Raw genomic sequence first — 57,491 nt, 5'->3', positions numbered from 1 at the left:
GCGCTCGTGCACAGGCGGCACAAGATCCGGTCAATACGGTCAGCTCTGTCAAGCGCATGATGGGCCGTTCTTTGGCTGACGTGCAACAACGCTATCCAAACCTGCCGTATCAGTTCCAGGCCAGCGATAACGGCTTGCCAATGATCGTGACCGCCGCAGGCCTGGTTAACCCAGTTGGTGTTTCCGCCGATATCCTCAAGGCACTGGCTACCCGCGCTAAAGCAGCGTTGGAAGGTGAGCTTGATGGTGTGGTGATCACCGTTCCTGCCTACTTCGACGACGCTCAACGCCAAGGCACCAAAGACGCAGCGCGTCTGGCTGGCCTGCACGTGCTGCGCCTGTTGAACGAACCGACCGCTGCGGCTATCGCTTACGGGTTGGATTCGGGTCAGGAAGGGGTCATCGCCGTTTACGATCTGGGTGGCGGCACCTTTGATATTTCCATTTTGCGCCTCAGCCGTGGCGTGTTCGAAGTGCTGGCTACCGGCGGTGATTCCGCATTGGGTGGCGATGACTTCGATCATCTGCTGGCGGACTGGTTGCGTGAACAGGCAGGCATTAGCGATCGCAGCGATCATGGTGTGCAACGCCAATTGCTGGATGCTGCGATTGCGGTCAAAATCGCCCTGAGCGATGCGCAGAGCACCACGGTAGATATCGCTGGTTGGCAGGGTGAAGTGACCCGCGAACAGTTCGAAACGCTGATTGCCTCGCTGGTGAAACGTACCCTGATGGCTTGCCGCCGCGCGCTGAAAGATGCCGCCGTCAGTACCGATGAGGTGCTGGAAGTGGTGATGGTTGGCGGCTCAACCCGTGTGCCATTGGTACGCGAACAGGTGGGCGAGTTCTTTGGCCGTACGCCGCTGACGTCGATCGATCCGGACAAGGTGGTGGCGATCGGTGCTGCTATCCAGGCGGATATCCTGGTGGGTAACAAACCGGATAGCGAAATGCTGCTGCTGGACGTGATCCCGCTGTCGCTTGGCTTGGAAACCATGGGTGGCCTGGTTGAAAAGGTGATCCCGCGTAACACCACCATTCCGGTGGCGCGTGCGCAGGAGTTTACCACCTTCAAAGATGGCCAGAGCGCGATGATGATCCACGTGCTGCAAGGCGAGCGTGAACTGGTACAAGATTGCCGTTCGCTGGCGCGCTTTACGCTGCGTGGCTTGCCGCCGCTTCCTGCCGGCGGGGCGCATATCCGTGTGACCTTCCAGGTGGATGCCGACGGCCTGCTGAGCGTGACGGCGATGGAGAAATCCACCGGCGTCGAAGCCTCCATTCAGGTCAAGCCTTCGTATGGCCTGTCCGATGCCGAAATTGCCGGCATGTTGAAGGACTCGATGGCCAATGCGCAAAGCGATGTCGGTGCTCGCAAGCTGGCGGAGCAACGGGTAGAAGCTTCCCGCGTGCTGGAAAGCCTGCAAGGTGCGCTGGCAAGCGATGCCGCTCTGCTGAGTGACGAAGAAAGCCTGGCTATCAACAACGCGGTAGCCGAGCTCCAGCAAGTGATGCAAGGCTCCGATCCTGCTGCGATCGAGGCCGCAATAAAAATAGTCGATGCAACAACCCAAGATTTTGCCGCGCGCCGCATGGATGCCTCCATTCGCCGTGCGCTGGCTGGCCATTCTGTGGATGAGGTTTAACCATGCCGAAAATTGTTTTCCTGCCCCATCAAGATCTCTGCCCGGAGGGGGCTGTACTGGAAGCGGAAGTTGGGGAAACTATCCTCGATGTCGCATTGCGTAACGGTATTGAAATTGAACATGCCTGTGAGAAATCCTGTGCCTGTACCACCTGCCACTGCATCGTGCGTGAAGGGTTTGATTCCCTGGCCGAAAGCAGCGAGCTGGAAGATGACATGCTGGACAAAGCCTGGGGGCTGGAGCCGGAAAGCCGCTTGAGCTGCCAGGCCCGCGTCACCGAAGACGATTTGGTGGTCGAAATGCCGCGTTATACTGTCAACCATGCGCGCGAGCACTAGGAGATAAGAATGGGACTGAAGTGGACAGACAGCCGCGAAATCGGCGAAGCCCTGTACGACGCCTATCCAGATACCGATCCGAAAACCGTGCGTTTCACCGATATGCACCAGTGGATTTGCGATCTGGAAGAATTTGACGATGAACCGCAGGCTTCCAATGAAAAAATACTGGAAGCGATCCTGCTGGTCTGGTTAGATGAAGCAGAGTAAATAGCATGACGGGCTGCCATAGGCAGCCCGTTTATTTTGTATCCGACAAGATTAGTACAAGAATAATCCGGAGTAAGGCTATGACAACCGAAATCATGCAGATTACGCTATCCCAGCAACCCGCCGATGCGCGCTGGGGTGAAAAGGCGCTGCTGAGCACCAATGACCAAGGCATCACTATCCATCTGAGCAATTCCGGCAAGCTGGGCCTGATCCAGCGCGCGGCACGCAGGATCGATGGCCAGGGCATCAAGAAAGTGAAACTGGCCGGGGAAGGCTGGGACCTGGAAAACAGCTGGGCGTTTTGGCAGGGCTATCGCGGGCCAAAAGGGCAGCGTAGCGTCGAGTGGGCTGAGCTGCCGGAAGCGGAAAGCCAAGAGCTGCAACAGCGCCTGAAGATTGTCGATTGGGTGCGTGACACTATCAATATGCCAGCGGAAGAGCTGGGGCCTGAGCAACTGGCAACCCGCGCGGTTGATCTGATGTGTGCTGTTGGTTGTGATGCCGTCAGTTACCGCATCACCAAAGGTGAAGACCTGCGTGAGCAGAACTACGCCGGTATTCATACGGTTGGGCGGGGTTCCGATCGTTCTCCGGTGCTGTTGGCGCTGGACTTTAACCCGACGGGCAACCCGGATGCACCGGTATTCGCCTGCCTGGTAGGTAAAGGGATCACCTTCGACAGCGGCGGTTACAGCCTCAAGCAAAGCGCGTTTATGGACTCGATGAAGTCCGACATGGGCGGCGCGGCCACCATCACTGGCGCATTGGCATTGGCGGTGGCTCGCGGCTTGCAGCAGCGCGTCAAACTGTACCTGTGCTGTGCGGACAATATGGTCAGCGGTAACGCCTTTAAACTGGGCGACATTATCCGCTATCGCAATGGCAAAACGGTTGAAGTGATGAACACCGATGCGGAAGGGCGTCTGGTATTGGCCGATGGCCTGATCGATGCCAGCGCGCAAAACCCGCAGTTGATCATCGACTGCGCGACCTTGACTGGCGCAGCGAAAACGGCGGTAGGTAATGATTACCACGCGCTGTTCAGCTTTGACGATGCGCTGGCGCAAGAGCTGTTGGCCAGTGCGGATGAAGAGCACGAGCCGTTCTGGCGTCTGCCGCTAGCGGAATTTCACCGCAGCCAGTTGCCGTCAAACTTTGCTGAATTGAACAACGTTGCGGGCCCGGCTTACACCGCTGGCGCCAGCACCGCCGCGGCCTTCCTGTCGCACTTTGTGCAGAATTATCAAAAGGGTTGGCTGCATATCGACTGTTCTGCCACCTATCGTAAAGGTGCCGTGGAGCAGTGGTCAGCAGGCGCAACCGGTCTGGGCGTACGTACGCTGGCCAACCTGTTGCTGAGCAAAGCGAAGTAAGTTTAACATTACGTTTTTCCGTAGGGGCTCAGCATGCTGGGCCCTTAATACATTGGAGGAGTCGGCAATGAGTTCCCACCATCATGATGATGACGCCGTTTCAGGCGAAAACGAGCTTGAGCGCCTGCTGAGGCTGGCGGCCTCAGAACCGGCATACCGCCCGGCGTTTTTCCGCGAACTGCTGGATTCAACGGTCTACATTCTGGGTGACAGCGAGCAGGTGCCGCACGACGGTGAAATTACGCTGAATGCCGAGACACCGGTGAACATTCAGCACTGGGAAAAGCAGGATGGCAGCAGCGTGGTGCCTTTCTTCACCTCGCTGGAGGCGCTGCAAAACGCAGTGGAGGATGAGCAACCCTTTATCGCCATGCCCGCTCGCGTGCTGTTTGAAATCACCCAAGGTGCCGAACTGTTCCTGAACCCGAAAGGCACCCACGGCAAGGAATTCTTGCCAGCCGAGATCGCCATGCTGTTGGCTACCGGCGGCGTAGTGAAACCGGCAGAGCGCTATATCGATACCGAAACTCAGCTACTGCTGGGGCAGCCTGAAGAGTATCCGGCGGCGATGGTGGATGCGCTGACGACCTTGTTCAGCCAGCGGAAACCGGTACGCCGCGCTTTCCTGGCGTTAATGCACGATCGTGCCGTAGACGAGAAGCCGAACCTGCTGGTGGGCCTGGAAGTGGATGGCGATCCGGCAGAGATTGAAGCCCTGATCAGCGAAGCCGGTATGGTGGCCAGCGAAACCGCGCCGAACGATGAGCCAGTCGACTTTTGCCTGGTAGAAGAGAATGCGCGGGGCGTGAGCCATTATCTGATCAACCATACCCAGGCTTTCTATCAGCGTCGCTGGGGCAGTTGGCTGCGAAATATGATCCCATCGACCGATAAAACCCAGTAAGGCCACCGGCGAGGATCCCATTTGTCGCTGACTATGGTGGATTAAGATAATTTTTTTTTAATGAAATGTTGATTTTCCCGTAGGCAAGCGTTAACAGCGCACATATAATCTGCGCCACTTGAAAGGCCGGCACCTCACCTTATCGCCCGGCCTGTTTTGGAAGACATAATAGAGGCCATCATGACCGTAGAACGTACCTTTTCCATCATTAAGCCAAACGCTGTAGCTAACAATGACATCGGCGCTATCTATGCTCGTTTCGAGCGCGCGGGTTTCAAAATCATCGCATCTAAAATGTTGCGTCTGACTCGCGAACAAGCCGAAGGCTTCTACGCCGAGCACAAAGGCCGTCCTTTCTTCGACGGTCTGGTTGAGTTCATGACCTCTGGCCCGATCGTGGTACAGGTTCTGGAAGCGGAAAATGCCGTACAGCGTAACCGTGACATCATGGGCGCAACCAACCCTGACAACGCATTGGCCGGCACCCTGCGTGCTGACTATGCAGACAGCTTCACTGCCAACGCCGTGCACGGCTCAGACGCAGTAGAATCTGCCCAGCGTGAAATCGCATACTTCTTTAACGAAAGCGAAATCTGCCCACGTTAATTGTGGTGGGGTCTGCTGAGACCGGCAATTTACCGGCAGATACAATAAAAATGCCGTGAAAGCCGTTCAGACGTAGAAACCCGCTACTAAAATTTGTACAATGCCGCGCCCTAGGGAAGCTATCTTGCCTGGGGCGTGTCTTTTGATGACACACTTACTTTTCACTCCTTCAAGCCATAACGTGTAATAACGAGGCTAAGAGATCATTATGTTAGAACCCATCGCGCCCGAGCATACCTTGTCTGAAAATACTTCCCTGACCGTGCAAACGGAACAACCGGCTACCGCCAAAATCAACCTGCTGGATTTGAACCGTCAGCAATTGCGCGAATTTTTCGCCAACATGGGTGAAAAACCTTTCCGCGCCGATCAGGTGATGAAGTGGATGTATCACTATTGCTGCGACGATTTTGAGCAGATGACCGACATCAACAAGGTGCTGCGCAATAAATTACAGCGCGTGGCGGAAATCCGTGCGCCGGAAGTTGCAGAAGAGCAGCGTTCGGCCGATGGCACCATCAAGTGGGCCATCAAGGTGGGCGATCAACAGGTCGAAACCGTCTATATCCCAGATGGCGATCGCGCCACCCTGTGCGTGTCTTCACAGGTAGGCTGCGCATTGGAGTGCAAATTCTGTTCCACGGCTCAGCAGGGCTTTAACCGCAACCTGCGCGTCTCGGAAATCATTGGCCAGGTATGGCGTGCTGCTAAAATCCTGGGCGCCATCAAAGTCACCGGCCAACGTCCTATCACCAACGTGGTGATGATGGGCATGGGGGAGCCGTTGCTTAACCTGACCAACGTGGTGCCAGCGATGGAAATCATGCTGGATGACTTTGGTTTTGGTCTGTCCAAGCGCCGCGTTACCTTGTCTACCTCCGGTGTCGTACCCGCTCTGGACAAATTGGGCGATATGATCGATGTGGCCCTGGCCATTTCGCTGCATGCGCCTAACGACAAGATCCGTGACGAGATTGTACCGATCAACCGCAAGTACAATATTGAAACCTTCCTGGCGGCGGTACGCCGTTATCTGGAAAAGTCCAATGCCAATCAAGGGCGCGTCACCGTTGAATACGTGATGCTGGATCACATCAACGACAGCACCGACGATGCGCACCAACTGGCGGAAGTGCTGAAAGATACGCCGTGCAAGATCAACCTGATCCCATGGAACCCGTTCCTTGGGGCACCTTATGGCCGCAGCTCCAACAGCCGCGTCGACCGTTTCTCCAAGGTGTTGATGGAATACGGCTTTACGACTATTGTTCGTAAAACCCGTGGCGATGACATCGATGCTGCCTGTGGGCAGTTGGCGGGAGAGGTGATCGATCGTACCAAGCGTACCCTGAAAAAGAAAATGGCCGGGGAACCTATCAACGTACGAGCGGTCTGAATCCTATAGCATGATTTTTTTGTTATCTAACAGCCTGTTATGTGAGCAGCAATCCTTCAGGCGATCGGGTAACATCGGATAAGGAAATGAGTGCAAGCATGAAGCTGAAACTGTGGGGTGTATTATTGGCGGCCAGTTTGCTGGCGGGCTGTTCCAGCTCGCAACCCGATAACGACGGGCCAGCGGTGGCAGCAGGCCAGACCCGGTTACAACTGGGCCTGGAGTATCTGAACCAGGGTGATCTACCGGCAGCCAGGCAGAATCTGCAAAAAGCGGTCGATGCGGCCCCACAGGATTATCGTACCCAATTGGGCATGGCACTCTACAATCAGCGGATCGGCGATAACGCCGCCGCTGAACAGCGTTATCAGCAAGCGCTTAAACTTGCACCGGGTAACGGTACCGTATTGAATAATTACGGTGCGTTTCTCTGTAGTTTAGGGCAGTATGTACCGGCCCAACAGCAGTTTAGCGCTGCGGCACTGGCGCCAGAATATGGCCAGGTTGCCGACAGTCTGGAAAACGCAGGTTACTGTTTCCTCAAGGCCGGTCAAAATGATGAAGCTCGTAAGTTATTAACGCGAGCGCTGAAGATCGATCCGGACAAGGGGGCTCCGCTGCTAGTGGAAGCAGAAAAGCAATTTGGAGAAGGGAAGCGCGCGCAGTCGCAACTTTTATTGGACAGTTATCAACATGTTCTGCCGGCGAGTGCCGACAGTCTATGGCTACAGATTCGTTTCGCCGCGTTAGCGGGCCGTCAGGATAGCGTTCAACGCTATGGCAAACAGCTAGCGCGAAGTTTTCCACAATCCAAACAGTACCAGCAGTTCTTAGCTAATGAATACTGAAGATTCCCAAGATAAAACCGTATCTATGACAACAGGTCAACGCCTGCGCCAGGCTCGTGAACAACTCGGGCTGAGTCAACAGGCCGTGGCTGAACGCCTGTGCCTAAAAATGTCTACCGTGCGCGACATTGAAGACGACAATATGTCTGCCGATCTGGCTTCAACGTTCGTGCGTGGTTATATCCGTTCCTATGCCAAGCTGGTGCATTTGCCAGAAGATGAACTGTTGCCGATGATGGAAAAACAGGCACCGGTGAGAGCGGCCAAAGTGGCTCAGATGCAGAGCTTCTCTTTGGGTAAGCGCCGTAAAAAGCGTGATGGCTGGCTGATGAGCTTTACCTGGCTGATTGTGTTTGTGGTCGTGGGTTTGACCGGTGCCTGGTGGTGGCAGAATCACAAGGCTCAGCAGGAAGAGATCGCCACCATGGCGGATCAATCTTCCGCACAGCTTTCTCAGCATGGTGAAGGCCAGCCAGTGCCATTGACCGACGGCAACGTGGATAATGGTGCATCGGCAGTTGTCCCAGACAACAGCCCTGCGCCGTCAACCAATAGCGCTGCTACGACTCAACAGGTCCCGGCCGTGCTTGATCCTCAGGCGGCTCAACAGCCTGCTGTAGTAGCACCAAGTCAGGCTACTATCCCGGATGCGACATCGACCGCGCCAGCCGCCCAGGCTCAGTTGCCTACCGGTGCTGCTGGCGTCAGTGCTTCGGAGGCTGATGCCAACGGGCTGGTGATGGATTTTTCCGGCGACTGCTGGGTGCAAGTGGTTGACGCGACGGGTAAATCCTTGGTCAGCGGCATCCAGAAAAGCGGTTCCCGGCTGAATCTGGCTGGCAAGGCGCCGTTTAAACTGACCCTTGGCGCACCGGCTTCGGTACAGGTCCAATTCCAGGGTAAACCGGTCGATTTAAGCCGGTTTGTCAAGTCAAACCGTGTTGCTCGTCTGACCGTTGCCGCGCAGTAATTGCGCGGCTATTGTCGTTAAGTCAGAGCAGCAGTGGAGAGTAACTGATGCATAACCAAGCTCCCATTAACCGTCGCAAATCCACCCGTATTTACGTCGGTAACGTGCCTATAGGCGATGGAGCGCCGATTGCCGTGCAATCGATGACCAACACCCGTACCACCGATGTCGAAGCGACGGTTAATCAGATCCGGGCTCTGGAGCGCGTGGGGGTTGATATCGTCCGCGTTTCCGTTCCCACCATGGACGCCGCCGAGGCGTTTCGGCTGATCAAGCAGCAGGTCAACGTACCGCTGGTGGCCGATATCCATTTCGATTACCGCATTGCATTGCAGGTTGCCGAATACGGCGTTGACTGCCTGCGTATCAACCCAGGCAACATTGGCAACGAATCTCGTATCCGTTCAGTGGTTGATTGTGCGCGTGACAAAAATATCCCGATCCGCATCGGTGTTAACGGCGGCTCGTTGGAAAAAGATATTCAGGAAAAGTACGGTGAACCTACGCCGGAAGCGCTGCTGGAATCCGCCATGCGTCACGTGGATATTCTGGATCGTCTCAACTTTGACCAGTTCAAGGTGAGCGTGAAAGCGTCCGACGTGTTCCTGGCCGTACAGTCTTACCGGCTGCTGGCTGCCCGTATTGACCAACCCTTGCATCTTGGCATCACCGAGGCGGGCGGAGCACGCAGTGGCTCGGTGAAATCAGCCATTGGCCTGGGCATGCTGCTGTCGGAAGGGATCGGCGATACGCTGCGCATTTCGCTGGCGGCGGATCCGGTTGAAGAAGTGAAGGTTGGCTTTGATATCCTGAAGTCCTTGCGCATCCGCGCTCGTGGCATCAACTTCATTGCCTGCCCAACCTGCTCACGTCAGGAGTTTGACGTCATTGGTACCGTCAATGCGTTGGAACAACGCCTGGAAGACCTCATCACCCCGATGGACGTGTCCATTATCGGTTGCGTGGTGAACGGGCCGGGCGAAGCCCTGGTGTCGACCATTGGAGTAACCGGTGGGCACAAGAAGAGCGGCTTCTACGAAGACGGCGTGCGCCAGAAAGAGCGTTTTGATAACGAACAGATGATTGACCAGTTGGAAGCGAAGATCCGGGCCAAAGCGGCCATGATGGACGGATCCAAGCGCATTTCGATCAATCTTCTTGAAGAATAAGTCGGCGGCTATTGGCCCGCTGATTGATAATCCGAGGACTGGATTGCGCATCTGCGTTGAATAGCGGGTGGCAAAGTCCCTATAATCGGATCCATTTTATATAAACGGACAGAGAACTCACGTGGCAAAAAACATTCAAGCCATTCGCGGCATGAACGATTACCTGCCGGAAGAAACGGCACTGTGGCAGCGTATTGAAGGCACACTCAAGCAGGTGCTGAGCGGCTATGGCTATAGCGAAATCCGGTTGCCGATTGTAGAGCAGACCCCGTTATTCAAGCGCGCCATCGGTGAAGTGACCGACGTCGTGGAAAAAGAAATGTATACCTTCGAGGACCGCAACGGCGAAAGCCTGACGCTGCGCCCGGAAGGAACGGCTGGCTGCGTACGCGCCGGTATCGAACATGGTCTGCTGTACAATCAGGAACAGCGTCTGTGGTATATCGGCCCGATGTTCCGTTACGAACGTCCACAAAAAGGCCGTTACCGCCAGTTCCATCAGTTAGGGGCAGAGGTATTTGGGCTGCAAGGTCCGGATATTGACGCCGAGCTGATCCTGCTGACCGCCCGCTGGTGGAAAGCGCTGGGTATTGCCGAACACGTCAATCTGGAACTGAACTCCATTGGTTCACTGGAAGCTCGCGCCAACTACCGTGATGCTCTGGTGGCTTTCCTGGAACAGCATCAGGAAAAACTCGACGAAGACTGCAAACGCCGCATGTACAGCAACCCATTGCGCGTGCTGGATTCTAAAAATCCAGAAGTGCAAACCCTGCTTAACGATGCGCCGCGTCTTTCCGACTATCTGGATGAAGAGTCCAAAGCCCACTTTGCCGGGCTGTGTGAACTTTTAGCTCAGGCCGGTATCCCATATACCGTTAACGAGCGCCTGGTGCGCGGCCTGGATTATTACAATCGCACGGTGTTTGAGTGGGTCACCACCAGCCTGGGCGCTCAGGGCACCGTGTGTGCCGGTGGCCGTTACGACGGCCTGGTTGAGCAACTGGGTGGGCGCGCTACCCCTGGCGTGGGTTTTGCCATGGGGCTGGAGCGTTTGGTACTGCTGGTTCAGGCGGTTAATCCGGACTTCAAGGCACCGGCCACCATCGACGTATACGTCATATCGAGCGGTACGGGTACCCAGAGTGCGGCCATGTTGCTGGCAGAGCAGGTTCGTGATGCTGCGCCGCAGATTAAATTGATGACCAACTATGGCGGCGGCAACTTTAAAAAGCAGATCACCCGTGCGGACAAGTGGGGCGCGCGTATCGCCCTGATCCTGGGTGAGAACGAAGTCGCAGCACAGCAGGTGGTGGTTAAAGACCTGCGCAGTGGTGAACAAGAAACGCTGGCGCAAAGCGAAGTCGCTGCGCGTCTGGCTTTGATGTTAGGTTAAGGAGAAGGACACCGTGGAAGTCTATACCACTGAAAACGAACAGCTTGACGCCGTGCGCAACTTTTTTGCCGAAAACGGTAAAGCTTTGGTTGTGGGTGTGGTGCTCGGTATTGGTGCCCTGGTTGGTTGGCGCTACTGGCAGAGCAATCAGACCTCCAGCATGATGGCTGCCTCACAGTCGTATCAACAGGTTGACGTTGCCTTGGCATCGGGTAAAGCCGAAGACGTGGCCGCGGCAGAGAAGTTTATCCAGGCGAACGACAACAGCTACGGCGTGTTCGCGGCTCTGGATTTGGCTAAACACTTTGCACAACAAGGTGATTTTGCCAAGGCAGAACAGCAACTGGTGGTGGCACAGAGCCATGCCAAAGATGAAAACCTGCTGGCGTTGGTAAATCTGCGTCTGGCTCGTGTTCAGATGCAAGAGAAAAAGCTGGATGAAGCGCTGAAAACGCTGGATGGCGTGAAAGGCGAAGGTTGGATGGCCATGATGCAAGACGTACGCGGCGACGTGCTGTTGGCCAAAGGCGACAGTAAAGGTGCGCGTGAAGCTTACAGCAAAGGCATCGAATCCAATGCTTCTCAGGCGCTTGCGGCAGTAATGCGCATGAAATTGAATAACTTGTCCAGCTAAGGGGAATTCCCATGCAATTGCGTAAAACACTCTTGGTCGGACTGGTTTCCGTGACTTTGCTGAGTGGCTGCTCGTTGTTTAGTGGCGAAGAAGACGTGGTTACCATGTCGCCGCTGCCAACGGTTGAAAATCAGTTCACGCCGAACAAAGCGTGGAGCACGTCGGTCGGTGATGGTATTGGTGAGTACTACTCTCACCTGCGCCCGGCTTATCAGGACAGCACGGTTTATGCTGCCGATCGTCGCGGTACGGTGAAAGCGATGGACCTGGCCGACGGTAAAGAAAAATGGAAGGCCGATCTCTCCGAGAAAACCGGCTTCTTCTCCAGCAACCTGCCTGCGCTGCTGTCTGGCGGCCTGACGGTGTCTGGCTCCAACGTGTACGTTGGCAGTGAGAAAGCGGTGGTGTATGCGCTGAATACCGAAGACGGCACAGTCGCGTGGCAAACCAAGGTTGCGGGTGAAGCGATTTCCCGTCCTGTGGTCGCCGAGGGGCTGGTGCTGATCCATACCACCAACGGTCAGCTGCAAGCGTTGAACGAGTCTGATGGTGCCATCAAGTGGACGGTCAACCTGGATATCCCTTCACTGTCACTGCGTGGTGAGTCTGCTCCGGCAACGGCCTTTGGTGCCGCGGTAGTTGGCGGTGACAATGGTCGCGTCAGCGCAGTGTTGATGCAGCAGGGCCAGTTGATCTGGCAGCAGCGTATTTCCCAGCCAAGCGGTGCGACCGAGATCGACCGCCTGAATGACGTAGATACCACGCCGGTGATTATTGACAACGTGGTCTATGCCTTGGGTTACAATGGCAACATGGCGGCGCTGGATCTGCGCTCCGGCCAAATCATGTGGAAACGTGATATGGGCTCGGTGAACGACTTTATCGTCGATGCAGGCCGTATCTATGTGGTCGATCAGAATGACCGTGTAGTGGCAATGAATACCGAAGGTGGCGTTAACCTGTGGCGCCAGAGCGATCTGCTGCACCGTAACCTGACTGCACCAGTGCTGTATAACGGCTACCTGGTCGTTGGCGATGCCGAAGGTTATCTGCACTGGATCAATACCACCGATGGCCGTTTTGTGGCTCAGCAAAAAGTGGATAGCTCCGGCTTCCTGTCCGCGCCAATTGTGGCCGGTGACAAACTGCTGATCCAGGCGCGTGGCGGCAAGGTTTACGCCTTCACTCGCTAACAGTTGTAACCCCAATCAATCGCAGGCTGTGCAGCCTGTAAGATTCATGGGATAACGGCTCCTGACGTCAGGGGCCGTTTCGTATTTTTAAGCTATGCCGCTGCTGTCTATTGCGCTGCATAGTAACGCATTGATTATTAAGTAATGAGGCTTCAACATGATACCTGTCGTTGCGCTGGTCGGGCGCCCGAATGTCGGTAAATCCACCTTGTTTAACCGTTTAACACAGACGCGCGATGCGCTGGTGGCGGATTTCCCCGGGCTAACGCGAGACCGCAAATATGGTCGTGCTGAAGTTGAGGGCAACGAATTTATTATCGTCGATACCGGAGGTATTGACGGGACGGAAGATGGCGTTGAAACGCGTATGGCCGGTCAGTCGCTGCTGGCGATCGAAGAGGCCGATATCGTCCTGTTTATGGTCGATGCCCGTGCCGGGCTGATGCCTGCCGATCAGGGGATTGCCCAGCACCTGCGTAATCGCCAGAAGGCGACGTTCCTGGTTGCCAACAAAACCGATGGCATGGATCCGGACACCGCGACGGCAGATTTCTATTCCTTGGGCCTGGGCGACGTCTATGCGATTGCCGCTTCCCATGGCCGTGGCGTCACACAGCTGATCGAGCACGTGCTGGTGCCGTTCATACCGGCAAAACCGGAAGAAGTCGAGCTGACCGAAGAAGAAGCCAATGCCGCCTATTGGGCCGAGCAGAGCGGTGAGCTGGAAGAGGGTGAATATGAAGATCCGGAAGAGGACTTCAACCCGCAGGATCTGCCGATCAAGCTGGCGATCGTTGGCCGCCCTAACGTAGGTAAGTCGACGCTCACTAACCGTATTCTCGGCGAAGAGCGTGTGGTCGTGTTTGACATGCCTGGCACGACTCGCGACAGCATTTACATTCCGATGGTGCGTGACGAGCGTGAATATGTGCTTATCGACACCGCCGGGGTGCGCAAGCGTGGCAAGGTTACCGAAACCGTTGAGAAATTCTCGGTGATCAAAACGCTGCAGGCGATCGAAGATGCCAACGTCGTGTTGTTGGTGATCGACGCCCGCGAAGGCATTTCCGATCAGGATCTGTCGCTGCTGGGCTTTATCCTCAATAGTGGGCGCTCACTGGTGATTGCGGTCAACAAGTGGGACGGCATGAGTGAGGAAGATCGCGATCACGTGAAAGAGATGCTCGATCTGCGTTTGGGCTTTGTCGATTTTGCGCGTGTGCACTTTATCTCTGCGCTGCACGGCAGCGGTGTGGGTAACCTGTTCGAATCTGTCAACGAAGCCTATGAGTGTGCGACTCGCCGCGTAAACACCTCGATGCTTACCAAGATCATGCAGATGGCTGCCGAAGACCACCAGCCGCCGTTGGTGCGTGGCCGCCGCGTGAAGCTGAAATACGCGCACGCAGGGGGTTATAACCCGCCTATCGTGGTGATCCACGGTAATCAGGTATCCGATCTGGCCGATTCCTACAAACGTTACCTGATGAACTACTTCCGTCGTTCACTCAAGGTGATGGGGACGCCGATCCGCATCCAGTTTAAAGAGGGTGAGAACCCGTTTGCGGGCAAGCGCAATACCTTGACGCCAAACCAGATGCGCAAGCGCAAGCGCTTGATGAGCCACCTGAAGAAGTCAAAATAACCCTCGTAGGGCGTGGAATTGATACCGCGCCCTATTTTTATCCTGCTTAAACCGTTCTATTATCTGCCAATCTCACTTCTACACCGGCCTTGCAAAGGAAGCTCATGTCCTGGGAAACCTGGAGTTTTGCCTTTAGCGTCACCGTACCCAACTTATTGATGATGCTGCTGGGGATCCTGCTGCGCCACTGGCGGCTGATGGACGATCGCTTTATCGATGGGGCCACCAAGCTGGTGTTTAATCTGGCGCTGCCCTGCCTGTTGTTCTTCAGCATCGCCACCAACCACCCGCAACTGCGCGATAATTTTGCTCTGGTGATCTACGGTGCGGTAGGGACGATTGTGACCTTCCTGCTGCTGGAGTTCGCAGCCAAGTGGCTGGTGAAAGATCCACGCGAGCGTGGCGTGTTCGTGCAGGGGGGATTCCGGGCGAATACCGCGATTGTCGGCCTGGCTTATGCAATGACCGCTTACGGCGATGAGGGCGTCGCGATTGCCTCGCTGTATCTGACCGTGACGGTGATCCTGTTTAACGTGCTATCGGTTATCACCCTGACGCGCAGCCTGCAAGGCGGCAACGGGCAGAAGATCAAACATCTGTCATTGCTGCGCAGTATCGTGACCAATCCGCTGATCCTCGGGCTGTTAAGCGGTCTGGCCTATGCTCAGACCGGGCTGGGGATTGCGCCCGTGCTCAAGCAGACCGGCAGCTATATCTCAGGCCTGTCATTACCGCTGGCTTTGTTGTGTACCGGGGCCAGCCTCGATCTGCGGGCAATGTTCCGTTCTTCCAACGTCGCTGCGTTGTCGTCGTCGGCTAAACTGTTTTTGGTACCGGTGTTGATGACGTTTGGGGGTTGGCTTTGCGGTTTCGAGGGCGCTACGCTCGGCATTATTTTTATGTTCTCGGCGACGCCGACCGCCTCCGGCAGCTATGTGATGACGCGCGCCATGGGGGGCAACGCGACGTTGGCCGCCAATATTATTGCGATCACCACCGTGGGATCCTTCTTTACCACCGCGTTGGGGATCTCTTTCTTGCGCTCGTGGGGCGTGATTTAAATCAGGAGGAAAGATGGACGCCTTATGTCCGGTTTGTGCTCAGCCGATGAGCTGGGTGAATGGCCACTATCATTGTGACGACTGCAACAGCGATTACCGGCAGCTTGCCGAATGCCCCGACTGCGGGCAACTGTTGCAAGAACTGAAAGCCTGCGGCGCCGTGGATTATCTCTGCCAACATGGCCACGGGCTGATCTCCAAAAAAAGGGTGAAGTTCAGCTATCAACCGGTGGAATGACCTCATACATCATAGAGCCGGTGGTCGTGCGTGCTGACCGCTGGCGACACCTTGTTTTGGCTGAGGCGTTTTACCGAGGCCCGCACCGCCAAGCGCCCGTGCAACAGCATATTGCTGGGTGGCGCATCCGGGCGCAGCATACGGCGTTGCAATAGAGCGATGGCCTCTGCACCCAGCTCATCACGAGGAACGTGAACCGAGGTGAGCGGCACGTCGTGAATTTCTGCCAGATTAAAACCATCCGTACTCATCACCGAAATATGCCCCGGCACGTTGATATGCATCTTCTTTAGCGCATTAACCGCACCTACCGCCATATAGTCACCCCCTGCCAAGATCGCCGTCGGCAATTGCGCCCGATCGGTAACGCCGTTGATAAAGGCCGTGATGGCCTGCTCGGCTTCTTCGCTGCCGAACCCGGAAGTGGTGACCAGATGTTGGCGATCATCGAAGGGAATATTGTGCCGCATATAGGCCTGTTTGATCCCCGCCAGCCGCAGCTCCATGGTATTACGCCGTAGACATTGCAGATTGAGGATACGGCTGTGGCCCTGTTGCAACAGATAGTTGGCGGAATACTCCCCAATCAGTTGATGGTCTGGGGAGACGCTGTCTAGCCGCATCTGGCGATCGGTGCAGTTAATCAGAATGCAGGGCTTGTTCAGATCGGCGGCCAGCGTATGGATATGCTCGTCATCAATGCCGATGATCAGCACGGCTTCGGTTAACGGATCGCTCATCTTTTCCAAAAACAGTACGCTGTCGCTGTGTTGTTCCTCCAACCCGCAGTAGCGGATCCTCACATCATGTTGCGCCAGTGCGCTGGTGATCCCCTGGATCACCTTGTAGTAGAAAATATCGGTGCGGACATCAAAGGCGCGTTGCGGGGCAAATACCATTACGTTGTTCAACATCAGCCTGCCGTTGGAAAGCCCCTGCAAGATACCGTTTTGTTGCGCACAGGCCAGCACTCGTTGCCGCGCCTCGGCGCTGGTGTTGGATTTCCCGGCCAACACGCGTGAAACGGTGCTGATCGAAAGCCCGGTTTGGCGCGCAATTTCCTGTACTTTCAGCTTTCCGTTCATTTTGTGATCTCCTTCAAATTCGGTCGTGGAAATTTTTTCACGGCCTATATCTGCCTTTTATACGGCTTTTTATGGCTATAACGGCGAAATTTTAACTAACGCATGAGAATTTTTGCAAAAATCGCCATTTCACTCGCACTCTCCGCTGGTTAGTCTCCATTGGTACACCAATTTTATAGATTTATCAGTCCAATTTACCGGCTGGAATACAAGTAAAACAACATTAAATCATAGGGTTGTCGCAGCATTGACGTTGTATTTGTGGCCGGTGTCACAAATAACGCTGTTAACACCTCCGTTAGTAAGAGTTGCCCTACCAAAAAGGCGTATGGTCGCCACGGAGATCAAGATGAGTGTAGAAATCAATCAAACGGTAGTTGCCAGCAGCCGCCGCAAATTCAAATCGTTGCGCTGGTGGATGTTGGCCCTGTTCCTGCTGGGCGTCACGGTTAACTACATAACCCGTAACTCGCTGGGTATTTTGGCCCCTGAGCTGAAAACCAGCCTCAACATGACCACCGAGCAATATTCTTGGGTGGTGGCGTCCTTCCAACTGGCCTATACCCTGTTCCAACCGATCTGCGGGTGGCTGATAGACGTCATTGGTCTGAAGATGGGGTTCCTGGTTTGTGCCAGCATCTGGGCGGTAGTGTGCATGATGCATGCTGGTGCGGGCAGCTGGTTGCAACTGGCGATCTTACGTTTCTTCATGGGGGCAGCTGAAGCGGCGGCTACCCCGGCTAACGCCAAAGCGATTTCTGACTGGTTCCCGAAAAAAGAACGGCCAATAGCCGCAGGCTGGGCAGGGGTTGGCTTCTCGATCGGTGCGATGTTGGCTCCGCCGATCATTGTGATTGCCCATGTGTCCTTCGGCTGGCAGGGAGCCTTCCTGTTCTCCGGTGCTCTGGCGCTGATCTGGGTGGTGCTGTGGTGGGTATTTTACCACTCGCCGCAGCAGCACCCGAACCTGAGCCAAAAGGAGTTTGATCTGATCAACGAGGATAATGAACCGGTACTGCCGAAGCTGCCGTTCTTTAAATCGTTGGCGATCCTGTGCAAAAACAAAAAATTCTACGGCATCGCCATCCCAGCGTTTCTGGCTGAACCGGCTTGGGCGGTGTTTAGCTTCTGGGTGCCGCTGTACCTGGCCACCGAGCGTGGCATGGATCTCAAACAGATTGCCATGTTTGCCTGGCTGCCTTTCCTGGCGGCGGATATCGGCAGCGTCGCCAGTGGTTATCTCACTACGCTGTATCGCAAATGGTTCGGCTGTTCACGGGTGAACTCGGTAGTGGCCAGCTCGGTGACCGGAGCCTTCATGATGGTATCGCTGGCGTTTGTCGCGATCACCAAAGATCCCTACATCGCAATCGCGCTGATCTCCATTGGTGGCTTTGGCCACCAGGTGATCTCCTGCATGTTGAGCGCGCTGGTAGTGGAATCCTTCGATAAAAACCAGATGGCGACGGTGAACGGTATGCGCGGCTCCAGCGCCTGGATCGCCAGTTTCCTGTTTACGCTGTTGATTGGTGCCGTTTCCGACACCGTCGGCTTCAACCCGCTCTTCGTCGCCATGGGCTTCTTCGATCTGATCGGTGCGATGTTCCTGATCGGTTTGATCGCCGAGCGCGGCAAAAAACCTTCACCTACTGCTTAAGTTGGATCATTATGAAAACGTTAAAAAACTGGACGCTGGCGGGGCAATACGCGGACCGTGTTGAACTGCTGGTGGACGAGCAACACCTGTTCTGCCTCTACGTGCTGGAAAGCAATCTGTTCCGCGTGCTGATCAAACGCCACGGTGAGCTGGCGCTGGATCGTACCTGGAGTATCGCCCCGCAGGAGGATGTGCCTTGGGAAGGACGCGATCGCCTCAGCGTCGCCGGTTTTAGCCTGCCGGGCTATCAACTTAACCAGCAGGCAGACAGTTTGACGGTAGCGACCCCGCAGCTACGCGTGACGATACATCAGCCGCTCTGGCTGGAATGGGAATATTGCAACGCGGCGGGGGAATGGCTACCACTGGCAGCGGATCGCCCAACCAGTGCCTATCTGCTCAATGCGCACGGTGACGGCGTGGCGCATTATCAGCGCCGTCACAAGGGCGAACGTTATTATGGCCTGGGTGAAAAGGCGGGCGATCTGGAACGTACAGGCCGCCGCTTTGAAATGCGTAACCTGGACGCGATGGGCTACAACGCCGCCAGTACCGATCCGCTCTACAAGCATATCCCTTTTACCATCACGCGTCGGGAAGAGGTCAGCTTTGGTCTGTTTTATGACAACCTGAGCAACTGCTGGCTGGATCTGGGTAATGAGATCGACAACTATCACCTGGCCTATCGTCGCTATCAGGCCGAGGCGGGCGATCTGGATTACTATCTGTTCCTGGGGCCAAAGGTGCTCGACGTCACCAAAGCCTTCGTGCGCCTGACCGGTAAAACCCATTTTGGGCCGAAGTGGAGCCTGGGGTACAGCGGCTCGACGATGCACTACACCGACGCGCCGGATGCCCAGCAGCAGTTGCAGCAGTTTATCCAGCTGTGCCGCCAGCACGCCATCCCGTGCGATTCGTTCCAGCTCTCTTCCGGCTATACCTCGATCAATAACAAACGCTACGTCTTCAACTGGAACTACGACAAGGTGCCGCAGCCTAAACAGCTTAGCCAAGCCTTTCACGATGCTGGGTTGAAGCTGGCGGCGAATATCAAACCCTGCCTGTTGCAGGACCATCCCAAATATCAACAGGTGGCAGAACTTGGCTTGTTTATCCGCGATTCGCAAAGCGACGCTCCAGAACGTTCCAGCTTCTGGGATGACGAAGGTTCGCACCTCGACTTCACCAACCCAGCGGCGGTTCGCTGGTGGCAGCAAGGGGTGACAGGGCAACTGCTGGAAATGGGGATTGATTCCACCTGGAATGACAACAACGAGTATGAAGTGTGGGATGGAGAAGCGCGCTGCCATGGCTTCGGCAAGCCAATCGCCATCAAGCATATTCGCCCGGTGATGCCGCTGCTGATGATGCGAGCCTCGCTTGAAGCACAGCAGCGCTTTGCACCGAACCTGCGGCCTTATTTGATTTCGCGTTCCGGCTGCGCCGGTATGCAGCGCTATGTGCAAACCTGGAGTGGGGACAACCGCACCAGTTGGCAAACCTTGCGCTACAACACCCGTATGGGGGTGGGGATGAGCTTGTCCGGGTTGTTTAACGTTGGGCACGATGTGGGCGGTTTCTCCGGCGATAAACCGGACGCGGAACTGTTGGTACGTTGGGTACAAAACGGGGTCATGCACCCGCGCTTTACCATCCATTCCTGGAATGATGATGCTACCGTCAATGAACCCTGGATGTACCCGGCGGCAACGCCGATGATCCGTGATGCTATCAACCTGCGTTATCGGCTGATGCCGTACTTCTACACGCTGCTGTGGCAGGCAAGCCATGATGATGAGCCGATGCTGCGGCCAACCTTCCTCGATCATGAGCACGATGAACGCACCTTCGGTGAGACCGATGATTTCCTGATTGGCCGCGACCTGCTGGTGGCCAGCGTGGTGGATCAGGGGCAGCGCCAGCGTGAAGTCTACCTGCCGGATAACGTCGATGGTTGGTACTGCTTCTATAGCGGCCAATGGTACAGCGGTGGCCAGAGCATAGTGCTGGAGGCACCGCTGGAGCGCTTGCCGTTGCTGGTGCGCGCTGGGGCCGGGCTCCCGATGTCACAACGGTTGGGGCATGTAGACAATGCGGCAGACGATCGCCGTGAACTGCGACTGTTCCCCACCAAGGGCTGCGGATGGTCCTCAGGCCTGCTATTTGAAGACGACGGGGAAAGCCATGGCTGGCAGCAGAATAATGCGCTGTGGCTCCGCTGGGAGGCAGTGAGTGACAATCAGCGCATCGAGCTGACCTTCAGCCACGAGGGGCATTTCAAACCGACGTGGCAGGCGCTGAACATTGTGTTGCCAGCAGGTGAGACTCGCGAACTATGGGTGAATGGGGTTTGTTGTGATAGCTATGTGCTGTGACTGATGCCACATCCCAACCCTCTACTGAGGGTTGGGATGCTATCAAACAGGATGAAGTTTGGCCTAAAAAAGAAGCAGTCGATCGGCTCTGCCACTAACGGCTATTCCACCACGCGTTTCTTACGCGGCTTTTTCGCCACGGTGACGGTTTTGACTTCGCTCTCCACCCAGCCATCCTGCAGGCGGGTTTTCAGCATTTCCCCAACCTGTGCCTGCTTGGTGGTTTTCAGTAACTCACCCTGTGGTGTCTGCGTTACGCTATAGCCGCGAGCCAAGGTTGCCAGCGGGCTAACCGCCTCCAACTGACTACAGGCGACGCCAAAGCGTTGGCGATAACCATTAAGTTGCCGCTCCATCCCCTGTTGCAAACGGTATTCCTGCTGCTGAACACGCTGCTGCAAGCGGTGGATGCGGCCCATCGGCTGGACCTGCGCCAGGCGCTGCTGTACGCGTTCACTGCGGCGAGAAGATAGCCGTAATTGCTGCTGCATCCCATCTTCCAAACGGCGCTGTAGCTTGAATAACAGCGTTTGCTGCCGCGCCAGCCTCAGGTGCGGATGCTGTTGTTGCAAACGGTGGTTGATGCGGGTGAACTGCTGCTGGCGCTGCGCCAGATAATAGTCCATCGCCATTTCCAGCCGCTGTTGCTGTGACTGCAATTGGCGCAACAGCTCAAGCTGATTACGGCTGACCAACTCCGCCGCAGCGGAAGGGGTAGGTGCCCGCAGGTCGGCAACAAAGTCGGCAATGGTGACGTCAGTTTCATGGCCGACGGCGCTGACGATCGGGATACGGCTGGCAAAAATTGCCTTCGCGACGCGTTCGTCGTTAAAACTCCATAAATCTTCTAACGAGCCACCGCCGCGCCCGACGATCAGCACATCACACTCATCACGGCGGTTGGCGGTTTCGATCGCGCGAACGATCTGCAACGGAGCTTCTGCCCCTTGCACGGACGTGGGGTAAATCACGATCGGCAGTGAAGGATCGCGCCGCTGTAACACCTGTAAAATATCGTGCAGTGCCGCGCCGCTGGCGGAGGTGATCACCCCAACGCATTTGGCCGGGCTTGGCAATGGTTGCTTGAACTGTTGATCAAACAGACCTTCGGCTGCCAGGCGCTGTTTCAACTGCTCGAATTGCTGTTGCAGCAGGCCGTCACCGGCAGGCTGCATGCTTTCGGCGATCAGTTGGTAATCACCGCGTGGTTCATACAGGGTGATACTGGCCCGCACCAGAACCTGCTGGCCATTTTGCGGGCGAAAGGTAGTGCGCCGGTTGCTGTTGCGGAACATCGCACAACGCACCTGGGCACGGTCATCTTTCAGCGTGAAATACCAGTGGCCGGAGGAGGGCTGGGAGAAGTTGGAGATCTCGGCGGAGAGCCAAATCTGCCCCATTTCCATTTCCAGCAGCTGTCGAACCGTCTGATTGAGGCGGCTTACGGTAAAAATGGACGGTGAAGTAGGTAGTGACATGTGACCCAGATCAAATTTCAAAACAAGCACTTAATTGGTCGATATTACAGCTCGGCGAAAGGTAATCAAGAGTTTTTGTAAGAAAGTGCTGGAGGCAACCGATTACGCTCTGTATAATGCCACGGCAATATTTTATCTTTTCCGCATCCACCTTGGTGAGATATTGCCCATGCTACGTATTGTAAAAGAAGCTCTAACGTTTGATGACGTTCTCCTGGTTCCAGCCCACTCCACAGTTCTGCCTAATACCGCAGATCTTGGCACCCAACTGACCAAATCCATCCGCCTGAATATCCCTATGCTGTCCGCAGCCATGGATACCGTAACCGAATCCAACCTGGCCATTGCGCTAGCGCAGGAAGGCGGTCTGGGCTTCATTCACAAAAACATGTCCATTGAGCGCCAGGCGGAAGAAGTTCGCCGGGTGAAAAAACATGAAAGCGGCGTGGTCACGGACCCACAGTCCGTCACACCTTCCACCACGCTGGCTGAAGTGAAAGAGTTAACCGCGCGTAACGGCTTTGCCGGTTACCCGGTTGTCACCGAAGAAAACGAACTGGTGGGGATCATTACCGGCCGTGACGTGCGCTTCGTCACCGATCTGACTCAGCCTGTCACCGCAGTGATGACGCCAAAAGAGCGTCTGGTCACCGTCAAGGAAGGCGAAGCGCGTGAAGTCGTGCTGCAAAAAATGCACGAAAAACGCGTTGAAAAAGCGCTGGTGGTGGACGACAGCTTCCACCTGCTGGGCATGATCACCGTTAAAGACTTCCAAAAAGCAGAGCGTAAACCTAACGCCTGTAAAGATGAGCATGGCCGTCTGCGCGTAGGCGCTGCGGTGGGGGCCGGTGCCGGTAACGAAGAGCGTGTTGATGCGCTGGTCGCTGCCGGTGTTGACGTACTGCTCATCGACTCTTCACACGGCCATTCCGAAGGTGTGTTACAGCGCATCCGTGAAACCCGTGCCAAATACCCAGACCTGCAAATCCTTGGCGGCAACGTCGCAACTGGGGCTGGTGCCAAAGCCCTGATGGAAGCCGGCGTGAGCGCGGTGAAAGTCGGTATCGGTCCTGGCTCTATCTGTACGACGCGTATCGTAACCGGCGTGGGTGTTCCGCAGATCACCGCTATCGCCGATGCGGTCGAAGCGCTGGAAGGGACGGGTATCCCAGTTATTGCTGACGGTGGTATCCGCTTCTCTGGCGATATCGCCAAAGCGATTGCTGCCGGTGCGTCTTGCGTTATGGTTGGCTCAATGCTGGCGGGTACGGAAGAATCTCCGGGCGAAATCGAGCTGTATCAGGGCCGTTCGTTCAAATCTTACCGTGGGATGGGTTCTCTGGGCGCCATGTCCAAAGGTTCCTCCGACCGTTACTTCCAGACCGATAACGCCGCTGATAAACTGGTGCCGGAAGGTATCGAAGGCCGTGTGGCCTACAAAGGCATGCTGAAGGCGATTGTACATCAGCAGATGGGCGGTCTGCGTTCCTGCATGGGCCTGACCGGCTGTGCGACCATCGACGAACTGCGTACCAAAGCCGAGTTTGTGCGCATCAGCGGTGCCGGTATTCAAGAAAGCCATGTGCATGACGTGACCATCACCAAAGAATCACCAAACTACCGCATGGGCTAATGCTTTAACCTCTCTCCTGCGGGAGAGGGGCAGGGATGAGGGGGCAACCTCTCATCCCAAATACCCTTTTTGCTCTTTTTCTCTGTTGCTGGAATTTGCCTCACATGACAAAAAATATTCATAAGCATCGCATCCTGATCCTGGATTTCGGTTCACAATACACCCAGTTGGTTGCTCGCCGCGTGCGTGAGATTGGCGTTTACTGTGAGCTGTGGGCCTGGGACGTCAGCGAAGAGCAGATCCGCGAGTTCAATCCAAGCGGCATCATTCTCTCCGGTGGCCCGGAAAGCACCACCGAACTGAACAGCCCGCGTGCGCCAGAATATGTCTTCACCGCCGGCGTACCGGTATTGGGCGTGTGCTATGGCATGCAGACCATGGCGATGCAACTGGGCGGCCATGTACAGGGGTCAACCGAGCGTGAGTTCGGTTATGCGCAGGTGGAAATCACCCAATCAAGCGCCCTGATCCGCGATATCGAAGATGCGATCAGCCCGGCAGGCAAACCGGTATTAGACGTATGGATGAGCCACGGCGATAAAGTTACCGCTATCCCGTCAGATTTCGTCACCGTTGCCAGCACCGATACCTGCCCGTTTGCCATTATGGCCAACGAGGAAAAACGCTTCTACGGCGTACAGTTCCACCCGGAAGTCACCCATACCCGTCAGGGCCAGCGCATCCTGGAGCGTTTCGTACTGGATATCTGTGGTTGTGAAGCGCTGTGGACGCCTGCCACCATTATCGAAGATGCCGTTGCGCGTATTCGTGAGCAGGTCGGCGAAGATCACGTGATCCTCGGCCTGTCTGGCGGCGTGGATTCATCCGTTACCGCCATGCTGCTGCACCGTGCCATTGGCAAGCGCCTGACCTGCGTATTCGTAGATAACGGCCTGCTGCGCCTGAACGAAGCTGACCAAGTGTTGGAAATGTTCGGTGACCACTTCGGTCTGAACATCGTGCACGTGGCGGCAGAGAACCGTTTCTTGAGCGCGCTGGCGGGTGTGGATGAGCCTGAAGCCAAGCGTAAGATCATTGGCCGCGTCTTTGTCGAAGTATTCGACGAAGAAGCCTGCAAGCAGAGCGCCGTGAAGTGGCTGGCTCAGGGCACCATCTACCCGGATGTGATCGAGTCTGCCGCTTCCGCTACCGGCAAAGCGCACGTGATCAAATCGCACCACAACGTCGGTGGCCTGCCGAAAGAGATGAAGCTGGGCCTGGTGGAACCGCTGAAAGAGCTGTTCAAAGACGAAGTGCGCAAGATTGGTCTGGAGCTGGGCCTGCCGTACGACATGCTGTACCGCCACCCGTTCCCAGGGCCAGGTCTGGGCGTGCGCGTATTGGGCGAAGTGAAGAAAGAATACTGCGATCTGCTGCGCCGTGCCGATGCGATCTTCATCGAAGAGCTGCACAAAGCCGATCTGTACAACAAGGTCAGCCAGGCATTCACCGTATTCCTGCCGGTGCGTTCCGTTGGCGTGATGGGCGATGGCCGTAAATACGATTGGGTTGTCTCTCTGCGTGCGGTAGAAACCATCGACTTTATGACCGCGCATTGGGCACACTTGCCGTACGATTTCCTGGGCCGTGTTTCCAACCGTATCATCAACGAAGTCAACGGCATTTCCCGTGTGGTTTATGATATCAGCGGGAAGCCACCGGCGACGATTGAATGGGAATGATAAGTTAATATCAGCCTCACTCGATAGCGTGAATAGAATGAAAATCCTCTGTTTTACAGGGGATTTTTCTTTTTCAGTGAGCATTCATTGTGTTAGCCTCGAAAGTTTTGCCATCGGCATGATGTGGTGGCAGAATACGGCAAACTAACTTTTAAGAATTTTTTCGCATTGAATATTTTTTTACGTTATGCATCTGTAGGTGTGCTGAACACCTTTGTTCATTGGGCTGTGTTTGCGCTCATGTTTTTTAGTGGTTTTTCCCAATCAATATCCAACGTTGTTGCCTTTTGCATCGCGGTGACCTTCTCGTTCTTTGCAAACGCCAGATGGACCTTTAAAAAAGAAGCGACTACTGTCCGCTACATGGCGTATGTGCTGTTTATGGGGGGCATGGCATTTTGCGTAGGTTGGATCGCAGACGAAGTAAAGGCTAACCCAATAGTCACACTGATTACCTTTTCTGCAGTAAGTCTCATTTGTGGCTTCATTTATTCTAAACTAGTTGTATTCAAGGATGATAAATGAAAATATCGTTGGTAGTTCCTGTATTTAATGAAGAAGAAGCAATTCCTCTCTTCTATAAGTCCGTTCGTGAATATAAAGAGTTCGCAGACAAAGATATAGAAATCGTGTTTGTAAACGATGGGAGTTCTGATAAAACAGAGAACATAATATCAGCCTTGTCGCTAGCTGATGAGAAAATAAAAGTTATAAATTTCACGCGTAATTTTGGCAAAGAGCCTGCCTTATTTGCTGGTTTGGAGGCATCTTCGGGTGATGTCATCATTCCTATCGACGTAGATCTTCAAGATCCAATAGATGTTATCCCGTTATTGTTAAATAAATGGGAAAATGGTGCGGAAGTTGTTTTAGCTAAACGTATAGATAGACAGAGTGATGGAAGAATGAAGCGTAAAACTGCAGAGTGGTTTTATCGCATTCACAACAAAATAAGCAAACCGGCCATAGAAGAAAATGTCGGCGATTTTAGGCTTATGTCTCGAGAAGTCGTGGATAACATCAAATTACTTCCCGAAAGAAACCTGTTTATGAAAGGGATATTAAGCTGGGTGGGCGGAAAGGTTGACATCGTCGAGTATTCAAGAGCCCAACGAGTTGCTGGTTCAAGTAAATTCAATGGCTGGAAACTGTGGAATCTGGCGATAGAAGGTATCACCAGTTTTTCGACCTTTCCGCTACGGGTATGGGCATATATCGGTTTTTTCGTTGCCACTTTATCCTTCATTTATGGTGCATGGATGATTCTGGATAAATTAATTTGGGGCAATCCGGTGCCGGGCTATTCCTCTATTATCGTTTCTATCCTCTTCCTTGGAGGTGTGCAGCTAATAGGAATAGGTGTCCTAGGTGAATATGTAGGACGGATTTACGTAGAAACAAAACGCAGGCCGCGTTACATAGTTAAAAAGTGAGATGGGAAATCAGATGATCTGCAAAGACGATAAAAAAACATTGGCCTTGTATTCAGGCTTGGCTCTGCTGTTTATATATCCTCTTATTCAAGCTGGGGTGTTTTACAGGGATGACTTAGACCGAGCGATTACAGGTCAATATGGATGGCGTGGCTTAGGGCGGCCAATTGCGGATATTCTGATGAAAATCCTATCGGCGAGTGGGCGCTATAATCTTGACCTGTTTCCCTATACAATGATTGCATCTTGTCTGTTTATAGGTGCCGCTTCCTTCTTGCTTTTCAAACATTTGGTTAAAATGGATGTTCCGCATGCCAAACTTGTAGCGGCACTTTTGATATTCAATCCTTATCTATTACAAAATATTGCCTATAGATACGACTCTTTGGGTATGGTAATTGCCTTGTTTCTTGCCGTGTTAGCCTATACCTATAGGAACGACAGCATAATTCGTGAAGGCTCAATAAAAATAATAGCGGGCGTGTTATCGCTAACCCTCTATCAACCATGCATGAATATTTTCATCGGCCTGCTTGCCATTGATATGATGATTATTGCAGTTAAAAGTGAATCTACAATAGCTCATTCCATAAAATTAATAATAAACAAGGCAGTGACATTTGTTTGTTTTTATCTTGTGTACATGCTGTTTTTTGCTGTAAGAAACAACTCTCGTTCGGACATTATTTTGCCGAATGCTGAGGGGGCTGAAAAACTGTTAAGCACGATAAAGGGATTAAAAGAGCTGGTTTTGTCGTATTTTTACGGCCCTGTTTATATCTATTTCCTGGTGCCTGTAGTGGTTGCTTTGGTATTCATGATGGTCAGCAACTATGCACATGCCAAGAAAATAATTTCATTCATGATATACGCTTTGCTGTCATGCTTTATTTTCTTGGTGTCTCTAATGGGGCCAACAGTCCTTCTGCAAGATGCTCCTGTATTCCCTAGGACTTTGGTTTCATTTTCGGTTCTACTGGTTATTATTGCCATTCCGATTATGTATTTTTCGCCTAAATTAAAATATCTATCGCTCGTCCCGCTAATCACCGTGTTTGCATTTAGTGCTCAGCTAAGTAGCGCCATAAAGTCACAGCGTGAATATGAAGACTTTGTTTTTGACATGATTGCCAGAGAAATGCTGAGCTACCCAAACATAGAGACTATCGGCACTACTGGGCAAGTGAACATTAACGAAAGAACCAAGTTAATCATGGAAAACAAGCCGCTGATTGGCCATTTTCTTAGCCCGGCCTCTGAGTTTATAGCGTCTTTCCAGTTGATTAATAAGGGATTAACGCAAACGCTGCATGGTTACGTTGATGAGCAAGCCAATATGGATAGACTTGCAGGGATGAGAGAAAAAGGCATTAAGCCGGTATCCTCTAATAAGGACTATTCGTTATACGTTTCTGGTAATGAGGCCATAGTCACATTGGGAACCACTAAACATTAACTACTTATATTGGCTCAATAATTTTTAACTGAGCCTATGAATTTGGTTTATCTGTATCAAGCGGTTAATCTGGCCTGAGTTCGGAATTAAAATGGACTCAGGCCGTTCAGGTTATTGCTTTGCTACTTATCTATGCTTTCTCAGGAAAATTATCCATCAATATATAGCTGGCATCCTTACGTTTATGTTGATCGATCAGCGGCACCAGGCGTTTAAAGTGATCGCTCGCGCAGTGAGCATCCAACGCCGCGCGATCGGGCCACTCTTCGATAAAGATAAAGTGTCCGGCATCCTTTTGATCGACATACAGATCATAGGCTATGCAGCGAGGTTCCTGCTTGGTGGCTTCAACCAACTCTTGATAAAGCGGTAACACCGTTTCTATCGCTTCAACCTTGATAAAATCTTCGGCAATGACTTTCAGCATTTTTATTCTTCATCCACTTTTACGACTCGGGTATTGCCTAAGTTGAGTGCTTGCCCGGCATGACCGATGGGTGTCATGCGAGGTATTGGCTGACCGCTGTCGTTTTCCACCAGGCGTGAATAGTCCTCTCCTGCTGCAAAAAGATGGTCTTCTCCCCATTGGCGCAGTGCGACGATAATCGGGAAGATTTCTCGGCCTTTATCGGTCAGCAAATACTCCTGATAGGCGCTGCCATCGGCGGCAGGGCTAACTTGCAAAATCCCCTGGGCGACCAGCGTGCGTAGCCGAGTGGAAAGAATATTCTTTGCCATCCCCAGGTTCTTTTGAAACTCACTAAACCGGCTGATGCCGTCAAAGGCGTCGCGGATGATCAGTAATGACCACCAATCACCCAGCACATCCAATGTTCGTGCTACCGGGCATTGAGCATCCTCAAGGCTTTTACGTTTCATGCTGCGGCTCCAGAATTATTCTGGTTGCATTATAAAACCTCTTTCACTAAAGTGCATTGAGTTTAATAATGAAACCACTTTAACGAGGCGCTTGATGAGTGATAAACCGCTGGAAACCTTCCGCTCACAGTCTGTCGAGCTTTTGCCTACGTCACTGGTGCTGCTGTTGGCTACAGCCTGCGCCTTCAGCGTGGCCAATGTTTATTATGCGCAACCGCTGCTTGATGCCATTGCGGAGGATTTTAATATCAGCCTGGCAAGAGTAGGGATGGTGATTGCAGCGACCCAGATCGGCTGCGCCTGTGCGCTGTTATTGGTGGTTCCTTTGGGGGATTTGCTGGATCGCCATCGTCTGCTGGCGGTGCAGCAAATACTGTTGATTGCCGCGTTGCTGATGGTTGTGGTGTCTAGTAGCAGTTTGGCGTTACTGGCGGCTATGCTGCTGGTGGGGCTGCTGGGAACCGCGATAACGCAGGGATTGATCGCCTTTGCCGCGACGTTGGCCTCCCCGCAGGAACGTGGACGCGTGGTGGGGGCTGCTCAGGGTGGAGTGGTGATGGGTTTACTGCTGGCGCGCACCCTTTCTGGGTTACTGGCGGATATCGGCGGTTGGCGAACCGTCTACATTTTCTCAGCGGCTCTTACCCTGATATTACTTCCTGTTCTGGCTCGTTTATTACCAAAGCCGCCTGCTTACGAGTTGAAGTTAAGCTATTGGCAACTGCTGAGCTCAATGCTGAGCCTGTTGCGCCATGACCGGATTTTGCAGATACGCGGTATGTTGGCGTTGTTGATGTTCGCGGCATTCAGCATCTTCTGGAGCACGCTGGTTCTCCCTTTGAGCCAACCCCCATTTCTTTTTTCTCATTCGACCATTGGTGCATTTGGGCTGGTAGGGGCAGTCGGAGCGCTGGCGGCGATGAGAGCTGGGCATCTAGCTGACCAAGGCTGGGGGCAGACAGCTAGCGGAGTGTGCCTGTTGTTGCTGATGATCGCTTGGCTGCCGCTTGGGTTGATGGAGCGAGGAATGGCGTACCTGATTGGCGGTATTATCCTGCTGGATCTGGCCGGGCAGGCAATCCATGTCCTCAATCAGAGCATGATTTTCACTGCACACCCGCAGTCCCACAGTCGCCTGGTCGGGTGCTACATGCTGTTTTATGCCGTTGGCAGTGGGCTGGGGGCGTTTGCCGGTAGCCATATTTATGCGTGGGCAGGCTGGCACGGCGTATGCTGGTTGGGTGGTTCGGTAAGCCTGGTGGCATTGCTGTTTTGGTGGCGTACGCTGAAATATTGCCGTTGACCCTTTCAGACCTTTATGACGCCCCATGCAGCTATGATCCCCCCGATGAACGCACTGAGCGTACCAAGGATAGTGCCCGTTGCTGAAACCGCAAGCTTAAGAACAACGCTATCTTTGCGGTGAATACATCAGGTAATACTCTTCTCCGCCGTCACCACCGGTGGAGACGATCTGCCAGCCGTGCTTGTGATAGAACGCTATCGCCTTGTCATTTTTCACCAGGCACTTGAGCGAGCCGGTTGAGGTAAACGTCTGCTCTGCGGCATGCAACAGCGCGCTGCCCACGCCTTGTGGCGGCAACAGGGGGTCGACATACAGATTATGAATAAAATTATCGGCGCGATAAATTGAGACAAAGCCGAGCAGCTTGCCGTCCTGCTCGGCAACCCAGATCTCTTCGCCAATCGTTGAGCGATCAAAATCTTCCAGCCGGTAATTACGTGTGTCACGCCAGGTAAAGGCGGCTTGGCGTGCGGCCAGATACAGGCTGCGCAGAAAAGGACGATCGGCCTCTTGGTAAGGTCTTATGTGCATGGCGGCTCCTGATGATTTGCTAGCACTATAGCTGACAATCAACTCATTTCAACGCTGGTACCCAGCCGTTTCGCCAACCCTTTGGCCCCGGCCCGCATCACCGCATCGTGGTTCCAGCGAAATAGCGGTGCTGCCAGTGGTGCCAGATAGTTCATCCAGCGCGTAGTGGTTCGGACATGCCAGGTATAACGCGCAAGGGTATAAACCCCATCGGAACTTAACAACCATTGGCCGACCCCTTCTACTTCGCCGCTGGCTTGCCCCTCCAGTAGCTGTAACGGCACAATATTCACGATACGCATATCGAAGGTGATGCGGTAAGGCAGCACGCCTTGCCAGGTATAATGATGTAGCGCCCCGATGCCGAGCGCATCGCCTTTTCCTATTTCGACCACCTGTAACAGGTTTTTCCACCAGCTTGGCCAGATATCGGGATGATAAAGTACCTCCCATACCGTTGGTAACGGGGCTTTGATGCGCCAGAGGGTGGTGAACTGGTATTCGGCCATATCGGGTTCTGCCTTAAGGGGTAAAGAAGTCAGCGGGAAAATGCAGGTTGAACACCAGCGCATCCATCATCACGGTTTCCATTTCTCGATCGTTGCTATCGTAGCTGACCACCTTGGTTGGGAAGCCGTGGCTCTCCTCTAGCCAAACTTCATAACGGTGAACGCCATCGACGCTAACCCCCGCCACTCCAAGGATGGTGACATGCAAAGCGCCTTGGCCAGCCAGGGTCTCCTTGCCGACCACGGTCGTTTTTCCCCCTTGCTGGAGGCGGTGAATATTACGCAGCAAGGTGCCGACGTCCGATTGGTCTACACGGTGGCCGTTAGGGTCTTGTACCAACGAGTTGCTGGGTGACAGGCTCAACACCGGCAGAGTGCCGATACCGAATGGCCATACTCGCACCTTACCGCTATCGGGATCATAGATCAGCACGGCACCGCGATGAGGTTCGCTGAAATCCATCCGCACATAACCCGGCTTACGGTAGCTGTAACGCATCAGGGTACGATCGCCTTGTGCCGTTCTAGAGTCGATCCTGCATTGGTACGCAGCAATCTGCGCAAATTGCTCCTGCGCCAGAACCATCGGATCCGGTGAAATTGTGGGGGCAGCATTGGCACTGGCTATCAACGCCATTGCCAGTAGCCATTGGTTGCCGAATAAGTGGTTGATACTTTTCTCCCTGCGGAACCATGGCCGAAAAGGCTGGCCTCATTAATTAAATATAGGGTCTGGATCACAGGCGATGGCGGTTTATTCTTCAAACATCATACTATTCGAGTTTTTCGGGCTTAATATGCCACATACCTTGAATGAGCTTTTCGCCAATAAAAAAGGCTTCATTCCTCTCGGTTTGAAGCCCTGAGTCATCGTTCAAGCGTCGGTGCTTATTTCACATCGACCTGATAGAAAATGTGTTTACCGAACGGGTCGATTTCGTATCCGGTGACTTCTTTGCGCACCGGCTCAAAAATCGTCGAGTGGGCAATCATCACCGCAGGCATCTGATCGTGCATCATCTGCTGGGCTTCTTTGTACAGCGCTACACGTTTTTCGTGGTTACTTTCGGCGCGAGCTTCCAGGATCAGCTTATCAAACGGCTGATAGCACCACTTCGACGAGTTAGAACCGCCGTTGGCTGACGTGCAGCTATACAGTGGACCAAAGAAGTTATCCGGATCGCCGGTTGCCGTGGTCCAGCCCATCAGTGCGGCCTGATGCTCGCCGTTTTTCACCCGCGTCAGGTACTCGCCCCATTCGAAAGTGACTACTTTGGCCGTTACGCCCACTTTTGCCCAGTCGGCCTGGATCATCTCGGCCATGCGCTTGGCGTTCGGGTTATACGGACGCTGAACCGGCATTGCCCACAGATCGATGGTCATGCCGTTGGCGAAGCCGGCTTCTTTCAGTAGGGCTTTGGCCTTCTCCGGATCGTAATCGTAGTCTTTCAAATCCGCATCGGCACTCCACACGCCCGGTGGCAGTATATTTTTCGCCGCTGTGCCGGTACCGTGGAAAACCGCCTCGATGATCGCTGGTTTATTGATGGCCAGCGCCAACGCCTGACGGACCTTCACGTTATCCAGCGGTGCCTTCTGGGTGTTAAACGCCAGGAAGCCGGTGTTCAAGCCCGCTTTTTGCATCAGGTTGATGTCTTTATTTTCCCGCATGCGTGGCAGATCTGCCGGGTTAGGGAATGGCATCACCTGGCATTCATTTTTTTCCAGCTTGGCGTAACGGATCGACGCGTCCGGCGTGATGGAGAACACCAGACGGTCGATTTTCGCTTTGCCCTGCCAGTAATCAGGGAAGGCGCTAAACAGGATGCGGGAGTCTTTCTGATACTGCTTCAGTTCAAACGGCCCGGTGCCAATCGGCTCCATATCCACACGCTCTGGTGTGCCCGCTTTCAACATGCTATTGGCGTATTCTGCCGAGAGAATTGAGGCGAAATACCAGCCTAAATCGGCAACAAACGGCGCTTCCGGATGGGCCAGAGTGAAACGCACGGTATGGTCATCAACCTTGTCGATGGCGGTAATTAACTTGCCAAACTCCAGGCTCTCGAAGTTGGAGTAGTTGCCGTTGGAAACGTTGTGATAGGGATGGTTTGGATCTTTCTGGCGCATAAACGAGAAGATCACATCATCGGCGTTAAAATCGCGCGTCGGCTTGAAATATTTGTTGCTCTGGAACTTCACCCCTTGGCGCAGATGGAAGGTGTACACCTTACCGTCTTCACTGACGTCCCAGCTTTCTGCCAGGCTAGGCTGCAGTTCGGTGGTACCGACTTTGAAATCCACCAGTCGGTTATAGATCGGCACCGCACTGGCATCTACGCTGGTCCCCGAGGTGTAGAGCTGCGGGTTAAAGTTTTCTGGTGAACCTTCTGAACAATAGACTAACGTTTTTGCTGCTACCCCAGAGCTTATTGAGAGCGCTGCTACGGTCAGCGCAAGCTTTGTAATTTTAATTATCATCACTATCTTCCTGTTGGTGAGCCTACCACTGAAAAATAAAGCTTGTACTAAAGCGCTTAATAAATAACATTAAATTTACATTATCAGCAAACAACATCGAACGATAACAATGAGGTCAACGCTAGCCTCGGTAAAGGCAGTAGTTGGCAAAAATAAACTCTAACAAAAGGGTGAATTCTGAAAGATTGCTCTGGTGATCCTAGCCATGGGAGCCTTGCAAACGGGATGCGTTCATACACAACATAATGTCTTCACCGCTCGCCACGCAGTTAACCCAACGTTTCTTCCGCTACCTGGCCGTCACCAGCCAGAGCAACCCAGCGGTAAGTACTTTGCCCAGCACTCCTGGCCAGTTCGCCATGGCGGAGATGCTGGCTGAGGAACTACGCCAACTCGGCCTGGATAATGTGGTTATTGACGAACATGCCACCGTCACCGCAGTGAAAAAAGGCAACGTACCCGGTGCGCCACGTATCGGGTTCATCACCCATATCGATACCGTTGACGTTGGTTTATCGCCGGACATCCACCCACAAATCTTGCGTTTTACCGGTGAGGATTTGTGCCTGAACGCGCAGCAAGATATCTGGCTACGTACTGCTGAACACCCGGAAATCAAAGCCTATCCGGGGGAAGAGATTATTTTCAGCGACGGCACCAGCGTGTTGGGGGCGGATAACAAAGCGGCCGTCACGGTAGTGATGACGGTGTTGGAAAACCTTACCGCAGAGGACCAACACGGCGATATCGTGGTGGCATTTGTACCGGATGAAGAGATTGGTCTGTGCGGTGCCAAAGCGCTGGATATGGCGCGTTTCGACGTCGACTTTGCCTGGACTATCGACTGTTGTGAATTGGGCGAAGTGGTGTATGAGAACTTCAACGCCGCCAGCGCCGAACTGCGCTTTACCGGTGTGACCAGCCACCCGATGTCCTCCAAAGGCGTGCTGGTGAACCCGCTGCTGATGGCGATGGATTATATCAGCCACTTCGATCGCCAGCAGACTCCTGAGCATACCGAAGGGCGTGAAGGTTATATCTGGTTTAACGGCATGCAGGCATCACAAAGCGAAGCGCTGCTGAAAGCCAATATCCGTGATTTCGACTTGGCGAACTTTGAGCGCCGCAAGCAGCAGATTGGTGAAGTAGCGGAGAAGATTGCCGCGCAGTATCCCACCGCCCGGGTGGAGTATCACATCAGCGATACCTACAGCAATATCAGCAATGCCATCACCGATGACCGCCGGGCCATTGATCTGATTTTTGCCGCACTGGCCGAGTTGAACATTGAGCCTAAAGTCATCCCAATGCGCGGGGGCACCGATGGTGCTGCGTTGTCGGCAAAAGGGTTATTAACGCCCAATTTCTTTACCGGCGCGCATAACTTCCATTCACGGTTCGAGTTTTTACCCCTTAAGTCGTTCGAGGCTTCCTACTATGTGGCGTTAACGCTGTGCAAGCTGGCGGCTAAATAAGGGCCGATATCGCTTCAACATTATCGCAGCCAGGCTTGTTCAAGCCTGGTTAGCGAAAGTTTTCTTTGTTTGGCTAGCGCTAATAAACAAGAAAGCCATTACGGATTAGCAGATAAAAACTCAGACACCCGCTATTTTTTCACTATGTTCGGATGATCATCACCGTTCATGCCGGTATAGCTGATCATACCGCTCTTGAAACTATCCTATCGCCATTATCACCCAGAGCTTGTTGGCCGGCTATTACACTATGTTTAAGTGGGCGGGCCTAGAATGGCTGGGGCCGATTATGGCTTTGTATAGCCATTGGCGTGATGAGAGCTATTGAACCTTCTGTACCAACCGCTCCGCTGCCAAAACCTTAATATTTATTTCAAGGGTTGTGAGTATTACCTCCCAACCTCGCAAATTCAGTCTGGGAGTCAACAACATGACTATCGATTTACAACGGCTTCAACAGGTGGCATCGAATGCCTATGCGCAGTATTCCACATTGAGTGGTGGCGAGAATGCCAGCTATATCCCTTTTTTAGCGAGCGTGCCAAGCCATTTAGCCGCCTTGGCGATTGTGACCGTCGACGGGGATATCATTTCTCAGGGCGATGCGGAGTTCCGCTTTGCGCTGGAGTCAATTTCAAAAGTGTGCTCGCTAGCCTTGGCGTTGGAAGATGTTGGCCCACAAGACGTACAGGACAAGATTGGTGCCGATCCCACCGGCTTGCCCTTTAACTCGGTGATTGCTCTGGAGCTACATAAAGGTAAACCCCTCTCGCCGCTGGTGAATGCCGGGGCAATGTCAACGGTGAGCTTAGTCAAAGCGAGTGACCGTGAAAACCGCTGGTTGCGCATTCTTGATATGCAACAGCAGTTAGCGGGTGCACAAATCGCACTCTCTGACGAGGTGAATGATTCAGAGCAATCGACCAACTTCCATAACCGTGCGATCGCCTGGTTACTCTATAGCGCCGATGCGATGTACTGCGATCCCATGGAAGCCTGCGATGTTTATACCCGCCAATGTTCAACGCTGCTTAATACCATTGAATTGGCTACGATGGGGGCGACAATTGCCGCTGGTGGTATCAACCCCGTCAGCAAAAAGCGAGTGCTGACAGAATCTAACACCCCCTTTATTTTGGCAGAAATGACGATGGAAGGGATGTATGGCAGTTCAGGCGATTGGGCCTATACCGTGGGTTTACCGGGTAAAAGTGGTGTTGGAGGCGGTATCTTGACCGTGGTGCCCGGCGTAATGGGGATTGCTGCGTTCTCACCTCCTCTTGATCCCGTTGGTAACAGCGTGCGTGGGCAAAAAATGGTTGCGGCTGTTGCCCAGCAAATGGGATATAACCTTTATCGGAGTCGTTAATCATGAACAGGCCGCTAGTTCCTAAGGGCCTGCATAAAACAGGTAACCGCTGCAATCCATGGCAGGCTTTATGCAGGTCTGTTGTGAAAGTCACACCGCCGCAGGGAAGGCTATTTTTTTACTATTCCGGAAATATCATTGGTATTGATCAGATGATAGTCGCCGTTCATGCCGGTATAGCTGGTCATACCGCTACTGCGGTCAGTGTCCGGTTCGCCGTGGGCCTGTAGGATATCGCCATATTTAGTCGTGATAATGTAGTCACTGGTGCAACCCGCCAGTGCCAGTGTCAGGACAATGAGAGGCAGAAAAGTCGGTTTTTTCATTGGTCAACAGGCTCTTTTCATTTTAACTGCCTCATATTACAGACGAAGTGGCCCGAGATGCAAAGGCAACCTTGTTACACTTTAGCGCGTTTGGGTTTCAAAGATATCCGTCGGCAAATGGGTGTAGTCCACCTTCTTGAGCTTAAAGTTGGTGATATAGACGGGGCCGGCTTTTTGCTCGGAAAGAAACGAGTATTTCGGCGTTAGCTCTTTGGTTTTAATCCCGGTCCACGAGGCGAAAAAGGTCAGGAAGTCATTGGCTGAACGAGGGGCTTTAATCAGGCGGTGTGCGGTGTCATCGCTGGAAAGCACCATAAAGGGGACCTGAAAATTTTGCTGAAACTGATCATCGTGCGCCAGATATTGCACCTGGGTACCGCGCTCTTTAAACGCCAGACCGTGATCGGAGAAGTAGACCATTGAGAAACTTTCCCCGGTGTCGCGTAACTGCTGATAGAGCTGTTTCAGCAGGTTGTCCGTTTGCGTCATGGTGTAAAGATAGCAGGAGGTCTCTTTGGATTGCACAAAGTCCGCGTATTTCCCCTGAGTCCGGTCGCAGGCTTGCGGATGTGAACCCATCAGGTGCAAGACGATCAACTGCGGGTTAGTGCTGCGTGGGGCGGCAAAAACCTGGGCGGTCATCTTGAGCAGCGTTTCATCATGGGTGTTCTTATCCGCTTCAAAATCACCGTTTTTCAGGAACTGCACTTCATCGGCACGTTTGGCAATGCTGGCGATAGCGGTGTCATATTCACCAATTTGGCCTTGGTTGGAGAACCACCAGGTCTGAAAACCTGCACGATTGGCCAACGTGACGAAGTTATCCTGATACTGCGGTTTGCCGTTAATGACACGGGTTAACGTTAAGCCGAGCGATTTCTGTGTTGAGCCGCTGGCCGCAATATAGTTAAGCAACAGCGTACCGTTTACGTGGCTGGCGAAGGGGGTATTGTCCCAGTGCCCACCAAACGCACCTAAGGCATCTCGCCGCGCGCTTTCGCCGATCACTACCATGTAGATATGATATTTCGGTTTCACCGCCAGCACGTTCCAAGAATCTTTCAGCTGTGAAAACGCCTGCATACGGGCTTTTTCATCAATCACTTCCTGGTTATTGGCGATCACATCTCTGACGAAACGAAACACGGGATAACCAGAGTCGGTCAATTTAAACACGCCACCGTACGCCAGATTCTGTACTGGCGTGACAAAAAAGCAGACCACGCTGATGGTGAGACATAAGCTCTGGAGGGTGTTCCAAGCGCCTTTCGGGGTTGGCTTACGGCGCAACGCGATAATGCCCAGTGCCAGAATAAACAGGGACACCAAATAGCTGTACCACGGAAAGATGGTCAATATCTCGCTGGACTCCTCCACCGTGGTCGAGTGTAACGCCAGCAGGGTATTAAAATTGGGCGAGCCATAGGCCTGAGAAAATGGGAAATACAGGGCGGCGATGAGGCTACACAGCCCGATCACGCTCTTTTGCAGGCGCGGGCTGAGGCGCCACAGCAGCAGTAACACACAGCTAAACGCCACGGCATACAGCAGACTAAATGGATAGCCGAGGGCGAAGTTGATCAGCAGCGACTGCAGGAAGTAAAAGCCTGTCCACGGGGTTAGGGTGACGTCACGTGCTGCCAGGGTATCTTTAACCGTTGAGTTCATGTTTACCGAAAGTTATCAAATGCCGTGTGGTAACTCTGACAAGAAAAGAGTCATAAATCCGTTTGGTTGACGGAAAGGGGAGGAGGGATAGACCGCATCCAGCGAGCCGCAACATGTACCCGGATGCGAGAAGATAGAGCCGAATGAAAACAAGATCAACTGATAATTAGCGGCTGTTTTGAGAGGTTGATTGCATATCGCGACAGTCGCCTATATCTGGCTATATTGACGCGGGGCGGAAATATCCTCGGACGAGGAGTGTTCAATCAGCTCGAATAACTCGATCCGCTCATCATCGGTCAAATCCCGCCATTCGCCCAGCGGTAACCCTTGCAGAGTGATATTCATAATACGCTGGCGCTCAAGTTTGGTGACATGATAACCAAAATATTTGCACATACGGCGGATTTGGCGGTTAAGCCCCTGCACCAGCGTGATGCGAAACATCTGCGGGGCTTCTTGCTCCACCAGGCATTGTTGAGTCACCGTATCCAGTATGGGTACGCCTGCGCCCATGCCCTGAATAAACTCATCCGTCACCGGTTTGTTGACGGTGACCAGGTACTCTTTTTGATGATTATTGCCAGCACGGAGGATCTTATTGAACAGTTCGCCATCATTGGTCAGGAAAATCAGCCCCTGAGAGTCCTTATCCAGCCGCCCGATGGGAAAGATGCGCCTATTGTGATTAACGTAATCACCGATGTTATCCCGCACGTGCTTTCCCATGCTGGTGATGATACCAACCGGCTTGTTCAGCGCGATTAGCACCAGATCGGCCGCATCGCGCGGTTCGATCGGCTGGCCGTTAATTTTGACCACATCCCCGACCAATACTTGAGCGCCCAAGGAGGCTAACTTGTCGTTGATGAAAACCTTGCCTTGCTTGATGTGGCGGTCGGCAGAGCGACGAGAACAAATGCCGCTGTCGCTAATGTATTTGTTAAGGCGGATAGATGAGTGAGTGAGCATGGTTTCCCCGTTAAACGCGAACTATACATTATCTGGGGGAGACGGCGTCTCCTTTTTATTTTTTGACGCTATCGCGTGATTGACCTCACTGGCCACAGCCTCAATAATGGCAAACGTCGACTCGGGGTGCCCTTAGGGGCTGAGAAATTACCCGTATTACCTGATCTGGATTATACCAGCGTAGGGATGTCGCGGTATCTCAACCGGTACCCGCCTTCTTGAACGCCGGTTGGGAGCGCTATGTTTACTCGACCTGATGTGTTACCCGGCACCCGTGCCGCGGCCTGTTTTAACCAATTTAAACGCCAACCTCCATTGATCCACTGCCTGACCAACGAAGTGGTGCAAGAGCTGACGGCCAACGTGCTGCTGGCGCTTGGTGCTTCACCGGCGATGGTAGTGGAACCGGAAGAGGCCGCGCAGTTCAGCCGCGTTGCTGATGCGCTGTTGATCAATATCGGCACCCTGCACGCTTCGCGGGCAGAGTCGATGTTAGCCGCCATCGAGGCTGCCAATCGTGCTGAACAGCCCTGGTTACTGGATCCGGTTGCCGTTGGGGGATTGGAATATCGCGCTACCTTCGCCCGCCGTTTGCTCACCCTGCGGCCAGCGGCGATCCGTGGCAACGCGTCGGAAATCATTGCCTTGAGCGGCCTACAGACCAGCGCCCGTGGCGTAGATAGCCAGGATGACTCGCTGGTGGCGTTACCCGCAGCACGCGTATTGGCACGTAATTGCGGGGCCATTGTGGTCGTCACCGGTGAGACAGACTATATCACCGATGGTGAACGAGATTGGGCCGTCACGGGTGGTGATGTATTAATGACGCGCGTAGTGGGAACGGGCTGCGCGCTTTCGGCCGTCGTGGCAGCATTTTGCAGTTTGCCGGGCGATCGGCTGGATAACGTTGCCACCGCTTGTCGGGTGATGGCGCTATGTGGCGAAAGGGCCGCGGCGCAGTGTTCTGGCCCTGGCAGCTTTACTGCCGCCTTCCTGGATGCCCTCTACCAACTGCGGATGGAGGATCTGCTATGAAACGGATTAACGCTCTCACCATCGCTGGCACCGATCCTAGCGGCGGAGCCGGTATTCAGGCCGATCTGAAAGCCTTCTCCGCGTTGGGGGCCTATGGCACCAGCGTAATCACCGCGCTGGTGGCGCAGAACACCCGTGGCGTGCAGTCGGTATATCATATCGAACCGGCATTTGTGGCCGCCCAGTTGGATTCGGTACTCAGCGATGTGCGTATCGACAGCGCTAAAATCGGCATGCTGGCTAACGCCGACATTGTGCAGGCGGTGGCCGAGCGCCTACGCCATTACAGGCTGCCTTATGTGGTGCTGGATACGGTGATGCTGGCTAAAAGTGGTGACCCGCTGCTGGCACCGGAAGCGGTGGAGTCCATCCGCCGTGAGCTAATGCCGTTGGTTTCCATTATCACGCCGAACTTGCCAGAGGCGGCGGCTTTGCTGGCCTGTGCTCCGGCGCAAAACGAATCACAAATGCGCGAGCAGGGCCAGGCGTTATTAGCGATGGGCTGTCAGGCGGTGTTGATGAAGGGGGGCCACCTAAGTGAAGAGGAAAGCCCAGATTGGCTATTTATCCCCGGCTTTGAGCAGCGCTTTAGTGCGCCGCGCATAGCGACCAGGCACACGCACGGCACCGGTTGCACCTTATCTGCGGCACTGGCTGCCCTGCGCCCGCGCCACCCAAATTGGGCTGATACCGTGGCTGCGGCAAAAAACTACCTGCAACAGGCCTTACAGCAGGCCGATAGCCTGGAGGTAGGGCAGGGTATTGGGCCGGTGCATCATTTCCATGCCTGGTGGTGAGCCAACTTTTCCACTAGCCGATGCTAGTTGGTCAATTGCTTGATATTTTCCACCGAGCCCTCCATGATCGGGAACCAGGCCCAATGCGGCTCAGGCTGATTGATTTGTGAAAATAAAGGGAAGCAAGATGGCTGGTTATCAACCACCTTATACCATTACGCCAGCTATCCTGAATCGAGTGATTGAGGTGGGGGAGCTATTGGGGCATTGGGCCGCGCAGGCTGGGCAATCTTCACCTTTGTTACGCAAAGAGAACCGTATCCGCACCATTCAGGCCTCATTGGCCATTGAGCATAATAGCCTGTCTACTGAGCAGGTGACTGCGATCATGGAAGGTAAGCGGGTGTTGGCACCGGCAAAAGATATTCAGGAAGTCCGTAACGCCATCCTTACCTATGAAAAATTGCCAAGCTGGCAAAGCCATCGGCTTGAGGATTTGTTGGCGGCACATGGTTTATTAATGGGAGGGCTGGTCGATGCTCCGGGGCAGCTACGCAGCGGCAATGTTGGGGTATATCGAGATAAACAACTTATCCATATGGCGCCACCTGCCAATCAACTATCGCGTTTGGTTGGCGATCTGTTGGCGTGGTTAAAGCACACCGATATTCATCCACTGATCGCCAGCTCTATCTTTCACTATGAGTTCGAATTTATTCATCCGTTTGCCGATGGCAATGGGCGAATGGGGCGTTTATGGCAAACGTTGATCCTCAGTGAGTGGCGTTCAGAGTTGGCATGGCTACCGGTTGAAACCCTGATCCATAATCAACAGCAGGACTATTACCGAGTCCTGGGAGTCTGTGATAGGGCTAGCGATTGCACCGCATTTATTGACTTCATGCTGGAGAAACTGGTGGCGGCATTAGCCGAAGGTATTGGCGAGCAGAAGGGGAAGTCTGCCACAATGTCGGAAGAAATGTCGGAAGAAATGTCGGAAGAAATGTCGGAAGAAATGTCGGAAGAAATGTCGGAAGAAATGTCGGAAGAAAATTTACTACCGCTGAGTCGAACGACTGAACGCATCTTGGCCATTATTGCTGCCAATCCCTCCGTCACCATTGCCCAATTGGCGGAAACATTGGCGATGAGCAGCCGTACCATTGAGCGAAGCCTCAAGGTGCTCCAGGAAGGAAAGCGGCTAATCAGGGTTGGGGCAACCAAAAAAGGATATTGGCAGGTAGTCTGACGAAAACGCTGAGCCAACTTTCCCGTTTAATTGTGGTCTGAGCTACTTGGAGCTACGCTTTTGATTTACCGAGGGAGGAGACCATGATAGGAAAAAAGAGGTTGTTGGGAGCCTTGGTTGCGACCCTGCTTGGATTTAGCACCGGCAGTTTTGCCGAACAGATTATCACTGCCTCAGATCTGATCCAGCAGCCGGGCTACCAAACCAGTTGGAAAAATATGGTGAAGGGGCAGGCACAGTTACCGGGTTGGGCGCGTAAAGGGATCGGCACTTCCACGCCAGCTGAAACCGTCACCTGGCAAGGGCAAAGCTACCAAATCGGTAACATCTGCAAGCCGCATGACTGCGCCAATAACTTTATGATTGTGGCTTTTAAAGCCGACAAGTCCCAGGCTTGGGGCGTGCGGGTTGAAGTGCCCAATAAGCCGCAGGCCATCGACCATCCGAAGAAATACGCCAAATATCAATGGCTGGGTAAACCGGATGATCAGATGAAAGCGTTGCTGAAGAAACAGTTTGAGGGCAATCCAGACTGGAAGTAACGCTGCTGAGGGGGAAAGCTACGCGCCAAGGTAGTAGTTAAGCGGGCGTAGCATGCTACGCCCCCTACGTGATATCAGCCGATCCCGGCCTGATGCAGGTCGTGCAGGTTGATTGCACCTACCAGTACGCCATCGATATCCACCACCGGAGCCGCGCTGATGTGCTGTTCGTGCAGCGCTTCCAGGGCTTCCCCGGCACGCCACTGTTCTGGCAAGCGGTAGCCGGGGCGAGTGATCGCCGGGCTGAGGCCGTCATTGAGGCTATTACCCTTCACCAACCAGCGGCGCAGGTCACCGTCGGTAAATACGCCCACCACTTTTTGCTGTGCATCGCATACGGCTACCAGGCCTAGCCCGGTACGGCTCAACTCCAGCATGGCTTCCATTACGTTGGCGCTTTCTTGCACCATCGGCAGGCGATCGCCGGTACGCATCAAGTGATGGACGCGATTGAGCAGGCGAGCACCCAGGCTGCCACCTGGATGGGAACGGGCAAAATCTTCGGCATTAAAACCGCGCTGGCGCATCAGGGCCATCGCTAATGCATCCCCCATCATCAGCGTAGTCACTCCGCTGGAAGTGGGTGCCAGGCCCATCGGGCAAGCTTCACGTTCAACGCTGATATCCAACGTACAGGCAGCACCCAGTGCCAGCGGCGACTCTTTGCCACCTGTCATGGCAATCACGGGGATCTTGCTCTCTGCCAGCAGCGGCAGGATCAGATCCAGCTCTTTGGCGCGGCCTGAATAGGAGATAAAGATCACCACATCATCGGCGCCGATCATCCCCAAATCGCCATGCAAGGCTTCCGCCGGATGGACGAAAAACGACGGGGTGCCAGTGCTGGCCAATGAAGCGGCAATCTTCTTGCCGATATGGCCGGATTTACCAATACCGGAAATAACCGCCTTGCCACGGCAGTTGAGCAGCAGTTCACAGGCTTGGACAAAGTTGTCATCCAGGCGTGTCAGCAGGCGCTGCGCTTCGGTCAGCTCAATTTCCAGCGTTTCACGGGCAAAGTTGAGCAGGGCAGTGGCGTTACTCATCAAGGGGGTCTCCTACCAGAATGATATTGATACCTTTAGCCTGTAGCGCAGCCAGGTAATCCGGGTTGATGCCGTTATCGGTGATCAGGGTATCCACAACGCTCAGATCGCACACCACGTTGGGGCTTTTGCGGCCAAACTTCGAGGAATCGACCAGCAACACAATACGGCTGGCGGCTTCACACATCGCCTTGCTGACATTATGCACTTCATTAAAGGTGGTGACACCCGCATTGAGGTCGACACCGTCGGCCCCAATAAACAGCTTATCGAAGCTGAACTGCTGAAATGCCGACTCCGCCAGGCTGCCGTGAAAGGAGGCAGATTTTTTACGGTAGGTGCCACCGGGCATCAGGATGGTTTGATCGTTATCCAGTTCCACCAGCGCGTTAACGATAGTCAGGCTGTTGGTCATCACGGTGATGTTATTGAACTGCGCCAGATGTGGCACCATCTGCAATACCGTACTGCCTGCGTCAAAGATCAGCGAATCACCATCATCGATCAGCTTGATGGCGGCATAGGCGATCTGCCGTTTCTTTTCGGTGTTGATATGGGTTTTACGATCGATGGGCTGATCGCCATCGTCACGGCTAAGCACCACGCCGCCATAGGTGCGGATCACCTCGCCTTCTTCTTCCAGCAAGGTGAGATCTTTACGGATGGTAGTGCCGGTCGTGGAAAAATGCTCTGCCAGGGCATCCACTGCCGTTTTGCCATGCCGCTGCAAGTATTCGAGGATAGCGGCTTGCCGCTGCTTTGGTTTCATAGAGATCCCTGTTCACAAGAGTTGACCATTCCTCTCGGTGAGATAGTTCACTATGAAAGGTAATGTCTTTTAATGTGAAAATATCATGATTTCGGTGCGATCGCTAACGATAGTGCAGTTTGGCATGCCCGATCCTCAGGGAAGATCACATCTGGGCAGAGTTGTTGTTGGTGCATGCCATGTAACTGCGTGAGCTGTTTCGGCTGGGCGAAGATGGTCAGGCCGCGCATCAGCATGCTGCCACATACCCGCTGTTGGGCGTCAAACGCTAGCGCCAATACCACGCGGGGTTTGAACCGGCCCCCAGAGCGGCCAACGCCCACGGTGCCCAATTGGCATAGGCTCTCGAACGCGCGGTTAAAGCGCTGTAGCTGCCACCAACCCAGGGCGATTTGCAGCAGCCAGGCGATAACGGCGAAGGTAATGAGTGCGCTGGTCATACGGTTGTTCTCCTGTGTGAAAATAAAGGGAGAGAGTCCGGCGATCGACCCCTCACCCTAACCCTCTCCCACAGGGAGAGGGGACCGAATGTGCTACAACGTTATTCCTGTATTTAACCACGGCACGGTATCAAAATATGGGGTTAGCGTTCTTCAGATATAGTCCTATACCTGACTATGACACCGTACTGGCACCCTCTCCCTGTGGGAGAGGGTGGGGGTGAGGGGCTGTTAGATACATATTTAGTTAGCCCTTATTCCAAGCCCGTAAATCAGAACATCACCTGCCCGCCGGTAATGTTGATCGACTGGCCGGTGCAGTAAGAGGCTTTGTCGCTGGCATAAAACAGCAGCGTGTTCAGCACGTCCTGGTAGTCACAGCCGCGTTTCAGCGGCACCTTATCGGTGTAATATTTCTCAACTTCTTCCGGCTTGATGCCCAGCTTCTGTGCATATTGCGGCAATAGCGACTGGAACATCGGCGACTTCAACAGGTTACCGAGCATCAGGGAGTGCACGGTGATACCGTAATCGGCCAGATCGAGCGCCAGCGACTGCGTCAATCCAACGCCACCGAACTTGGCGGCGCTGTAGCCGGAATTATGCTTGCTGCCGACCTTGCCGGATTTAGAGTTGATTTGAATGATGCGCCCGGCGATACCGTCGCGGATCATCAGGCGAGAGAACTCGCGGGCACACAGGAAATAACCCACCAGGTTCACCTGCAAGGAGCGGTCAAAATCCCCCAGTGGGAAATCGGTGATCGGCGCGGCTTTGGCAATCCCGGCGCTGTACACCAACAGGTTGGTCTGACCGAAAGCCCGGTCAACCGCACTAGCCAGCGCGATAACGCTGGCCTCATCGGTGGCATCGGCCTGGAAACCGATGGCGCGATCGGCCCCGAACTCCTGATTGATTTGCTGTGCCACCAGATTGGCGTTGTCGGCATTCAAATCGGCGACCGCAACGCGATAACCCGCTTCAGCCAGGCCATGACACAGGAAAGCCCCCAACGTTTGGCCACCGCCAATCACTACAGCTACTTCAGACATGATCTACTCCTTATGCGATAAATTTCAGTGTGCTGCCTAACGGGATATCAGCGGGCGTGCTGCCTGTTACGTGGATCGTGCCAGGGAATTCGGCCTGAGTTTCTCCATCAAAACGTACGGTGATATGGCCCAGTTCGCGTAGGTTCTGGGTGGCAACCTCTCCGACAGCGGTGATGGGGTAGCGCCGATCGCCAAGCTCCATCACGCCCCCGGTTTGTAATTCACCGGCGGTCTCGCCGTGCTGGTGGATGAAGCAGTACTCTTCAATATCTGCCGGTGCGCCTTCGCGGAAGGTGATCAGCATATTGTCCAGCAGTGCGTCACGGGCGCAGCCGCCAATCTGGGTGATAGTGGTCTGGAAAATGGTGCTCATGGTTTTCCTCCGGGCAATTTATTGATAGATAAAGGCCGATGCGGCCCAAGCGATCAGGACCGTCGGTGCGCCAGTGAGGAAGCGCCCAACCAGTACCGAAGGGACGCCGACACGCACCGTATCCTGCTTGGCCTCTGCCAGGGACAGACCCACCGGGATAAAGTCACAGGCGGCCTGGGCGTTAATGGCGAACAGCGCCGGGAGTGCCAGCTGAGGGGGAATATGGCCAAGACCAATCTGTACGCCCACCAGCACGCCGATGACCTGAGCGATGACGGCGCCAGGGCCGAGGAACGGTGAAAGCAGGGGGAAGGAACAGATCAGCGCCAACGTCACCAAACCGATTGGGCTGTTGGCCAGCGGCGTCAGGCCGTGGGCGATAAAGTCACCCAGACCCGAGGCCATGATGATGCCGATCAGTGCCGAGACGAAGGCCATAAACGGCAGAATGGTTTTCAACACGGTATCGATGGTGTCACGTCCGGCCTGGAAAAACACCGCGACAACTGACCCCATACCCATCCCGACTTTTGCCAACAGGCCATCGCTCTGTTCGGTGATTTTTTTGCTGGTATCGTAATCACGAACCTTTGGTTGTGGCTGTTTTTCGCTGGGCGGAGGAGTTTCAGACCCTTGTGCAACGTCAATCAGGCTGATGTTGTTTTCCCGTACGCCGGAAACGTAAATATCCTCCAGAATAAACTGCGCCAGCGGGCCAGAACGGCCAGTTGAATGAATATTGATGGTCGGGATGCGGCGTTTAGGGTAGATGCCACAACGCAACGTCCCCCCACAGTCAATAATCGCCAGACCAATCTCTTCCGCCGGTGGTTCGCCTTCTTTGAAACCGTCTACCGCAGGCCAGCCGGTTAAATCGCTGAGTTTGTCGACGATCACCGGGCGGGTACCGGCGGTGATATAGACGATTTTCTTACCTGGCTCGATAGGTAACTGTAGTGGGCCACCCCAGCCGCCAGCACCTTTCTCAATACGGATATAAGCACTCATGCTGCGCTCCACAAATTAAAGTTGAACCTGGCGATCCAGTTGGATGCCCATCTTGCGTTCAAATATGCTGGTGGTGAGATCGGTGATCCAACCGCGGAAGAAGTTGGTGAACAGCCCAACCAGGAAGTAACTCACTGCCAGAGGAGCCAACGGCAGGCCAAGCGTGGTCAAACCGCTGGCAATGCCGAGGTAAACGAACAGTTCGCCAGGGTTGATATGGGGGAACAGGCCGTTCATGGAGTGGCAACTGTAGGAGGCTGCGGCGTAATAACTGGGTTTATATTTCTCTGGCATAAAACGTCCGAGACTCAACGTCATCGGATTACAAAACACAAAGGTGCCGATCAGGGGGAGTAGCAGGTAGCGTGAAACCGGGTTACCGGCACAGCGCTGTGCCAAACGTTCGATACGTTCCTGGCCAACAAAGTTGATCAACGCGTTCATGATAACTAACAGGCTGATCAACAACGGTAAAATGCCGGTCACCATACCGACAAACACTTCCCCGCCTTTTTGGAACAGGCCGATGAACCATTCGGCTCCGTGGGTTATTAGCTCAATCATTTTTTTCTCCTGTGATGGATGCTATGGCCTGGAGCGAAGTGCGGCTCTGTCGCCATGGGTCATACAGTAACCACTTTGGTTCGGCTTTTGTTTTAAATGGATCACACTTTGAAAGATAAATATTTTATTGTGAAAGATAAAAATGAAAGAAAAGAAATTAATAATGAAGGAAGAGAGGGGTTAGGACATGAAAAAGGCCCAGCAGAGCTGAGCCTCGAAGACTAATAATTTGATAAATAACGATTAAGCGATGGTGACGCTGTTGTCGAGATAGGTGTCCTGCACGGCATTGATCAGGGCGATGCCATCCTTCATCGATTTCTTGAACGCTTTACGCCCCAGGATCAGGCCCATCCCGCCAGCCCGTTTATTGATCACGGCGGTACGCACTGACTCTTGCAGGTCGTTTTCCCCTGCGGCGCCGCCAGAGTTAATCAAACCGGCGCGGCCCATGTAGCAGTTTGCCAACTGGTAGCGCACCAGATCGATAGGGTGATCGGTGGTCAGCTTGTCATAGACGCGATCGTCGGTATAACCGAATTTCACTGCACGGTAGCCGCCGTTGTTCTCGGCCATTTTCTGTTTAACGATATCGGCACCGATGGTGGCCGCAATGTGGTTGGCTTGGCCGGTCAGATCGGCGCTGGAATGATAATCGACGCCATCCTTGTTGAACGCAGGGTTACGTAGATAGGCCCACAATACGGTCACCATGCCCAGTTCGTGAGCGCGCTCAAAGGCGATCGAGATCTCTTCAATCTGGCGGCGTGACTGCTCGGAACCGAAGTAAATGGTTGCACCAACCGCCACCGCCCCCATATTGAACGCCTGCTCAACGCTGGCATACAGGGTCTGGTCGTATTGCGTTGGATAGCTCAGGGTTTCGTTGTGGTTCAGCTTGACCAGGAACGGGATCTTGTGGGCGTAGCGGCGGGAGACCGAAGCCAGCACGCCGTAAGTGGATGCCACGCAGTTACATCCGGCTTCGATCGCCAGCTCAACGATATTTTTTGGATCAAAATAGAGTGGGTTGGCGGCAAACGAGGCACCGGCAGAGTGCTCCACGCCCTGATCGACCGGCAGGATCGATAGATAACCGGTGCCCGCCAGGCGGCCATGGTTCAGCAAGGTTTGCATTGAGCGTAGCACGCTGTTTGGGCGGTTGTTGTCGATCATCACCCGGTCAACAAAGTCGCCACCGGGCAGGTACAGATTTTCCGCAGGGATGGTGGTGCAGCGGTGTTGCAAAAGGTCTTCCGCTTCCTTACCTAACAATTGTGCAATATCCGTCATGATTCACTCCCGTTAAAGCTTCCTATACACCGGTAACTCTGGGTATTTGGCCACCGGCGTAGTCAAAAGCGGTGATTGAAGCTATGCAAAGATACTAATCAAAACCTGATGGTGCGAAGAGACAATAGATGCGATTGAGAAGAAATGCTATTTAGAAGGCAAAATTTGCGAGTGAGCGCTTGTTGATGGCGTCCCCTTTCCTGGTCGGAGAGGGGAACAGTTTTTACTCGGCTTCAAACCAGTCGGTATTTTGCAGAGCAATCGGGGTGATCGAATAGATCATCTCCTGCAAATGCTCATGAATAGCCAGCTCCGCCGCATCCGGATCCTGGGCTTTCAGCGCCGCAAAAATACGGTAATGCTGGTGGATCAGATTCTCCGGCGGTGACACTTCGCTCAGGCTGAGGAAGCGCACCCGATCCATCGTCGCTTTGATGGTCTCGATGGTTTCCCACGCCAGAGCACAGTTGGCCATTTGCGTCAGCAGATGGTGGAATTCATCGTCCAGCGCCAAAAACTCGCGGATCTGATTATTCTGTGCCGCCAGCTCCTGGCGATGCAGGTTATGCTCCAGCGTCATCAACTGCTCGGGGGTGATGGTGGTGGCAACTCGCCGCACGATGGCGCATTCCACCGCCTGACGGATAAAGCGCCCGTCAGCCACTCGTTTGGCGGAAATTTTCATCACGAAGGTCCCGCGCTGCGGCAAGATCTGCACCAGCCCCGCTTCAGCCAGTTTGATAAAGGCTTCGCGCACCGGTTGGCGTGAAACGCTGAAACGGGTGGAGATCTCTTTCTCGGAAAGCAACGTGCCCGGAGGGATGGTGCAATCGACGATATCTTTGCGCAGGAAACGATAGATCTGCTGATTGACCGGGACATTATTCGTGAGGACGTACGATTCTGACATGGCGACAATCAATATATGAGAGTAGTAGTGAATGCCACCATACTAGCAGATTAACCCGTGAAAGAGGGCGGATAAATCCACCCGCATTCTCTGCTTTTCTATTAGCGCGCCAGCACCCTTGCCACCGTCGCTTTAGCTCCCCGCGCCAACAGCGCCAGATAAGCACTGGTCACGGCATTGACGAAGCGTTGGTTATCCGGCAGGTCGCGTCCGAATACCGAGGTCATTTGCAGTAACGCCATCACGCGAGGCTCACCTTCAGCACTGTTGGCGACGCGCCGGGCAATTTCCTCACGCAATGGATCGCTGATGTCGATCGGTTGACCCTGTTCGTCCTTACCGCCGACGTAACGCATCCAGCCCGCTACGCCCAGCGCCAGACAGTCAAAATCACTGCCGTTGGCCAGGTGCCAGCGCACCGAATCCAGCATGCGCTGCGGCAGCTTTTGCGTGCCGTCCATGGCGATCTGCCAGGTGCGGTGCTTCAACGCCGTATTACGATAGCGTGCCAGCAGGGAATCGGCGTATTTCTCCAGATCGGTTCCCGGCGTGTTCAGCGTCGGGGCTTGCTCAGCCAGCATCAGATGGCGGGCGGCCTTGACGTAATGCTCATCCTGCATACAGTCACTGATGTGTGGGTAACCGGCTAAATAACCCAGATAGGCCAGGAACGAGTGGCTGCCGTTCAGCATACGCAGCTTCATCTCTTCGAACGGCAACACATCGCTGACCAGTTCGGCACCGGCTTGTTCCCATGCCGGGCGGCCCGCGACAAAATTGTCCTCAATCACCCATTGGCGGAACGGCTCGCAGGCCACGGCTGCCGGATCCTGCACGCCGGTTTGCTGTGCGACCTGGGCCAGGGTGTCTGGCGTCACGGCTGGCACGATGCGATCGACCATGGTGGAAGGGAAGGTGACGTGGGTTTCGATCCACGTTGCCAACGCCGGATCGAGCGCTTTGGCATAGGTGGTGATCACGTTGCGGGTCACATGGCCGTTTTCCGGCATATTGTCGCAAGACATCACGCTGAATGCAGATTGCTCGGCAGCTTTACGTTGTGCCAAGGCTGCGACGATGACCCCCACTGCGCTTTGTGGGTGATGTGGATTAGCCAGATCCCGCACAATCAATGGATGATCTAGCTGCAACTGGCCGGTGGCAGGAGAATGACAGTAGCCTTTTTCGGTGATGGTCATGGACACAATAGCCACTTCTGGCTGGGCCAGGGCCTGGAACACGGCGTCCAGCCCGTCGATTTGCGCATGCAGAGCCTGTTTTACTACGCCCACCACTCGGCATTGCCAGGCATCGGCTGACATCTCTGCCACGCTGTAGAGCATATCTTGCTGTTTGAGATCGGCGATTTGCTGTTCGCCGCCGATCAGGTTGATTTCGCAGTACCCCCAGTCGCTGCCGTGTTCCTGTGCCAGAATATCGGCGTATACCGCCTGGTGGGCCCGATGAAAGGCACCAAAGCCCAGATGAACCAGGCGCGAAACCAGTTTGCTACGATCGTACTGCGGAACAATGGCGTTGGCTGCTAACAGCTTGGTATCCATGTTAAAACTCACTGTGTGATGGTTTGATTGCCGCAGAACCTTTTCTGCGGCAGAGGATTGAAGAGGGATTAATGACTGCTGACGCGCTGGGCTATCGGTAGCGCTGGGCTTTCTGCGGCATCTTCCGCCAGGCTCAGGTCGCGATCTCTGACTTCTGGCATCAATATCGCTGCCAGCAAGCCGATAACGGAGTACAGGATCATCATGGCGGCGATTGGCCACCAGGAGTCGGTCATATTGCAGAAGATACCGGCCAATACCGGGCCGAAGCCGACCGCCACCAAACCACCGGCCTCTTTGGAGATCGCCATGCGGGTAAAGCGGTTACGTGAACCAAACATTTCCGCCATGGTGATGTTTTCCAGCGCAAACAGGCCCAGCACTGCGACGTTATGGATAATAATGATCGAGGCCATAATCACGTTCACCTCATTGGTCTTGTCCACAATCATCGAAATCATGGGGTAAGCCAGAATGATGGCGGAGATATTGACCAGGATATAAGGTATCCGCCGGCCTATCTTGTCGGAGAGCCAGCCAAGGAACGGGATGGTAATAAAACCGATGGCGGAGCTGATCATCAAGGCGTCGGTTGGGATAGCCTTCTCAAACAGCAGGGTTTGCACCAGATAACCAGCCAGGAAGGTCTGTATCAGACCGGAGTTGCCTGCCTGGCCAAAACGCAGCCCGGTAGCCAGCCAGAAGGATTTGCTACTGAACATTGCCGACAGCGAATGGGTCTTGTCAGCCACGGCGTGAGCCGGTGTTGCGCTGGTGCTGTCGTCGTTAACTTTTTCAAACACCGGGCTTTCTTTCAGGTTCATACGCAGCCAGATGGCAAACAGCATGACGACCACGCTGGCCAGGAAAGGCACGCGCCAGCCCCAGGCCAGCAGTTCTTCTTTCGACAGGAAGAAGAACATGACGGCCCAGATGGCGGTCGCCGACAGCGTGCCGCAGTTGGTGCCCATGGCTACCAGTGAGGAGATAATCCCGCGTTTACCCTTAGGCGCATATTCTGCCAGCATGGTTCCGGCTCCGGAAATTTCCGCACCTGCTCCCAACCCTTGAATAATACGCAGTAACACCAGTAACAAAGGGGCGAAAATACCGATTTGCGCATAGGTTGGCAGCACGCCGATTAAGGTGGTGCAGATCCCCATCATGGTAATGGTAATAAACAGCACCCTTTTACGGCCGATGGTATCCCCCATGCGTCCAAAGAAGAAGGCACCCGCAATACGGGCGATATAACCCGCGCCGTAGGTTCCCATCGCCAAGATTAACGCCATGGCGGCGGACTGTTCCGGGAAAAATATTTCATGGAAAACTAATGCTGCACCTAGTGAATAAAGCTGAAAATCCATAAATTCCAATGCGGTACCAAGCCAGCCGGAAACGGCCGCCTTGATCAGGTCCGAGGTACTTCTTTCCGGCTGAGTGTTGTCAATTTTTGCGTTCATCATTGTTCTGTTCTCTGCAAATTGTTGTTGTAAGGACGGCAAAGATGAGGTTCAGAAGCCCCTGTTTCCTTCCAGCTACAGCAGGCCGTAGCTGGAAAGTCGTCAGGTCAGAATTTCAGTAAAACCTTACAGCACTGCTTTTGGTCTTTTTCGAAGATCTCCATCGCGTCAAGTACTTGCGTAAACGTAAACTGATGGGTGATCAGTTTCTCTGGTTGGATCTGGCGTTGCGTCATCCAGGCAATCACCTGCGGGAAGCGGTTGCTGTTAAGGCGTGAGCTGTAAATCGAGATCTCTTTACTGGTAATGGCTTGCTGGCTGATCACGCAGGGTTCGGCAGAGAAGCCCATAATGCCAATGCGTGCGGCGGGAGAAGCCAAGCCGATTGCCTCCGGCAGAATAGCCGGGTGGCAGGCAGCATCGATGATCAGCGTTGGCCGAATGCCGAGTTTTTGTAACTCGCTGGCCAAATCAAGATGGCTGTTGTTGATCACTATGTCCGCGCCATTGGCGGTAGCCATAGCCAGACGTTCATCGATACGATCGGCCACCACAATCTGTTTTACGCCGTAAACGCCGCTCAGCGCCTGAATGGAGGTTAGGCCCATCGGTCCGGCACCATACACCAAGGCCACATCTAACGGGCCAGGTTGCAGTTGGCTACAGATGTTGGCAGCAATGGTGAAGGGTTCGACCATCGTGGCTTCGTCGTCTGGAATGCTGTCCGGTACTAGATGGGCATTTTTGGCCGGTAGCGTCACAAATTCGCTGAACCCGCCGTCACGGTGCACCCCGATGACCTGCAGTTCGGTGCAGACGTTTGGTCTGCCCACCGAGCAGGGATAGCAATGGCCGCAACTGACAACCGGATCGCCCACTACGCGTTCTCCGATGCGTGACGGGTCGACACCTTCGCCGATAGCATCGATATGGCCAAAGAACTCATGGCCGATCACGCGCGGGTATTTGGCAAACGGATTATGGCCCCGATAGATATGCACGTCGGAACCGCAGATCCCGGCACTAGCCACACGGATCCGGACTTCACCTTGCTGCGGCGATGGCAATGGGCGTTCTTCGATCACCAATTGCCCTGGCTGTTGAACAGTAATGCTTTTCATAGAAATTCCTCGGTTTACCAGTTCCACAGGGTGCCGTCTTCCAGGCGCGCTACCGGCAGGTAGGCTGGATCGTAGGGATATTTGGCAGCCAGTTTTTCGTCAAACTCGATGCCCAACCCTGGTTTTTCGCCCGGATGCATGTAGCCGTTGTCGAACGTCCAGTTATGTGGGAACACCTCCAGCATCTGTTCGGAGTAGCCCATATATTCCTGCACGCCGAAGTTCGGCACCCACAGGTCAAAGTGCAACGCCGCCGCCATGCAGATTGGCGAGAGATCGGAAGGGCCGTGTGAGCCGGTACGTACCTGATACAGTGAAGCGAAATCGGCGATACGGCGCATGCCGGTGATGCCCCCGGCGTGGGTGATGGTGGTACGGATGTAATCGATCAGTTGCTCTTCTATCAGCTGTTTGCAATCCCAGATGCTGTTGAACACCTCACCGACCGCAATCGGGGTCACGGTATGTTGGCGGATCAGGCGGAAGCACTCCTGGTTTTCGGCCGGGGTAGGATCTTCCATCCAGAACAGGCGATATTGCTCAACGCTTTTGCCAAAGCGGGCCGCTTCGATCGGCGTCAGGCGGTGATGCATATCGTGCAGCAGGTGTTCGTCAAAACCGAATTTGTCACGCACGGCTGCAAAAAGTTTCGGGGTGAAGTCGAGGTATTTCTCGGTTGACCACAGCTGCTCTTCCGGCCAGTTACCTTTGGTCGCAGGCTCATACGCCAGGCCTTTGCCCTTGGCCATGCCGTAGGTGGTTTTCATGCCTGGGACGCCGCATTGTGCGCGGATTGCCTTGAAGCCCAGCTCCTTGTGCTTGGCATAATCGTCCAGCACTTCGTCAATCGAGTGGCCGGTGGTATGGCAATACACCATGACGCCGGTACGTGAAGCGCCACCCAGCAACTGGTACAGCGGCATATTGGCCGCTTTGGCTTTGATATCCCACAATGCCGTGTCCACTGCAGAGATGGCCGACATGGTCACCGGGCCACGGCGCCAGTAAGCACCTTTGTAGAAGTACTGCCAGATATCTTCAATTTGATGAGCATCGCGGCCGATCAACTGCGGGCAGACGTGATCTTCCAGATAAGACGCGACCGGCAGTTCGCGGCCGTTCAGGGTTGCATCGCCGATCCCGGTTAGCCCGCAGTCGGTAGTGATCTTCAGGGTGACGAAATTTCTCCCTGGGCAGGTGACAAACACCTCGGCTTTAACAATTTTCATGACTTCCACATCCTGTTGTTGCTGATAACGTATGGGCGGAAATTAACCTTGAACTGACTACCATACAAGTATGATTTGTGAGAATTGCCGCTGGAGATCACAGTTATGGGTGGATCGCAGACGTGGGGTGGTGGTTTTATCTTGAGGTAAAAAGAGGGATGTGGGTTCGCAGGCGTGTTCACGAACGGGAGTTAATTTGTAGCACCAGCCCCTCACCCCAACCCTCTCCCACAGGGAGAGGGAGCTGATTCGGTGATGCGGTCAGGTGCGGATGATAATTTGTAACTTGGTAACCCCATCAATTAGTTGGGGTTTTTTACGATGCTGCTGTTGAGCGTAGGAGCTAATTTGTAGCACATACTGTCCCCTCTCCCTGTGGGAGAGGGTTAGGGTGAGGGGCGTTACGCCGGGCTAAAGCTTGCTCGATCTGAGCACGTGGCTTATTTGCTTATCCCAGCAGATCGCAATTTGGCGGTAAGCGGCACTTGATAGCATCAGGCAGCACCTCAATGCGGAAATCACGACCTTTCAGCGGTTCGCCATCAAGGTTAAAGGTGATTTCATGCGGCGCGGTGATTTCCAGCCATGGCAATGAGGCATCAACTACGTTGCTGTTTTCCTCGCCGCTGAACAAGATATTGACCAGCGTAGGAAGCAACTCTTCGGCGGTGAGCAGGCGCACCTGCAATAAACCATCGTTGATCAACGCGCCAGGGCAAAGTTTCTGCCCACCTCCGGCCTGCCTACCGTTGCCGATACCGATCACCAGCGCTTCTCCGGCCCAATGGAAATCTGGCCCACGGATCTCGCAGCTGTCGGCTTTCAGCGCATCCAGGCGCAGCAGGCCGTGAATGAAATAGGAAACGCCCCCCAGCGCAGCCTTCAGTTTTTCTGGGGTTTCGGTGGTAATGCGGGTGCCAAAGCCGCCGGTCGCCATATTGATGAAATAGCGCTCGTCATTGACCTTGGCCAGATCGATCGGCACCGCTCGGCCCTTGATGGCTAACTGCAAGGCCAAATCTGGTTGTAAGGAAATAGAGCAGGCGGTAGCAAAGTCGTTGGCGGTGCCCAGCGGCAGTATGCCGAGTATTGGGCGAAACTCTGCGGGCAGTTGTGCCAATGCGGCAGCGACCTCGTTGATGGTACCGTCGCC

Annotated in this window: 55 protein-coding genes and 1 riboswitch (2 of these 56 cut by a window edge); of the genes, 30 read left to right on the top strand and 25 right to left on the bottom strand. The window is 54.0% G+C overall.

All coding sequences use genetic code 11. The features are described 5' to 3' along the window. The 16 genes from hscA to KGP16_RS19620 all read left to right on the top strand — a co-directional run. Positions 1–1,646 carry the 3' portion of a Fe-S protein assembly chaperone HscA gene (gene hscA, locus KGP16_RS19695; RefSeq protein ID WP_223500228.1) on the top strand. Its footprint begins 205 nt before the window's first position, so 1,646 of the gene's 1,851 nt are visible here — the last part of the coding sequence; the start codon falls outside the window, past its left edge; the stop codon is at positions 1,644–1,646. A gap of 2 nt (positions 1,647–1,648) precedes the next feature. Next, positions 1,649–1,984 carry an ISC system 2Fe-2S type ferredoxin gene (fdx, locus tag KGP16_RS19690; protein ID WP_021178856.1) on the top strand — a complete coding sequence of 112 codons (336 nt, stop codon included), beginning with the start codon at positions 1,649–1,651 and terminating at the stop codon, positions 1,982–1,984. Between the two features lie 9 nt (positions 1,985–1,993). Then, positions 1,994–2,194: a Fe-S cluster assembly protein IscX gene (iscX, locus tag KGP16_RS19685; RefSeq protein WP_021178855.1), complete on the top strand. Its 201-nt coding sequence runs from the start codon at positions 1,994–1,996 to the stop codon at positions 2,192–2,194. A gap of 80 nt (positions 2,195–2,274) precedes the next feature. Beyond that, entirely contained in the window at positions 2,275–3,570 is a 1,296-nt protein-coding gene (gene pepB, locus KGP16_RS19680) for an aminopeptidase PepB (RefSeq protein WP_021807189.1), read from the top strand. A gap of 67 nt (positions 3,571–3,637) precedes the next feature. After that, positions 3,638–4,474, top strand: coding sequence for an enhanced serine sensitivity protein SseB (gene sseB, locus KGP16_RS19675; RefSeq protein WP_021807188.1), 837 nt, complete (start codon positions 3,638–3,640; stop codon positions 4,472–4,474). 180 nt (positions 4,475–4,654) lie between these two features. Beyond that, a complete protein-coding gene (gene ndk, locus KGP16_RS19670; protein WP_004952077.1) occupies positions 4,655–5,080 on the top strand; it encodes a nucleoside-diphosphate kinase in 426 nt (141 codons plus the stop codon). Between the two features lie 208 nt (positions 5,081–5,288). Beyond that, positions 5,289–6,476, top strand: a complete 1,188-nt coding sequence (locus KGP16_RS19665; protein WP_223500226.1) for a bifunctional tRNA (adenosine(37)-C2)-methyltransferase TrmG/ribosomal RNA large subunit methyltransferase RlmN — start codon at positions 5,289–5,291, stop codon at positions 6,474–6,476. A 98-nt stretch (positions 6,477–6,574) separates the two neighbouring features. Continuing rightward, positions 6,575–7,324, top strand: a complete 750-nt coding sequence (pilW, locus tag KGP16_RS19660) for a type IV pilus biogenesis/stability protein PilW (protein WP_021807187.1) — start codon at positions 6,575–6,577, stop codon at positions 7,322–7,324. Next, positions 7,314–8,294, top strand: coding sequence for a cytoskeleton protein RodZ (rodZ, locus tag KGP16_RS19655; RefSeq protein ID WP_094982790.1), 981 nt, complete (start codon positions 7,314–7,316; stop codon positions 8,292–8,294). The genes pilW and rodZ overlap by 11 nt, the downstream gene beginning before the upstream one ends. A gap of 47 nt (positions 8,295–8,341) precedes the next feature. Next, positions 8,342–9,463, top strand: coding sequence for a flavodoxin-dependent (E)-4-hydroxy-3-methylbut-2-enyl-diphosphate synthase (ispG, locus tag KGP16_RS19650; RefSeq protein WP_021178849.1), 1,122 nt, complete (start codon positions 8,342–8,344; stop codon positions 9,461–9,463). A 121-nt stretch (positions 9,464–9,584) separates the two neighbouring features. Then, positions 9,585–10,859: a histidine--tRNA ligase gene (hisS, locus tag KGP16_RS19645; RefSeq protein ID WP_223500224.1), complete on the top strand. Its 1,275-nt coding sequence runs from the start codon at positions 9,585–9,587 to the stop codon at positions 10,857–10,859. A 13-nt stretch (positions 10,860–10,872) separates the two neighbouring features. After that, entirely contained in the window at positions 10,873–11,493 is a 621-nt protein-coding gene (locus KGP16_RS19640) for a YfgM family protein (RefSeq protein ID WP_021807185.1), read from the top strand. Positions 11,494–11,504: 11 nt separating this feature from the next. Beyond that, positions 11,505–12,686: an outer membrane protein assembly factor BamB gene (bamB, locus tag KGP16_RS19635; protein ID WP_094982789.1), complete on the top strand. Its 1,182-nt coding sequence runs from the start codon at positions 11,505–11,507 to the stop codon at positions 12,684–12,686. Between the two features lie 157 nt (positions 12,687–12,843). Next, positions 12,844–14,331: a ribosome biogenesis GTPase Der gene (gene der, locus KGP16_RS19630; RefSeq protein WP_021178845.1), complete on the top strand. Its 1,488-nt coding sequence runs from the start codon at positions 12,844–12,846 to the stop codon at positions 14,329–14,331. Positions 14,332–14,435: 104 nt separating this feature from the next. Next, positions 14,436–15,392 (top strand): AEC family transporter, encoded by a 957-nt coding sequence (locus KGP16_RS19625; RefSeq protein ID WP_071683910.1) that lies wholly within the window; start codon positions 14,436–14,438, stop codon positions 15,390–15,392. A 13-nt stretch (positions 15,393–15,405) separates the two neighbouring features. Next, positions 15,406–15,630, top strand: coding sequence for a zinc ribbon domain-containing protein (locus KGP16_RS19620; RefSeq protein WP_021178843.1), 225 nt, complete (start codon positions 15,406–15,408; stop codon positions 15,628–15,630). Positions 15,631–15,632: 2 nt separating this feature from the next. Here the strand turns inward: KGP16_RS19620 and KGP16_RS19615 are convergent, their stop codons facing one another. Beyond that, positions 15,633–16,715 (bottom strand): LacI family DNA-binding transcriptional regulator, encoded by a 1,083-nt coding sequence (locus KGP16_RS19615; RefSeq protein ID WP_059201522.1) that lies wholly within the window; start codon positions 16,713–16,715, stop codon positions 15,633–15,635. Positions 16,716–17,064: 349 nt separating this feature from the next. On the opposite strand from KGP16_RS19615, the gene KGP16_RS19610 reads away from it, so the two are divergent. Beyond that, positions 17,065–18,372: an MFS transporter gene (locus KGP16_RS19610; protein ID WP_021807180.1), complete on the top strand. Its 1,308-nt coding sequence runs from the start codon at positions 17,065–17,067 to the stop codon at positions 18,370–18,372. A gap of 11 nt (positions 18,373–18,383) precedes the next feature. Further along, positions 18,384–20,747, top strand: a complete 2,364-nt coding sequence (locus KGP16_RS19605; RefSeq protein ID WP_223500223.1) for a glycoside hydrolase family 31 protein — start codon at positions 18,384–18,386, stop codon at positions 20,745–20,747. Between the two features lie 101 nt (positions 20,748–20,848). Here KGP16_RS19605 and xseA read toward each other — a convergent pair whose 3' ends face one another. Next, the gene (gene xseA / locus KGP16_RS19600; RefSeq protein ID WP_021178839.1) at positions 20,849–22,225 is read right to left on the bottom strand and encodes an exodeoxyribonuclease VII large subunit; all 1,377 of its coding nucleotides are present in this window, start codon (positions 22,223–22,225) and stop codon (positions 20,849–20,851) included. 169 nt (positions 22,226–22,394) lie between these two features. Between xseA and guaB the strand changes: the two genes are divergently transcribed. From guaB to KGP16_RS19575, 5 genes are all read left to right on the top strand, one after another. Next, on the top strand, positions 22,395–23,858 hold the full coding sequence (gene guaB / locus KGP16_RS19595) for an IMP dehydrogenase (protein ID WP_137751186.1): 1,464 nt from the start codon (positions 22,395–22,397) through the stop codon (positions 23,856–23,858). 104 nt (positions 23,859–23,962) lie between these two features. Then, entirely contained in the window at positions 23,963–25,540 is a 1,578-nt protein-coding gene (guaA, locus tag KGP16_RS19590; protein ID WP_021178837.1) for a glutamine-hydrolyzing GMP synthase, read from the top strand. Positions 25,541–25,666: 126 nt separating this feature from the next. Further along, complete coding sequence (locus tag KGP16_RS19585; protein WP_301178828.1) at positions 25,667–26,065, top strand: GtrA family protein; 399 nt, start codon at positions 25,667–25,669, stop codon at positions 26,063–26,065. After that, a complete protein-coding gene (locus tag KGP16_RS19580; protein ID WP_059201516.1) occupies positions 26,062–26,973 on the top strand; it encodes a glycosyltransferase family 2 protein in 912 nt (303 codons plus the stop codon). Before KGP16_RS19585 ends, KGP16_RS19580 begins: the two co-directional genes overlap by 4 nt. Positions 26,974–26,986: 13 nt before the next feature. Further along, positions 26,987–28,429, top strand: a complete 1,443-nt coding sequence (locus KGP16_RS19575; protein WP_218519031.1) for a glucosyltransferase domain-containing protein — start codon at positions 26,987–26,989, stop codon at positions 28,427–28,429. A 130-nt stretch (positions 28,430–28,559) separates the two neighbouring features. Here the strand turns inward: KGP16_RS19575 and KGP16_RS19570 are convergent, their stop codons facing one another. Together KGP16_RS19570 and KGP16_RS19565 are read right to left on the bottom strand one after the other, a co-directional pair. Continuing rightward, complete coding sequence (locus tag KGP16_RS19570) at positions 28,560–28,856, bottom strand: putative quinol monooxygenase (RefSeq protein WP_223500221.1); 297 nt, start codon at positions 28,854–28,856, stop codon at positions 28,560–28,562. 2 nt (positions 28,857–28,858) lie between these two features. Continuing rightward, positions 28,859–29,308, bottom strand: coding sequence for a helix-turn-helix domain-containing protein (locus tag KGP16_RS19565; RefSeq protein WP_021807173.1), 450 nt, complete (start codon positions 29,306–29,308; stop codon positions 28,859–28,861). A 94-nt stretch (positions 29,309–29,402) separates the two neighbouring features. Between KGP16_RS19565 and KGP16_RS19560 the strand changes: the two genes are divergently transcribed. Next, positions 29,403–30,611: an MFS transporter gene (locus KGP16_RS19560; RefSeq protein WP_223498197.1), complete on the top strand. Its 1,209-nt coding sequence runs from the start codon at positions 29,403–29,405 to the stop codon at positions 30,609–30,611. Between the two features lie 108 nt (positions 30,612–30,719). Here KGP16_RS19560 and KGP16_RS19555 read toward each other — a convergent pair whose 3' ends face one another. From KGP16_RS19555 to KGP16_RS19540, 4 genes are all read right to left on the bottom strand, one after another. Next, entirely contained in the window at positions 30,720–31,145 is a 426-nt protein-coding gene (locus tag KGP16_RS19555) for a GNAT family N-acetyltransferase (RefSeq protein WP_059201513.1), read from the bottom strand. A gap of 38 nt (positions 31,146–31,183) precedes the next feature. Next, positions 31,184–31,654, bottom strand: a complete 471-nt coding sequence (locus tag KGP16_RS19550) for an SRPBCC family protein (RefSeq protein ID WP_223500220.1) — start codon at positions 31,652–31,654, stop codon at positions 31,184–31,186. Between the two features lie 13 nt (positions 31,655–31,667). After that, on the bottom strand, positions 31,668–32,291 hold the full coding sequence (locus KGP16_RS19545; RefSeq protein ID WP_223500219.1) for a DUF1571 domain-containing protein: 624 nt from the start codon (positions 32,289–32,291) through the stop codon (positions 31,668–31,670). Positions 32,292–32,542: 251 nt separating this feature from the next. Beyond that, entirely contained in the window at positions 32,543–34,135 is a 1,593-nt protein-coding gene (locus KGP16_RS19540; protein WP_021178829.1) for an ABC transporter substrate-binding protein, read from the bottom strand. A 245-nt stretch (positions 34,136–34,380) separates the two neighbouring features. Between KGP16_RS19540 and pepT the strand changes: the two genes are divergently transcribed. Then, complete coding sequence (gene pepT, locus KGP16_RS19535) at positions 34,381–35,610, top strand: peptidase T (protein WP_179247656.1); 1,230 nt, start codon at positions 34,381–34,383, stop codon at positions 35,608–35,610. A gap of 430 nt (positions 35,611–36,040) precedes the next feature. After that, positions 36,041–36,979 (top strand): glutaminase A, encoded by a 939-nt coding sequence (gene glsA / locus KGP16_RS19530; RefSeq protein ID WP_059201509.1) that lies wholly within the window; start codon positions 36,041–36,043, stop codon positions 36,977–36,979. 110 nt (positions 36,980–37,089) lie between these two features. On the opposite strand, the gene KGP16_RS19525 is transcribed toward glsA, so the two are convergent. The 3 genes from KGP16_RS19525 to rluF form a co-directional block, all read right to left on the bottom strand. Next, on the bottom strand, positions 37,090–37,305 hold the full coding sequence (locus KGP16_RS19525; RefSeq protein ID WP_021178824.1) for a YgdI/YgdR family lipoprotein: 216 nt from the start codon (positions 37,303–37,305) through the stop codon (positions 37,090–37,092). Between the two features lie 81 nt (positions 37,306–37,386). Beyond that, positions 37,387–38,973, bottom strand: coding sequence for a phosphoethanolamine transferase (locus KGP16_RS19520; RefSeq protein WP_059201508.1), 1,587 nt, complete (start codon positions 38,971–38,973; stop codon positions 37,387–37,389). Between the two features lie 210 nt (positions 38,974–39,183). Next, positions 39,184–39,945, bottom strand: coding sequence for a 23S rRNA pseudouridine(2604) synthase RluF (gene rluF / locus KGP16_RS19515; protein WP_223500218.1), 762 nt, complete (start codon positions 39,943–39,945; stop codon positions 39,184–39,186). 112 nt (positions 39,946–40,057) lie between these two features. After that, a riboswitch (TPP riboswitch) is annotated at positions 40,058–40,149 on the top strand. Positions 40,150–40,185: 36 nt separating this feature from the next. Here rluF and thiM point away from each other — a divergent pair. From thiM to KGP16_RS19495, 4 genes are all read left to right on the top strand, one after another. Next, entirely contained in the window at positions 40,186–40,980 is a 795-nt protein-coding gene (gene thiM, locus KGP16_RS19510; RefSeq protein WP_223500217.1) for a hydroxyethylthiazole kinase, read from the top strand. Further along, positions 40,977–41,777: a bifunctional hydroxymethylpyrimidine kinase/phosphomethylpyrimidine kinase gene (gene thiD, locus KGP16_RS19505; RefSeq protein WP_223500216.1), complete on the top strand. Its 801-nt coding sequence runs from the start codon at positions 40,977–40,979 to the stop codon at positions 41,775–41,777. The genes thiM and thiD overlap by 4 nt, the downstream gene beginning before the upstream one ends. 127 nt (positions 41,778–41,904) lie before the next feature. Then, positions 41,905–42,966, top strand: a complete 1,062-nt coding sequence (locus tag KGP16_RS19500; RefSeq protein ID WP_223500215.1) for a Fic family protein — start codon at positions 41,905–41,907, stop codon at positions 42,964–42,966. Between the two features lie 83 nt (positions 42,967–43,049). Next, positions 43,050–43,508, top strand: coding sequence for an inhibitor of vertebrate lysozyme family protein (locus KGP16_RS19495; protein WP_094982774.1), 459 nt, complete (start codon positions 43,050–43,052; stop codon positions 43,506–43,508). A gap of 74 nt (positions 43,509–43,582) precedes the next feature. Here the strand turns inward: KGP16_RS19495 and gutQ are convergent, their stop codons facing one another. The 14 genes from gutQ to yegS all read right to left on the bottom strand — a co-directional run. Continuing rightward, positions 43,583–44,554, bottom strand: a complete 972-nt coding sequence (gene gutQ, locus KGP16_RS19490) for an arabinose-5-phosphate isomerase GutQ (protein ID WP_021807154.1) — start codon at positions 44,552–44,554, stop codon at positions 43,583–43,585. Continuing rightward, positions 44,547–45,323, bottom strand: coding sequence for a DNA-binding transcriptional repressor (locus KGP16_RS19485; RefSeq protein WP_021178807.1), 777 nt, complete (start codon positions 45,321–45,323; stop codon positions 44,547–44,549). The genes gutQ and KGP16_RS19485 overlap by 8 nt, the downstream gene beginning before the upstream one ends. A gap of 83 nt (positions 45,324–45,406) precedes the next feature. After that, positions 45,407–45,763, bottom strand: coding sequence for a transcriptional regulator GutM (gene gutM / locus KGP16_RS19480; protein WP_021807153.1), 357 nt, complete (start codon positions 45,761–45,763; stop codon positions 45,407–45,409). 272 nt (positions 45,764–46,035) lie between these two features. Next, the gene (gene srlD / locus KGP16_RS19475) at positions 46,036–46,815 is read right to left on the bottom strand and encodes a sorbitol-6-phosphate dehydrogenase (protein ID WP_024527024.1); all 780 of its coding nucleotides are present in this window, start codon (positions 46,813–46,815) and stop codon (positions 46,036–46,038) included. 10 nt (positions 46,816–46,825) lie between these two features. Then, complete coding sequence (srlB, locus tag KGP16_RS19470; RefSeq protein WP_021178804.1) at positions 46,826–47,188, bottom strand: PTS glucitol/sorbitol transporter subunit IIA; 363 nt, start codon at positions 47,186–47,188, stop codon at positions 46,826–46,828. Positions 47,189–47,206: 18 nt separating this feature from the next. Beyond that, the gene (locus tag KGP16_RS19465) at positions 47,207–48,196 is read right to left on the bottom strand and encodes a PTS glucitol/sorbitol transporter subunit IIB (protein WP_223500214.1); all 990 of its coding nucleotides are present in this window, start codon (positions 48,194–48,196) and stop codon (positions 47,207–47,209) included. 15 nt (positions 48,197–48,211) lie between these two features. Beyond that, positions 48,212–48,760 (bottom strand): PTS glucitol/sorbitol transporter subunit IIC, encoded by a 549-nt coding sequence (locus KGP16_RS19460; protein ID WP_021807150.1) that lies wholly within the window; start codon positions 48,758–48,760, stop codon positions 48,212–48,214. Between the two features lie 243 nt (positions 48,761–49,003). Continuing rightward, complete coding sequence (gene fbaB / locus KGP16_RS19455; RefSeq protein ID WP_021178801.1) at positions 49,004–50,053, bottom strand: class I fructose-bisphosphate aldolase; 1,050 nt, start codon at positions 50,051–50,053, stop codon at positions 49,004–49,006. Positions 50,054–50,276: 223 nt separating this feature from the next. Next, positions 50,277–50,963, bottom strand: coding sequence for a GntR family transcriptional regulator (locus KGP16_RS19450; RefSeq protein WP_021807148.1), 687 nt, complete (start codon positions 50,961–50,963; stop codon positions 50,277–50,279). Between the two features lie 101 nt (positions 50,964–51,064). Continuing rightward, complete coding sequence (locus KGP16_RS19445) at positions 51,065–52,525, bottom strand: mannitol dehydrogenase family protein (RefSeq protein WP_223498191.1); 1,461 nt, start codon at positions 52,523–52,525, stop codon at positions 51,065–51,067. Positions 52,526–52,593: 68 nt separating this feature from the next. Further along, positions 52,594–53,988, bottom strand: coding sequence for an MFS transporter (locus KGP16_RS19440; protein ID WP_179252139.1), 1,395 nt, complete (start codon positions 53,986–53,988; stop codon positions 52,594–52,596). A gap of 107 nt (positions 53,989–54,095) precedes the next feature. After that, positions 54,096–55,109 carry a Zn-dependent oxidoreductase gene (locus KGP16_RS19435; protein WP_223500212.1) on the bottom strand — a complete coding sequence of 338 codons (1,014 nt, stop codon included), beginning with the start codon at positions 55,107–55,109 and terminating at the stop codon, positions 54,096–54,098. Between the two features lie 14 nt (positions 55,110–55,123). Next, positions 55,124–56,338 carry a D-mannonate dehydratase ManD gene (gene manD / locus KGP16_RS19430; protein ID WP_021178796.1) on the bottom strand — a complete coding sequence of 405 codons (1,215 nt, stop codon included), beginning with the start codon at positions 56,336–56,338 and terminating at the stop codon, positions 55,124–55,126. 448 nt (positions 56,339–56,786) lie between these two features. After that, a protein-coding gene (gene yegS / locus KGP16_RS19425; RefSeq protein WP_223500211.1) for a lipid kinase YegS crosses the window boundary here: on the bottom strand, positions 56,787–57,491 show its 3' portion. 195 nt of this gene lie beyond the right edge of the window; the window shows 705 of its 900 coding nt (coding positions 196–900); the start codon falls outside the window, past its right edge; it ends in the stop codon at positions 56,787–56,789.

Origin of the sequence: Serratia sp. JSRIV006 (assembly GCF_019968685.1) — a bacterium.
Lineage (GTDB): Bacteria > Pseudomonadota > Gammaproteobacteria > Enterobacterales > Enterobacteriaceae > Chania > Chania fonticola_B.
Note: the sequence above shows the minus strand (reverse complement) of the source record. Positions and strands in the feature narration are given on the sequence as shown.

What these genes read in the sequence shown, in the direction of transcription:
- iscX (WP_021178855.1), top strand. Translation starts at nt 1,994, where the DNA reads ATGGGACTGAAGTGGACAGACAGCCGCGAAATCGGCGAAGCCCTGTAC.
- thiM (WP_223500217.1), top strand. Translation starts at nt 40,186, where the DNA reads ATGTTTACTCGACCTGATGTGTTACCCGGCACCCGTGCCGCGGCCTGT.
- fbaB (WP_021178801.1), bottom strand. Translation starts at nt 50,053, where the DNA reads ATGACGGATATTGCACAATTGTTAGGTAAGGAAGCGGAAGACCTTTTG.
- KGP16_RS19550 (WP_223500220.1), bottom strand. Translation starts at nt 31,654, where the DNA reads ATGGCCGAATACCAGTTCACCACCCTCTGGCGCATCAAAGCCCCGTTA.
- KGP16_RS19605 (WP_223500223.1), top strand. Translation starts at nt 18,384, where the DNA reads ATGAAAACGTTAAAAAACTGGACGCTGGCGGGGCAATACGCGGACCGT.
- KGP16_RS19440 (WP_179252139.1), bottom strand. Translation starts at nt 53,988, where the DNA reads ATGAACGCAAAAATTGACAACACTCAGCCGGAAAGAAGTACCTCGGAC.
- srlB (WP_021178804.1), bottom strand. Translation starts at nt 47,188, where the DNA reads ATGAGCACCATTTTCCAGACCACTATCACCCAGATTGGCGGCTGCGCC.
- thiD (WP_223500216.1), top strand. Translation starts at nt 40,977, where the DNA reads ATGAAACGGATTAACGCTCTCACCATCGCTGGCACCGATCCTAGCGGC.
- KGP16_RS19450 (WP_021807148.1), bottom strand. Translation starts at nt 50,963, where the DNA reads ATGTCAGAATCGTACGTCCTCACGAATAATGTCCCGGTCAATCAGCAG.
- sseB (WP_021807188.1), top strand. Translation starts at nt 3,638, where the DNA reads ATGAGTTCCCACCATCATGATGATGACGCCGTTTCAGGCGAAAACGAG.
- manD (WP_021178796.1), bottom strand. Translation starts at nt 56,338, where the DNA reads ATGAAAATTGTTAAAGCCGAGGTGTTTGTCACCTGCCCAGGGAGAAAT.
- guaB (WP_137751186.1), top strand. Translation starts at nt 22,395, where the DNA reads ATGCTACGTATTGTAAAAGAAGCTCTAACGTTTGATGACGTTCTCCTG.
- KGP16_RS19560 (WP_223498197.1), top strand. Translation starts at nt 29,403, where the DNA reads ATGAGTGATAAACCGCTGGAAACCTTCCGCTCACAGTCTGTCGAGCTT.
- KGP16_RS19545 (WP_223500219.1), bottom strand. Translation starts at nt 32,291, where the DNA reads ATGGCGTTGATAGCCAGTGCCAATGCTGCCCCCACAATTTCACCGGAT.
- xseA (WP_021178839.1), bottom strand. Translation starts at nt 22,225, where the DNA reads ATGTCACTACCTACTTCACCGTCCATTTTTACCGTAAGCCGCCTCAAT.
- guaA (WP_021178837.1), top strand. Translation starts at nt 23,963, where the DNA reads ATGACAAAAAATATTCATAAGCATCGCATCCTGATCCTGGATTTCGGT.
- KGP16_RS19435 (WP_223500212.1), bottom strand. Translation starts at nt 55,109, where the DNA reads ATGAAAAGCATTACTGTTCAACAGCCAGGGCAATTGGTGATCGAAGAA.
- KGP16_RS19495 (WP_094982774.1), top strand. Translation starts at nt 43,050, where the DNA reads ATGATAGGAAAAAAGAGGTTGTTGGGAGCCTTGGTTGCGACCCTGCTT.
- KGP16_RS19610 (WP_021807180.1), top strand. Translation starts at nt 17,065, where the DNA reads ATGAGTGTAGAAATCAATCAAACGGTAGTTGCCAGCAGCCGCCGCAAA.
- KGP16_RS19620 (WP_021178843.1), top strand. Translation starts at nt 15,406, where the DNA reads ATGGACGCCTTATGTCCGGTTTGTGCTCAGCCGATGAGCTGGGTGAAT.
- KGP16_RS19445 (WP_223498191.1), bottom strand. Translation starts at nt 52,525, where the DNA reads ATGGATACCAAGCTGTTAGCAGCCAACGCCATTGTTCCGCAGTACGAT.
- srlD (WP_024527024.1), bottom strand. Translation starts at nt 46,815, where the DNA reads ATGTCTGAAGTAGCTGTAGTGATTGGCGGTGGCCAAACGTTGGGGGCT.
- pepB (WP_021807189.1), top strand. Translation starts at nt 2,275, where the DNA reads ATGACAACCGAAATCATGCAGATTACGCTATCCCAGCAACCCGCCGAT.
- fdx (WP_021178856.1), top strand. Translation starts at nt 1,649, where the DNA reads ATGCCGAAAATTGTTTTCCTGCCCCATCAAGATCTCTGCCCGGAGGGG.
- rluF (WP_223500218.1), bottom strand. Translation starts at nt 39,945, where the DNA reads ATGCTCACTCACTCATCTATCCGCCTTAACAAATACATTAGCGACAGC.
- KGP16_RS19500 (WP_223500215.1), top strand. Translation starts at nt 41,905, where the DNA reads ATGGCTGGTTATCAACCACCTTATACCATTACGCCAGCTATCCTGAAT.
- KGP16_RS19540 (WP_021178829.1), bottom strand. Translation starts at nt 34,135, where the DNA reads ATGATAATTAAAATTACAAAGCTTGCGCTGACCGTAGCAGCGCTCTCA.
- KGP16_RS19460 (WP_021807150.1), bottom strand. Translation starts at nt 48,760, where the DNA reads ATGATTGAGCTAATAACCCACGGAGCCGAATGGTTCATCGGCCTGTTC.
- gutQ (WP_021807154.1), bottom strand. Translation starts at nt 44,554, where the DNA reads ATGAGTAACGCCACTGCCCTGCTCAACTTTGCCCGTGAAACGCTGGAA.
- ispG (WP_021178849.1), top strand. Translation starts at nt 8,342, where the DNA reads ATGCATAACCAAGCTCCCATTAACCGTCGCAAATCCACCCGTATTTAC.
- pilW (WP_021807187.1), top strand. Translation starts at nt 6,575, where the DNA reads ATGAAGCTGAAACTGTGGGGTGTATTATTGGCGGCCAGTTTGCTGGCG.
- rodZ (WP_094982790.1), top strand. Translation starts at nt 7,314, where the DNA reads ATGAATACTGAAGATTCCCAAGATAAAACCGTATCTATGACAACAGGT.
- KGP16_RS19520 (WP_059201508.1), bottom strand. Translation starts at nt 38,973, where the DNA reads ATGAACTCAACGGTTAAAGATACCCTGGCAGCACGTGACGTCACCCTA.
- KGP16_RS19565 (WP_021807173.1), bottom strand. Translation starts at nt 29,308, where the DNA reads ATGAAACGTAAAAGCCTTGAGGATGCTCAATGCCCGGTAGCACGAACA.
- KGP16_RS19485 (WP_021178807.1), bottom strand. Translation starts at nt 45,323, where the DNA reads ATGAAACCAAAGCAGCGGCAAGCCGCTATCCTCGAATACTTGCAGCGG.
- ndk (WP_004952077.1), top strand. Translation starts at nt 4,655, where the DNA reads ATGACCGTAGAACGTACCTTTTCCATCATTAAGCCAAACGCTGTAGCT.
- KGP16_RS19615 (WP_059201522.1), bottom strand. Translation starts at nt 16,715, where the DNA reads ATGAACGGAAAGCTGAAAGTACAGGAAATTGCGCGCCAAACCGGGCTT.
- KGP16_RS19575 (WP_218519031.1), top strand. Translation starts at nt 26,987, where the DNA reads ATGATCTGCAAAGACGATAAAAAAACATTGGCCTTGTATTCAGGCTTG.
- pepT (WP_179247656.1), top strand. Translation starts at nt 34,381, where the DNA reads ATGTCTTCACCGCTCGCCACGCAGTTAACCCAACGTTTCTTCCGCTAC.
- bamB (WP_094982789.1), top strand. Translation starts at nt 11,505, where the DNA reads ATGCAATTGCGTAAAACACTCTTGGTCGGACTGGTTTCCGTGACTTTG.
- glsA (WP_059201509.1), top strand. Translation starts at nt 36,041, where the DNA reads ATGACTATCGATTTACAACGGCTTCAACAGGTGGCATCGAATGCCTAT.
- der (WP_021178845.1), top strand. Translation starts at nt 12,844, where the DNA reads ATGATACCTGTCGTTGCGCTGGTCGGGCGCCCGAATGTCGGTAAATCC.
- KGP16_RS19580 (WP_059201516.1), top strand. Translation starts at nt 26,062, where the DNA reads ATGAAAATATCGTTGGTAGTTCCTGTATTTAATGAAGAAGAAGCAATT.
- KGP16_RS19525 (WP_021178824.1), bottom strand. Translation starts at nt 37,305, where the DNA reads ATGAAAAAACCGACTTTTCTGCCTCTCATTGTCCTGACACTGGCACTG.
- KGP16_RS19570 (WP_223500221.1), bottom strand. Translation starts at nt 28,856, where the DNA reads ATGCTGAAAGTCATTGCCGAAGATTTTATCAAGGTTGAAGCGATAGAA.
- gutM (WP_021807153.1), bottom strand. Translation starts at nt 45,763, where the DNA reads ATGACCAGCGCACTCATTACCTTCGCCGTTATCGCCTGGCTGCTGCAA.
- KGP16_RS19625 (WP_071683910.1), top strand. Translation starts at nt 14,436, where the DNA reads ATGTCCTGGGAAACCTGGAGTTTTGCCTTTAGCGTCACCGTACCCAAC.
- KGP16_RS19465 (WP_223500214.1), bottom strand. Translation starts at nt 48,196, where the DNA reads ATGAGTGCTTATATCCGTATTGAGAAAGGTGCTGGCGGCTGGGGTGGC.
- KGP16_RS19665 (WP_223500226.1), top strand. Translation starts at nt 5,289, where the DNA reads ATGTTAGAACCCATCGCGCCCGAGCATACCTTGTCTGAAAATACTTCC.
- KGP16_RS19555 (WP_059201513.1), bottom strand. Translation starts at nt 31,145, where the DNA reads ATGCACATAAGACCTTACCAAGAGGCCGATCGTCCTTTTCTGCGCAGC.